The 57,671-nt window shown below is 72.4% G+C and carries 46 protein-coding genes (1 of these 46 cut by a window edge); 19 read left to right on the forward strand and 27 right to left on the reverse strand.

Annotation, left to right across the window (positions count from 1 at the left end):
- The 3 genes from galK to ACWAUO_RS02295 all read left to right on the forward strand — a co-directional run.
- Positions 1 to 1,021, forward strand: a 1,021-nt coding sequence (gene galK / locus ACWAUO_RS02285; protein ID WP_460772710.1) for a galactokinase, incomplete at its 5' end; no start/stop codon positions are given.
- Between the two features lie 129 nt (positions 1,022 to 1,150).
- A complete protein-coding gene (locus tag ACWAUO_RS02290; protein WP_460772712.1) occupies positions 1,151 to 1,987 on the forward strand; it encodes an alpha/beta fold hydrolase in 837 nt (278 codons plus the stop codon).
- 3 nt (positions 1,988 to 1,990) lie between these two features.
- Entirely contained in the window at positions 1,991 to 3,475 is a 1,485-nt protein-coding gene (locus ACWAUO_RS02295) for a carboxylesterase/lipase family protein (protein ID WP_460772713.1), read from the forward strand.
- Between the two features lie 94 nt (positions 3,476 to 3,569).
- Here the strand turns inward: ACWAUO_RS02295 and ACWAUO_RS02300 are convergent, their stop codons facing one another.
- From ACWAUO_RS02300 to ACWAUO_RS02320, 5 genes are all read right to left on the reverse strand, one after another.
- Positions 3,570 to 4,550 carry an LLM class F420-dependent oxidoreductase gene (locus ACWAUO_RS02300; RefSeq protein WP_460772715.1) on the reverse strand — a complete coding sequence of 327 codons (981 nt, stop codon included), beginning with the start codon at positions 4,548 to 4,550 and terminating at the stop codon, positions 3,570 to 3,572.
- Positions 4,551 to 4,559: 9 nt separating this feature from the next.
- A complete protein-coding gene (locus tag ACWAUO_RS02305; protein WP_460772716.1) occupies positions 4,560 to 5,510 on the reverse strand; it encodes a DNA-methyltransferase in 951 nt (316 codons plus the stop codon).
- Complete coding sequence (locus tag ACWAUO_RS02310) at positions 5,489 to 6,538, reverse strand: lipoate--protein ligase family protein (protein ID WP_460772718.1); 1,050 nt, start codon at positions 6,536 to 6,538, stop codon at positions 5,489 to 5,491. Before ACWAUO_RS02310 ends, ACWAUO_RS02305 begins: the two co-directional genes overlap by 22 nt.
- Positions 6,539 to 6,578: 40 nt before the next feature.
- Positions 6,579 to 7,427: an alpha/beta fold hydrolase gene (locus ACWAUO_RS02315; RefSeq protein ID WP_460772719.1), complete on the reverse strand. Its 849-nt coding sequence runs from the start codon at positions 7,425 to 7,427 to the stop codon at positions 6,579 to 6,581.
- Positions 7,428 to 7,657: 230 nt separating this feature from the next.
- Entirely contained in the window at positions 7,658 to 7,975 is a 318-nt protein-coding gene (locus tag ACWAUO_RS02320; RefSeq protein ID WP_460772720.1) for a DUF7882 family protein, read from the reverse strand.
- A gap of 67 nt (positions 7,976 to 8,042) precedes the next feature.
- Here ACWAUO_RS02320 and ACWAUO_RS02325 point away from each other — a divergent pair, with 67 nt between their 5' ends.
- The gene (locus ACWAUO_RS02325) at positions 8,043 to 8,366 is read left to right on the forward strand and encodes a DUF7882 family protein (protein ID WP_460772722.1); all 324 of its coding nucleotides are present in this window, start codon (positions 8,043 to 8,045) and stop codon (positions 8,364 to 8,366) included.
- A 53-nt stretch (positions 8,367 to 8,419) separates the two neighbouring features.
- On the opposite strand, the gene ACWAUO_RS02330 is transcribed toward ACWAUO_RS02325, so the two are convergent.
- From ACWAUO_RS02330 to xylA, 3 genes are all read right to left on the reverse strand, one after another.
- Entirely contained in the window at positions 8,420 to 9,085 is a 666-nt protein-coding gene (locus tag ACWAUO_RS02330) for a GTP pyrophosphokinase (protein ID WP_460772723.1), read from the reverse strand.
- Positions 9,086 to 9,254: 169 nt separating this feature from the next.
- The gene (gene xylB, locus ACWAUO_RS02335; protein ID WP_460772725.1) at positions 9,255 to 10,556 is read right to left on the reverse strand and encodes a xylulokinase; all 1,302 of its coding nucleotides are present in this window, start codon (positions 10,554 to 10,556) and stop codon (positions 9,255 to 9,257) included.
- 124 nt (positions 10,557 to 10,680) lie between these two features.
- Positions 10,681 to 11,868, reverse strand: a complete 1,188-nt coding sequence (gene xylA, locus ACWAUO_RS02340) for a xylose isomerase (RefSeq protein ID WP_460772726.1) — start codon at positions 11,866 to 11,868, stop codon at positions 10,681 to 10,683.
- A 65-nt stretch (positions 11,869 to 11,933) separates the two neighbouring features.
- Here xylA and ACWAUO_RS02345 point away from each other — a divergent pair, with 65 nt between their 5' ends.
- From ACWAUO_RS02345 to ACWAUO_RS02365, 5 genes are all read left to right on the forward strand, one after another.
- The gene (locus ACWAUO_RS02345; protein WP_460772728.1) at positions 11,934 to 13,103 is read left to right on the forward strand and encodes an ROK family transcriptional regulator; all 1,170 of its coding nucleotides are present in this window, start codon (positions 11,934 to 11,936) and stop codon (positions 13,101 to 13,103) included.
- A gap of 339 nt (positions 13,104 to 13,442) precedes the next feature.
- Positions 13,443 to 15,311 carry a histidine kinase gene (locus ACWAUO_RS02350; protein WP_460772729.1) on the forward strand — a complete coding sequence of 623 codons (1,869 nt, stop codon included), beginning with the start codon at positions 13,443 to 13,445 and terminating at the stop codon, positions 15,309 to 15,311.
- Positions 15,308 to 17,377 (forward strand): sensor histidine kinase, encoded by a 2,070-nt coding sequence (locus ACWAUO_RS02355; RefSeq protein ID WP_460772731.1) that lies wholly within the window; start codon positions 15,308 to 15,310, stop codon positions 17,375 to 17,377. The genes ACWAUO_RS02350 and ACWAUO_RS02355 overlap by 4 nt, the downstream gene beginning before the upstream one ends.
- Before the next feature lie 122 nt (positions 17,378 to 17,499).
- Positions 17,500 to 18,177, forward strand: a complete 678-nt coding sequence (locus tag ACWAUO_RS02360) for a response regulator (RefSeq protein WP_460772732.1) — start codon at positions 17,500 to 17,502, stop codon at positions 18,175 to 18,177.
- Positions 18,178 to 18,312: 135 nt separating this feature from the next.
- Positions 18,313 to 18,912, forward strand: a complete 600-nt coding sequence (locus tag ACWAUO_RS02365) for a hypothetical protein (RefSeq protein ID WP_460772734.1) — start codon at positions 18,313 to 18,315, stop codon at positions 18,910 to 18,912.
- Between the two features lie 412 nt (positions 18,913 to 19,324).
- Here the strand turns inward: ACWAUO_RS02365 and ACWAUO_RS02370 are convergent, their stop codons facing one another.
- From ACWAUO_RS02370 to ACWAUO_RS02380, 3 genes are all read right to left on the reverse strand, one after another.
- Complete coding sequence (locus ACWAUO_RS02370; protein ID WP_460772736.1) at positions 19,325 to 25,771, reverse strand: Calx-beta domain-containing protein; 6,447 nt, start codon at positions 25,769 to 25,771, stop codon at positions 19,325 to 19,327.
- A gap of 492 nt (positions 25,772 to 26,263) precedes the next feature.
- On the reverse strand, positions 26,264 to 27,793 hold the full coding sequence (locus ACWAUO_RS02375) for a glycoside hydrolase family 43 protein (protein WP_460772737.1): 1,530 nt from the start codon (positions 27,791 to 27,793) through the stop codon (positions 26,264 to 26,266).
- A 111-nt stretch (positions 27,794 to 27,904) separates the two neighbouring features.
- Entirely contained in the window at positions 27,905 to 28,924 is a 1,020-nt protein-coding gene (locus tag ACWAUO_RS02380) for a LacI family DNA-binding transcriptional regulator (RefSeq protein ID WP_460772739.1), read from the reverse strand.
- A 201-nt stretch (positions 28,925 to 29,125) separates the two neighbouring features.
- Here ACWAUO_RS02380 and ACWAUO_RS02385 point away from each other — a divergent pair, with 201 nt between their 5' ends.
- From ACWAUO_RS02385 to ACWAUO_RS02425, 9 genes are all read left to right on the forward strand, one after another.
- A complete protein-coding gene (locus ACWAUO_RS02385) occupies positions 29,126 to 30,406 on the forward strand; it encodes an extracellular solute-binding protein (RefSeq protein WP_460772740.1) in 1,281 nt (426 codons plus the stop codon).
- A gap of 13 nt (positions 30,407 to 30,419) precedes the next feature.
- Positions 30,420 to 31,439: a carbohydrate ABC transporter permease gene (locus ACWAUO_RS02390; protein WP_460772742.1), complete on the forward strand. Its 1,020-nt coding sequence runs from the start codon at positions 30,420 to 30,422 to the stop codon at positions 31,437 to 31,439.
- Positions 31,436 to 32,317, forward strand: a complete 882-nt coding sequence (locus ACWAUO_RS02395) for a carbohydrate ABC transporter permease (RefSeq protein ID WP_460772744.1) — start codon at positions 31,436 to 31,438, stop codon at positions 32,315 to 32,317. Before ACWAUO_RS02390 ends, ACWAUO_RS02395 begins: the two co-directional genes overlap by 4 nt.
- Positions 32,318 to 32,321: 4 nt before the next feature.
- The gene (locus ACWAUO_RS02400) at positions 32,322 to 34,631 is read left to right on the forward strand and encodes a beta-xylosidase/alpha-l-arabinosidase (RefSeq protein ID WP_460772745.1); all 2,310 of its coding nucleotides are present in this window, start codon (positions 32,322 to 32,324) and stop codon (positions 34,629 to 34,631) included.
- Between the two features lie 166 nt (positions 34,632 to 34,797).
- A complete protein-coding gene (locus ACWAUO_RS02405) occupies positions 34,798 to 36,186 on the forward strand; it encodes an aspartate aminotransferase family protein (RefSeq protein WP_460772747.1) in 1,389 nt (462 codons plus the stop codon).
- Between the two features lie 114 nt (positions 36,187 to 36,300).
- Positions 36,301 to 36,729 carry a MarR family winged helix-turn-helix transcriptional regulator gene (locus tag ACWAUO_RS02410; RefSeq protein WP_460772749.1) on the forward strand — a complete coding sequence of 143 codons (429 nt, stop codon included), beginning with the start codon at positions 36,301 to 36,303 and terminating at the stop codon, positions 36,727 to 36,729.
- 2 nt (positions 36,730 to 36,731) lie between these two features.
- Entirely contained in the window at positions 36,732 to 38,081 is a 1,350-nt protein-coding gene (locus ACWAUO_RS02415; RefSeq protein WP_460773278.1) for an MFS transporter, read from the forward strand.
- A gap of 259 nt (positions 38,082 to 38,340) precedes the next feature.
- On the forward strand, positions 38,341 to 38,580 hold the full coding sequence (locus tag ACWAUO_RS02420) for a hypothetical protein (RefSeq protein WP_460772751.1): 240 nt from the start codon (positions 38,341 to 38,343) through the stop codon (positions 38,578 to 38,580).
- A complete protein-coding gene (locus tag ACWAUO_RS02425) occupies positions 38,577 to 38,732 on the forward strand; it encodes a hypothetical protein (protein WP_460772753.1) in 156 nt (51 codons plus the stop codon). Before ACWAUO_RS02420 ends, ACWAUO_RS02425 begins: the two co-directional genes overlap by 4 nt.
- 212 nt (positions 38,733 to 38,944) lie before the next feature.
- Here ACWAUO_RS02425 and ACWAUO_RS02430 read toward each other — a convergent pair whose 3' ends face one another.
- From ACWAUO_RS02430 to ACWAUO_RS02450, 5 genes are read right to left on the reverse strand one after another with little or no spacing between them, the layout of a single operon-like run.
- The gene (locus tag ACWAUO_RS02430; RefSeq protein WP_460772755.1) at positions 38,945 to 39,790 is read right to left on the reverse strand and encodes a transglutaminase family protein; all 846 of its coding nucleotides are present in this window, start codon (positions 39,788 to 39,790) and stop codon (positions 38,945 to 38,947) included.
- A complete protein-coding gene (locus ACWAUO_RS02435) occupies positions 39,787 to 40,722 on the reverse strand; it encodes an alpha-E domain-containing protein (protein ID WP_460772757.1) in 936 nt (311 codons plus the stop codon). The genes ACWAUO_RS02430 and ACWAUO_RS02435 overlap by 4 nt, the downstream gene beginning before the upstream one ends.
- Positions 40,713 to 42,425: a circularly permuted type 2 ATP-grasp protein gene (locus ACWAUO_RS02440; protein ID WP_460772759.1), complete on the reverse strand. Its 1,713-nt coding sequence runs from the start codon at positions 42,423 to 42,425 to the stop codon at positions 40,713 to 40,715. Before ACWAUO_RS02440 ends, ACWAUO_RS02435 begins: the two co-directional genes overlap by 10 nt.
- A gap of 9 nt (positions 42,426 to 42,434) precedes the next feature.
- Positions 42,435 to 43,718: an MFS transporter gene (locus ACWAUO_RS02445; RefSeq protein WP_460772762.1), complete on the reverse strand. Its 1,284-nt coding sequence runs from the start codon at positions 43,716 to 43,718 to the stop codon at positions 42,435 to 42,437.
- Positions 43,719 to 43,721: 3 nt separating this feature from the next.
- Positions 43,722 to 44,015: a putative quinol monooxygenase gene (locus ACWAUO_RS02450; RefSeq protein ID WP_460772764.1), complete on the reverse strand. Its 294-nt coding sequence runs from the start codon at positions 44,013 to 44,015 to the stop codon at positions 43,722 to 43,724.
- A gap of 201 nt (positions 44,016 to 44,216) precedes the next feature.
- Here ACWAUO_RS02450 and ACWAUO_RS02455 point away from each other — a divergent pair, with 201 nt between their 5' ends.
- Positions 44,217 to 45,809: a molybdopterin-dependent oxidoreductase gene (locus tag ACWAUO_RS02455; protein WP_460772766.1), complete on the forward strand. Its 1,593-nt coding sequence runs from the start codon at positions 44,217 to 44,219 to the stop codon at positions 45,807 to 45,809.
- A gap of 158 nt (positions 45,810 to 45,967) precedes the next feature.
- On the opposite strand, the gene rocD is transcribed toward ACWAUO_RS02455, so the two are convergent.
- The 11 genes from rocD to ACWAUO_RS02510 form a co-directional block, all read right to left on the reverse strand.
- Positions 45,968 to 47,188 (reverse strand): ornithine--oxo-acid transaminase, encoded by a 1,221-nt coding sequence (gene rocD, locus ACWAUO_RS02460; protein ID WP_460772768.1) that lies wholly within the window; start codon positions 47,186 to 47,188, stop codon positions 45,968 to 45,970.
- An 11-nt stretch (positions 47,189 to 47,199) separates the two neighbouring features.
- Positions 47,200 to 48,000, reverse strand: a complete 801-nt coding sequence (gene ddaH, locus ACWAUO_RS02465) for a dimethylargininase (protein WP_460773279.1) — start codon at positions 47,998 to 48,000, stop codon at positions 47,200 to 47,202.
- 303 nt (positions 48,001 to 48,303) lie between these two features.
- A complete protein-coding gene (gene arfA, locus ACWAUO_RS02470; protein WP_460772770.1) occupies positions 48,304 to 49,815 on the reverse strand; it encodes an arabinosylfuranosidase ArfA in 1,512 nt (503 codons plus the stop codon).
- A 44-nt stretch (positions 49,816 to 49,859) separates the two neighbouring features.
- Positions 49,860 to 50,798 (reverse strand): carbohydrate ABC transporter permease, encoded by a 939-nt coding sequence (locus tag ACWAUO_RS02475; RefSeq protein ID WP_460772771.1) that lies wholly within the window; start codon positions 50,796 to 50,798, stop codon positions 49,860 to 49,862.
- Positions 50,799 to 50,806: 8 nt separating this feature from the next.
- Positions 50,807 to 51,745 (reverse strand): carbohydrate ABC transporter permease, encoded by a 939-nt coding sequence (locus tag ACWAUO_RS02480; RefSeq protein ID WP_460772773.1) that lies wholly within the window; start codon positions 51,743 to 51,745, stop codon positions 50,807 to 50,809.
- Between the two features lie 55 nt (positions 51,746 to 51,800).
- The gene (locus tag ACWAUO_RS02485; protein WP_460772775.1) at positions 51,801 to 53,132 is read right to left on the reverse strand and encodes an ABC transporter substrate-binding protein; all 1,332 of its coding nucleotides are present in this window, start codon (positions 53,130 to 53,132) and stop codon (positions 51,801 to 51,803) included.
- A gap of 216 nt (positions 53,133 to 53,348) precedes the next feature.
- On the reverse strand, positions 53,349 to 54,359 hold the full coding sequence (locus ACWAUO_RS02490) for a LacI family DNA-binding transcriptional regulator (protein ID WP_460772776.1): 1,011 nt from the start codon (positions 54,357 to 54,359) through the stop codon (positions 53,349 to 53,351).
- 199 nt (positions 54,360 to 54,558) lie between these two features.
- Positions 54,559 to 55,368, reverse strand: a complete 810-nt coding sequence (locus ACWAUO_RS02495; protein WP_016463902.1) for an AAA family ATPase — start codon at positions 55,366 to 55,368, stop codon at positions 54,559 to 54,561.
- Positions 55,368 to 56,750 carry a transposase gene (locus ACWAUO_RS02500; RefSeq protein WP_460772778.1) on the reverse strand — a complete coding sequence of 461 codons (1,383 nt, stop codon included), beginning with the start codon at positions 56,748 to 56,750 and terminating at the stop codon, positions 55,368 to 55,370. The genes ACWAUO_RS02495 and ACWAUO_RS02500 overlap by 1 nt, the downstream gene beginning before the upstream one ends.
- Before the next feature lie 6 nt (positions 56,751 to 56,756).
- Positions 56,757 to 57,353: a recombinase family protein gene (locus ACWAUO_RS02505; RefSeq protein ID WP_036282733.1), complete on the reverse strand. Its 597-nt coding sequence runs from the start codon at positions 57,351 to 57,353 to the stop codon at positions 56,757 to 56,759.
- Between the two features lie 198 nt (positions 57,354 to 57,551).
- Positions 57,552 to 57,671, reverse strand: the 3' portion of a protein-coding gene (locus ACWAUO_RS02510) for a rhodanese-like domain-containing protein (protein ID WP_016463905.1). The gene runs 252 nt beyond the window's last position; 120 of the gene's 372 nt are visible here — the last part of the coding sequence; its start codon lies off the right edge, out of view — the gene reads right to left on this strand; the stop codon is at positions 57,552 to 57,554.

Here is a 57,671-nt window from a genome sequence, read left to right on the forward strand (position 1 = left end):
CACCCCGCACCGCACGTTCGCCGCGGTCTCGCCGCGCGCCGACGGCGTCGTCCGGGTCGCGTCGACGTTCTCGCCGGAGCCGGTCGAGGCCCGCCTGGACGAGCTCGACGCGCTCTTCCCCGCCCGCCGCGACGAGATCGTCGAGTGGGCCCGCTACCCGCTCGGGGTGGTGTGGGCGCTGCAGGGGTACGCCGCATCCGACGCCACCGGGTTCGACATCGCGATCGCCTCCGACGTGCCGGTGGGTGCGGGGCTGTCGTCGTCCGCCGCCATCGAGTGCGCGGTCGCCGTCGCGGTCGACGAGCTGTGGCGCCTCGGCCTCGGCCGCAGCGCGCTGGCCCTCGCCGGCCGCACCGCCGAGAACGAGGCGGTCGGCGCCCCGACCGGCGTCATGGACCAGATGGCGTCGATGTGGGGCGAGCGGGATGCGGCGATCTTCCTCGACTGCCGGTCGCTCGAGGTGCGCCAGGTGCCGCTCGGGTTCGCCGAGGCCGGGCTCGAGGTGCTCGTGATGGACACGAAGGTGAGCCACGCGCACGCGACCGGCGGGTACCGCGAGCGGCGCGACTCGTGCGAGCTCGGCGCGCGCACCATGGGCGTCCCCGCCCTCCGCGACCTCTCCGTCGAGGATCTGCCCCGCGCCGAGGCGCTGCTCGACGACGTCACGTTCCGCCGCGTGCGGCACATCGTGACCGAGAACCAGCGGGTGCTCGACACCGTCCGCACCCTCGAGGAGCAGGGGCCGCTCGCGATCGGCAGGCTGCTCCTGGCCTCGCACGCGTCGATGCGCGACGACTTCGAGATCTCGGTGCCCGAGCTCGACACCGCGGTCGCCGCGGCCGTCGACGCGGGTGCGATCGGCGCGCGGATGACCGGCGGCGGCTTCGGCGGCGCGGCGATCGCGGTCGTCGAGCAGTCCCTCGTCGCACCCGTCACCGCCGCTGTGGAGCAGGCGTTCGCGGACGCCGGCTACGGCGCACCGCACATCTTCACGGTGAGCCCGGGCGCCGGCGCCGCCTGACCGCATCCCTCCTCGTATCGGTGCGGCGGGGCGCGCCCGACCGCGTCCACCCCTGGCCGTCCGGGTCGCCGAGGCCGTAACGTCGTGGCGATGGATCGTGCCGGGCGGCGCGACCGGAAGGGACACATCATGGCGTTCGTGACCGTGGCGACCGAGAACTCCGCCGACGTCGAGCTGTTCTACACCGACCAGGGCACCGGGCAGCCGGTCGTGCTCATCCACGGCTTCCCGCTGAACGGGGAGTCCTGGGGCAAGCAGCAGCGCGCGCTGCTGCAGGCCGGGTATCGCGTCATCGCGTACGACCGCCGCGGGTTCGGCGCGTCGACCAAGACCGCGGAGGGTCACGACTACGACACCTACGCGGCCGACCTGCACGCCCTCATCGACACCCTCGAGCTGACGGATGCGGTGCTGGTGGGCTTCTCGATGGGCACCGGCGAGATCGCCCGGTACCTGAGCCGCTACGGCAGCGCGAAGATCGCCAAGGTCGCGTTCCTCGGCTCGCTGGAGCCGTACCTGCTCATCACCGACGACAACCCGGACGGCGCGGGCGACCAGGCGTTCTTCGACGGCACCTCCGAGGCGGTCGCCGCCGACCGGTACGCGTTCCTCACCGGGTTCTTCCGCGACTTCTACAACCTCGACGAGTTCCTCGGCACCCGCATCTCGGAGGAGGCGCTGCAGGCGAGCGTGCAGGTCGCGAACCAGGCCGGCAATGCCGCGCTCGTCGCCGCGCCCCTCACCTGGCCGACCGACTTCCGCGCCGACCTCGACGCGATCGACGTGCCCGCGCTCATCCTGCACGGCACCGCCGACAACATCCTCCCCATCGACAAGACCGCCCGCCGGTTCACCGAACTCGTGCCCGAAGCGGAGTACGTGGAGATCGAGGGAGCCCCGCACGGGCTGCTCTGGACCCACGGCGACGAGGTCAACGAGGCGCTGCTGCGCTTCCTGCGCGGCTGACCCATGGCGAGCACCGACATCCCGATCGTCACGATCGACACGGGCGCCGTCCGCGGCCGCTGGCGCGCGGGATCGGCGGCGTTCCTCGGCATCCCGTTCGCGAAGGCGCCGGTCCGCGACCTGCGGTTCGCAGCTCCCGAGCCGCCCGAGCCGTGGGAGGGCGTCCGCGACGCCACCGCGTACGGCGCCACCGCGGTACGACACGACCCGGGGGACACGATCATCCCGGAACCGGCGATCCCGGGCGAGGCGACGCTGAACGTGAACGTCTTCGCGCCGTGGCCGACGCCCGCCGAGTCGACGCTGCCGGTGCTCGTCTACATCCACGGCGGCGGGTACACCGCCGGCTCCCCCGCGAGCCCCTGGTACGACGGCGACGCGTTCGTCCGCGACGGCGTCATCACCGTGACGATCTCGTACCGGCTCGGCTTCGACGGCTTCGGGCACATCGAGGGCGCGCCGTCGAACCGCGGCGTGCGCGACTGGCTCGCCGCGCTCGAGTGGGTGCAGCGGAACATCGCGGCGTTCGGCGGCGACCCGGCCCGCGTCACGATCGCCGGGCAGTCCGCCGGCGGCGGCGCCGTGCTGACGCTCCTGTCCATGCCCGCGGCGCAGCACCTCTTCCGCGGTGCGTGGGTGATGTCGGCCGCGCTCGGCGACGTCGACCCGGCGACCGCGCGCGAGCGCTCGGCGCGACTGGCGCAGCTCGCCGGTGTCGCCGCGGACCGCGAGGGGTTCGCATCCGTCCCCGAGGAGCGGCTGCTGGCGTTGCAGCAGGATGCGGCCCACGAACCCACGAAGGACAGGCTCGCACCGGTGCGGGCGATGCTCGACGACGGCCCATCCTGGGCGCCGGTCGTCGACGGCGACATCGTGCCGCTGCCGCCGGTCGAGGCGATCCGCCAGGGTGCGGGGGCGGACAAGGCGGTGGTGATCGGCGCGACCGACGACGAGTTCACGATGGTGCTCGACGGATTCCGTCGGCCGCTGGCGTTCGTCCCGCCCGGGCTCGCACTCGGCCGGCTCGGGGTCCCGGGCCCCGTGCGGGAGCTGTACCTGCGCGCGAACCGCGAACGGCGCCGCACCGGCACCGCCTCGCTCCTCGGGCGCTTCGTCACCGACCGGGTGTTCCGCTCGCTCGTGGCACGCACCGCCGCGGCACGGGCGCACGCCGACGGCGCCGCCGCCACCTGGGTGTACCGGTTCTCGTGGCCCTCACCCACCAAGCGGTGGGCCTGCCACTGCATCGACGTGCCGTTCTTCTTCGACAACCTCGGCGCCGAACGCGCCGCGGCGCTCATCGGGCCGCATCCGCCGCGCGCCCTCGCCGCCGCGGTGCACGGCGCGGCGGTCGCGTTCGCCCGCGACCAGGACCCGGGCTGGCGGCCCTGGACCGAGCCGGCGCGCACCACCCGCGTGTTCGGCGGCGCAGCATCCGCCCCCGAGGAGATCACCGACGGCTACGCGACGGTCGCCGCGCTCGTCTGACCCCGCCGCGAGCGCGCACCCGTTTCGCGAACGAGCACCCGATCGGATGCGCACTCGCGTAGCGGATGCGCACTCACGGGCGGGATGCGGGGGCTCAGGCGAGCGCGGGCATCACGGTGCGCTCGAACAGGTCGACACCGGTGCGGTCGTAGGCGTGCTCGGGGAAGTAGTGGATCGCGTATTGCAGGCCCTCGTCCGCGAGGGCGCGCAGCCGCTCGACGATCTGCTCCGGGGTGCCGACGAGCGCCTGGCCGCCGCGGTAGTCCGCCATGTACCGCTCGGTCGCGTCGCCCAGGTACGGGGCCAGGCGCGCCTCGATCGCGGCGAGCCGGTCGGCGACCTCCGCCTCGGTCTCGCCGATGACGGTGTTGAAGTTCGCACTGAGGGTGATCTCCGCCGGGTCGCGGCCGACGTCGGCGCAGTGCCCGCGCAGCACGTCGCGCTTGTGGGCGAACTCCGCCGCCGAGATGTTCGCGTAGTCGCCGTACTCGGCGACCAGCCGCAGCGTCTTCTTCTCGCCCCCGCCGGCGATCCACAGCGGGATGCCGCCGGCCTGCACCGGGAGCGGCCGCACCGTCGCGCCGTCCACCTGGAAGTACGTGCCGTCGAGGGTGGCGGAGCCGGTGGTCCAGGCCTGCCGCATGATCTCGACACCCTCGCGCAGCATCCCGATCCGCTCGCCGATCCGCGGGAAGCCGTAGCCGTACGCGCGCCACTCGTGCTCGTACCAGCCGGCGCCGATGCCCATCTCGAGCCGGCCGCCGGAGACGGCGTCGACGGTCGCGGCGACCTTCGCGAGGTACGCCGGGTTGCGGTACCCCATGCAGGTGCACATCTGCCCGAGGCGGATGCGGTCGGTGGAGGCCGCGAACGCCGCCATGAGCGTCCACGCCTCGTGCACCGCCTCGTCGCTCGGGACGGGCACGGTGTGGAAGTGGTCGTAGACCCACAGCGACTCCCAGGCGCCCTCGTCGGCGCGCTGGGCGAGGGTGCGCATGACGCGCCAGTGGTCGACCGGGTCGATGCCGACGAGGTCGTGGCGCCAGCCCTGCGGGATGAAGGTTCCGAAACGCATTCGCCCAGACTAGGGGCCCACGACCTCCGCGTGGGGGATGCGGGCGCGCATGATCTCGACGGCCTCGGGGTTGCGGTCCACGAGCACGGCGTTGCGGCCGAGCGCCGCTGCGACCGCGCCGGTGGTGCCGGACCCGGCGAACAGGTCGAGCACGGTGTCGCCGGGGCGGCTCGAGGCCTGCACGATGCGGCGCAGGATCCCCTCGGGCTTCTGCGTCGGGTATCCGGTCTTCTCGCGGCCGCTCGTGGGCACGATCGTGTGCCACCAGACGTCGGTGGGGAGCTTGCCGCGCGCCGCCTTCTCCGGGGTGACCAGCCCGGGCGCCATGTACGGTTCCCGGTCGACGGCCTCGGAGTCGAACCAGTACCCGGCGGGGTCCTTCACGTAGACGAGGATCGTGTCGTGCTTGGTGGGCCAGCGCCGCTTCGACTTCGCGCCGTAGTCGTACGCCCAGATGAGCTCGTTCAGGAACCGCTCGCGCCCGAACATGGCGTCCATGAGCACCTTCGCGTAGTGCGCCTCGCGGTAGTCGAGGTGGAGGTACAGCGTGCCGTCGTCGGCGAGGAGGCGCCAGGCCTCCGCCAGCCGGGGTTCGAGGTAGCCCCAGTAGTCGTCGAACCGGTCGTCATAGGTGCGCAGGTCGCCGCGGAGCCGCTCGTAGCTCGTGCCGCGGAACCCGCGCTTCACCTCGCCCGCCGGTGCAGAACTCAGGACATCCGCGACGGCACCCCCGGAAACACCGGGCTCCGCGGCATCCGTCGCCGATCCGTCCGGAGTTCTGCGCACGGACTCGACCGCACGACCCCGCCTGCGGCCGGTGTTGAACGGCGGGTCGAGGTAGACGAGGGTGAACGCCGCGTCGGGCAGCGTCGCCGCCACCGCGAGGTTCTCGCCGTGATGGATGCGGACGTGCCCGTGCGGCTGCGGGGCGGACGCGGTCACGGCACGCGGTGCAGCCACGCGTCGGTGGAGAACTTCGTGTCGACGAGGGCCTGCGCCTCGGCGTACTCCTCGTCGCTGATGGTGCCGGGCACCGCGCCGTAGAGGCTCGCGAAGGTCTCCTTGAAGCGTTCGATGATCGCCTCGCGCGGCAGGCCGGTCTGGCTGCGCAGCGGGTCGACCCGCTTCGCGGCGGATGCGGTGCCCTTGTCGCTGAGCTTCTCCCGGCCGATCCGCAGCACCTCGGTGAGCACCTGGCCGTCCATGTCGTAGCTGAGGGTCGCGTGGTGCAGCACCCCGCCGTTCGCGAGCCGCTTCTGCGCGGCGCCGCCGATCTTGCCGGCGGGGCCCGTGATGTCGTTCAGCGGCCGGTACTCGGCGTCGATCCCGAGGGAGCGCAGCGCCTGCAGCACCCAGTCGTCGAGGAACGCGTACGAGTCGGCGAAGGTCATGCCGGCGACGAGGGATGCGGGCACGTACAGCGAGTACGTGATGATCGCGTTCGCGCCCATGAGCATGGCGCCGCCGCCGGAGATGCGGCGCACCACGTCGTAGCCGTGCTTCGCGGCACCCTCGGGGTCGACCTCGTTGCGGTACGACTGGAACGACCCGATCACGACGGCGGACTCGTTCCACTCCCACAGCCGCAGCGTCGGGGTGCGGCGGCCGTCGCCGACCCGTGTGGTGAGCACCTCGTCGAGGGCGAGGTTCATGCGGGCGGAGACGGGCGGTTCGTGCACGATCTGCCAGTCGAACTCCTTCCACCCGGGCGCGGTGATGAGGGCTCGGCGCACGACCGTGCCGACGGACTCCGGGGTGAACCCGAGCAGCTGCGCGCCCTCGGGCAGGGCCCCGCGGACCGCCGCGGCGATGCCGGCCTGGTCGGTCTCGACCGGCAGCCCGTTCAGCGCCGCGTTGATGTCGAGGAGGGCGTCGTCGGGCTCGAGGAAGAAGTCGCCGGCGAGGTGGACGTCGGCGAGCCGCCCGTCCCGCACCTCGAGGTCGACCACGACCAGCTTGCCGCCGGGCACCTTGTATTCGCCGTGCATCCTCCCAGCCTAGGCGCGCGACGGCGGATGCGGCATGCGCTCAGTCGCGGGCGGGGAACCGCGCGTCGAGCCACGCGAGCAGGTCGGCACGCACCTCGGTCTGGCACGTCTCGTTGAAGATCTCGTGGCGCGCGCCGGGGTAGACCAGGGTCGTGACGTCGGTGAACCCGGACCGCTCCCGGTAGGCCTTCGCCAGCCGGTGGACGCTCCGCGGACCGCCGACGGTGTCCTCACGGCCGACCATGAGGAGCGTGGGCACGTCGACGCCCGGGTCGCGGCGGGGCCGGCCGAAGATGCGTGCCGCCTCCCGCATCCCGAACAGCTTCGCAAGCGGCGTCGTCGTGGTGAGCTCGTCGTCGAGGAACGCCCGCCCGACCGCGAGGTCGCTCGAGAGCCACTCGGTGCCGGTGGCGTCCGCGGCCTTCCACGGGGCGTTGAGGTCGCCCGCGTTGAGCGACCCGGGCATCCGGTACGCGGAACCGGAGAGCACGAGCCCGTCGTAGGCGTCGGGGTGCCGGTTCAGCAGGATCTGCGCGAGGAACGACCCCCACGAGTGCCCGAGGAGCACGAGCGGCAGGTCGGGGTGCTCGTCGCGGATGCGGGTGGTCAGGGTCCACAGTGCGTCCACGGCGGCGTCGTGGCCGCCCGGGCCGAGCCGGCCGAGCCGCGTCGCGTCCTGCCACTGGCCCATGCCGGTGCGCCCGTGCCCGCGGTGGTCGTCGGCGTAGACGACGCAGCCGGCCTCGGTGAGCGCGGTGATGAGGGCGCCGTAGCGGCCGGCGTGCTCGCCGACACCGTGGAGCAGCTGCACGACGGCGCGGGGCGTGGTCTTCGCGGGGTGGACGTCGTAGACGATCACGACGCCGTGTGCGTCGACGAACTCGGGCATGCCCGTAAGGCTAGGGCACGCTCAGCGTCGACGCGGCACGAGTTCTCCGTCGACGACGTCGATGCCGGGGACCTCCTCGAAGGTCACCTGCGGCTCGTCGCCGTCTGGACGTTCCGCGTCCGGGCTGGGTCGCACGGGCTACCACCTCCAGCTGGTATGCGCTTCCAGCATCCCCCCGCGTGGGTGGACGTCGCCCGGTCTTGACAGACGGCGGGGCGGGATCTACCCGCTCAGGCGGTGGGCGGGGGCAGTTCGTCCTCGGGCTCGGGGACGATCGTCAGCCCGCTCGGTCCGGATGCGGCGACCATGAGCTCCTCGACCCATGCCCGGTTGATGCGCGGCTGGCGGCTCCCGTAGAAGTGGAACTGCATCGGCACGGACGGGTGCACCCAGAAGCTGCGGCGCCCGCTGCCGTCGCCGATCTCGACGTCGAACATGAACGGCTCGCCGCGGCGGAGCTTGTTCATCACCACGATGCGCAGATGCGCGAGCGTGCGGTCCTCGATGTCGACGGCGTTCGCGTTGGTGTCGTAGATGAAGCGGCCCATGGCCTGAGCATAGGCCGTCATCCACAGGTATCTGTCGACCGCTACCCTGCGCGGCTATGGTGGCGACATGGGCACGATCTACTACGGCGGACACAACTCGCCGATCACCATCGAGGATCGCGCACTCGCACATCTGAAGGTGGTCATCGCGACCAAGCTGCGCCGGGGCGAGAGCTTCACGCTCTCCTGGCGGCATCCCGACGACGAACCGCGCGGTCGCAGCACCGTGTGGCTGCATCCCTCGATCCCGCTCCGCTTCGTCTTCGACGACCCCGAACCGGCGGTGCTCGACCGCGCCTGGATCGAGGAGCTCGCGAACTCGGCGAACAGCTCCGGCGGCATCATGCTCGTCACCGAGCATGTGAGCTCGGCCGACGCCGTCGAGTCCTGACGCCCGAGCCGGTCAGTCCGGCGCGCTGTTGTGCCGGGCGTCCGGCGTGCCGGTCAGCCCGTGGGCGTGCCGTGGAGCTCGCCGTGGAGCCGCTCCATCCGGTCGTCCAGCGCGGCGGCCGTCGCGGCGGCCTCGGTGAGGTCAGCGACGAGTCCGGGCGGCACCGCGCCCGCGTACTTGTAGTGGATCTTGTGCTCGAGGCTTGCCCAGAAGTCCATCGCGATCGTGCGGAACTGCACCTCGACCGGCACCGACACCGTCCCCGTCGACAGGAACACCGGCACCTCGACGATCGCGTGCAGGCTCTTGTAGCCGTTGGGCTTGGGGGCGGCGATGTAGTCCTTGACGCGACGGACGGTGATGTCGTCCTGCTGCGTCAGCAGGTCGAACAGGCGGTACGCGTCGGCGGAGAAGCTGCACGTCACGCGGACCCCGGCGATGTCGGTGATGTGTTCGCGGATCGACTCGAAGCCGGGATCGATGCCCTTGCGCACCACCTTGTCGACGAGGCTGTCCGGCGACTTCAGCCGGCTCGTCACATGCTCGATCGGGTTGTAGTCGTGCATACTGCGGAACTCCTCCCGCAGGATGGCGATCTTCGTCTCGATCTCCTGCATCCCGAACCGGTACTGCAGCAGGAACCGCTGGATGCCGTCGCGGGCGGTGCGCATCTCGGCGACGGACATCGTGATCGGGAGCTCGTCGAGGGGGTTCGACATACCGCCACGGTACGGCGGCCGGATACGCGGATGCTGTGAGCACCCCTCCCCGTCGATGCGCCGTGCCGACGCGCCGGGCGCCGAGTGCGCACCTGTTTCGCGAGTGCGCACCCGATCGGATGCTCGGTCGCGGAACGGATGCGCACTCGCGCGCGGGCGCGGGCGCGCCTCAGGCGACGACGGCCGCCGCCTGACGGGCGGCGCCGAGCGCGACGTACTCGCCGGGGGCGGGCACCTCGACCGGCAGCCCCAGCACCTGCGGCGCGATGCGCTGCACGGCCTCGGACTGCGCGCCGCCACCGATGAGCAGCGCACGGTGGAGCGGCACGTGCAGTGCCCGGAGGGCGTCCAGGCCTGCGCCGAGGCCCGACAGCATCCCCTCGACGGCCGCGCGTGCGAGGTTCTCACGCGTGGTCGAGGCGAGCGTCATGCCGCTGAGGGTCGCGGTCGCGTCGGGGAGGTTCGGGGTGCGCTCGCCCTCGAAGTACGGCACGAGCGTGAGCCCGCCCGCGCCGGGCTCCGCGGCGAGCGCGAGTCGGCTGAGTTCGGCGTGGTCGACCCCGAGCAGCCGCGCGATGACGTCGAGCACCCGGGCCGCGTTCAGGGTGGCGACGAGCGGCAGGAAGTGCCCGTCCGCATCCGCGAACCCGGCGGCCGTGCCCGTCGCGTCGACCGTGCGGTGCTCGCTGACCGCGAAGACCGTGCCGCTCGTGCCGATCGAGACCACGACGTCACCGGGGCCCGCCCCGACCCCGAGGGCCGCCGCGGCGTTGTCGCCGGCACCGGGGGCGACCGCGCGGCCGTCCGCATCCGTCACCGACTCGCGCGGGGCGAGCACGCGCGGGAGCACCGCGTCATGGCCGAGCGCCGCGGCGAGCAGATCGCGGTCGTAGCCGTCCGTCGCCGGGTTCCAGTAGCCGGTGCCCGACGCGTCCGAACGGTCGGTGACGAGCTCGTCGAGCACCGGGCCGCGGGGCGACTCGCCCGCGGGACCGAAGCCGCGCAGCCGCCACGTGAGCCAGTCGTGCGGCAGCGCGACGGCCGCGACTCGGGCCGCGTGCGCCGGTTCGGCGTCGCGCAGCCACCGGAGCTTCGTGATGGTGAACGACGCCACCGGCACGAGCCCGGTGCGCTGTGCGAGCGTCTCGGCGCCGTACTCGGCGATGAGGTCGCGGGCGGCGCCGGCCGAGCGCGTGTCGTTCCACAGCAGCGCCGGCCGGATGACGCGACCCTCGGCGTCGAGCACGACCATGCCGTGCTGCTGCCCGCCGACCGACCAGGCCGCGACGTCCGCGAGGCCGCCGGCCTCGGCGATCGCCGTCTGCAGGGCGTCCCACCAGGCGGCCGGGTCCACCTCGGTGCCGTCCGGATGCGGGGCGCGCCCCTGCCGGACGACCTCGCCGGTGGCGGTGTCGACGATCACGACCTTGCACGACTGCGTCGAGGAGTCGACGCCCATCACGAGTGCCATGTGGTTCCTTTCACGGGTGCGCCCCGCATCCTGCGACGCGCCCCCATCGGTCGACGTGCCCCAGATGTACACCGGCGACGGCGTGTCGAGGACATCTGAGGCACGTCGATCGAGCGGGATGCGGTCAGCGGGCGCCGAGCAGGTGCTCGGTGGCGAGCTGCTGCAGCTTCACGAAGCCGAAGCCGTGGCCGCCGAGGTACGACGCGGCGTCGAAGTCCTCGAACGCCGAGCGGTCGGCGAGCAGGTCGTCGTACGACTCGCCCTCGCCGAGCGTGGGCTGCGCCAGCTCGGTGACCTTCGACGCCTCGAGCGCGGCCTGCACCTCGGGGTCGGCGCGGAACGCGGCCGCGCGCTCCTTCAGCAGCAGGTAGGTGCGCATGTTGGCCGCGGCCGACTCCCAGACGCCGTCCTCGTCCTCGGTGCGCGAGGGCTTGTAGTCGAAGTGACGCGGGCCGTCGTAGGCGGGGCCGCCGTTCGGGCCGCCGTTCTCGAGCAGGTCGACGAGCGCGAACGCGTTGTGCAGGTCGCCGTGGCCGAACACGAGGTCCTGGTCGTACTTGATGCCGCGCTGGCCGTTCAGGTCGATGTGGAAGAGCTTGCCGTGGTACAGCGCCTGGGCGATGCCGGCGGCGAAGTTCAGGCCCGCCATCTGCTCGTGGCCGACCTCGGGGTTCAGGCCCACCAGCTCGGGGCGCTCGAGCGAGTCGATGAACGCGAGGGCGTGGCCGACCGTCGGCAGCAGGATGTCGCCGCGGGGCTCGTTCGGCTTCGGCTCGATCGCGAAGCGGATGTCGTAGCCCTTGTCGGTGACGTAGTCGCCGAGGAGGTTCACGGCCTCGCGGTAGCGCTCGAGGGCGGAGCGGATGTCCTTCGCGGCGTCGTACTCGGCGCCCTCGCGGCCACCCCACATGACGAATGTCTTCGCGCCGAGCTCGGCGGCGAGGTCGATGTTGCGCAGCACCTTGCGGAGGGCGAACCGGCGGACGTTGCGGTCGTTCGAGGTGAAGCCGCCGTCCTTGAAGACGGGGGCGGAGAAGAGGTTGGTGGTGACCATCGGCACGGCGAGGCCGGTGTCGGCGAGCGCACCCTTCAGGCGGTCGATCTGCGTCTGCCGCTCGGCGTCGGTGGAACCGAAGGCGAACAGGTCGTCGTCGTGGAAGGTGAGGCCGTAGGCGCCGAGCTCGGCGAGCTTCTCGACCACGTGCACGACGTCGAGCGCCGGGCGGGTGGGCCCGCCGAACGGGTCGGTGCCGTTGTAGCCGACGGTCCAGAGACCGAACGTGAACTTGTCGGCGGGGGTGGGGGTGGGCATGAGGGGTGGCTCCTTCGCGCGGGTCGCACAATTTGTTGTGGCGCCCAACATACTACGATGAGGGCATGAGCGCGAGAACCGCCGACGAGCGGGGCGGGGTCCGGCGGCAGAACCTGTCCCGCATCCTGGGGCTGGTCCACCGGGAGGGCCCCCTTCCGCGTGCGGCGCTGACCGAGCGCACCGGGTTGAACCGCTCGACGGTCGCCGATCTGGTGGCGGAGCTCGAGCGACTCGGGCTCGCGGTGCAGTCCGAACCCGACCCGGTCGGCCGGGTCGGGCGCCCCTCCCCCACGGTCTGCGCGTCGCCGCAGGTGGTGGCGATCGCCGCGAACCCCGAGGTCGACGCCCTCACCGTGGCCGCCGTCGCGCTCGACCGCACGGTGCGGGTGCGCGCCCGCATCCCGTTCGACGCGCCGCCCTCGCCGGCGGATGCGGTCGCCGCCCTCGCGTCACAGATCGCGCTGTGGCGCCAGGGTCCCCTCGCCGGGCACCGACTCGTCGCGTCCGGCCTCGCGGTCCCGGGCCTCGTGCGTGCGGGCGACGGCCTCGTGCGCGACGCCCCGCACCTGCGGTGGCACGACATCCCGCTCGCCGACCTCGTCACCGAGGCGACCGGGCTCCCCGCCGCCGTCGGCAACGACGCGAGCCTCGGCGCCCGCGCTGAGCACCTGTTCGGCGCGGCCCGCGGCACCGACGACGTCGTCTACCTCAACGGCGGCGCGAGCGGTATCGGCGGCGGGCTCATCGTGGGCGGCATGCCGGTGGGCGGCGCGGGCGGGTACGCCGGCGAGTTCGGACAGAACCGGCCGGGCATCGAGGCGGGCGCCGACCGGCTCGCCCCCGGCGGTGTGCTCGAGGACGAGGTGAACCGCACCCGGCTCCTGCGCGCGCTGGGACTCACCGCAGCGGACGACGACGGGCTCGCGGCCGCGCTGTCGGCGGCGACGGATGCGGCGGTGCACGCCGAGGTCGGCCGGCAGCGCCGCATCCTCGCCACCGCCCTCGCCAACGCGGTGAACGTGCTGAACCCGTCCGTGGTGGTGCTCGGCGGCTTCCTCGCGACGCTGGCCGAGCAGGACGTGCCGGGCCTGCTGGCGCAGGTGCGGGCGCAGGCGATGACGGCGTGCGCCGAGGACCTGGAGATCCGTCCCGCATCCCTCGCCGCCGACCGGCTGCTCGTCGGCGCCGCCGAGCTCGCGTTCGAACCGCTCCTCGCCGACCCCGCCGGCGTCTGACGCGGGCGGTCCGCGCGCGGTGTTCGCGGGGTGTTCGCGGCGTTTCGGCGTGCACAACTGCGGAGTCCGCACCCGACACGCCGCGCTCCCGGGCCGGCGCACCGGCGTGTCGGCCGTCATCTCCGCAGTTGTGCCCGCGGGTGCCGGCGCGGACCGAGGCGCGGTGCACGCGGATGCGGGCGCGAACCCAGGCGAGCGGCACGCGGATGCGGGCGCGAACCGGGCGGCCGGCACGCGGATGCGGGCGCGAACGGGGACACACGCCTCTGGCGACCGGGCACCCGCGGCCGGGAGCATCGCGGTATGCGCACACGGCCGGGCACCGGGATACTGATGCCGATGAACGCCACCCGAGGGCGACGCAGCCCGGTGTCCGGACCGCGCACGACGGCGCCCATGCCGCCGGCCGGCATGGCCGTGATGCTCGCGTCGGCGTTGCTCGCGGGAGTCGGGCTGCTCGCAGCGGCGTTCACCACGGAGATGACGCCGCCGGTGATCCGCGCGGCGCTGACCGCGGCGATCTACGCCCCGGTGTCGGTGTTCGCCCTCACCCGGCGGCGCCTGGTGATGGCCGGCATCCTGGCGGCGCTCGCCATCGTGAACGGTGCCCTCACGATCGCCGTGACCGTGTGGACGGAGTCCGAGGACAACGCCCTCCGGCTCACGGCGCTCATCGTCATCCACCTCTCCCGGCTTCCCGAGCTCGCCGCCCTCAGCATCGTCACCTGGCTCATCGGTCCGCCCGGCCGCGGCCGTTCCGTCGGCATCGGGTTCGGGTGGTGCGCGGTCGTCCTCTCGGCGGTCCTCAGCGCGGCACGGATCGCGGGGCCCGTCCCGCTCCTGCTCGACGTGCTCCCCCTGGTGCTGGCGCTGTGCAGCTTCATCGCCGCCGCGGTGTGGCTCCGCATCCGTTGGGCCGACGGCGTCGCCCGCGAACGCGTCGCGTGGCGCGCGATCGCCACCGGACTGTTCTGCATGGTGGTCGCCTACGGCCTGCTCGAGGCGCCGTCGCCGTTCCTCGCCGACGTCGTCGGCGTGGCCCTGTTCGTGCTCGCACAGACACTGCTGCCGGTCGGCATCCTGCTCGCGCTCGGCCATCCGACACCCGGACGCCGGGTCCTGCGCCTCGTCTCCGCCGGGCAGACTCTGGCCGTCGCCGTCATCGGCTATGTCCTCGTGCGCGGCATCGGCGACACGGCCGGGCTCGCCCCGGAATGGGCGGGCGCGATGGGCGCGGGCGTGTTCGCCCTGCTGCTCGGCACCGCGTGGCGACCGCTGCACCTGCGCACCGTGGGCCTCCTCGCGGGCCCCCAGCCCGACCCCCGGAGCGTCCTCGCCGCCCTCGGGGAGCGGGCGGCGCGCGACGACGCCGGCGTCGACGACATCGCGGCCGCCCTCCGAGACGGTCTTCGCGTCGCCGCCGTCGAGCTGCGCCTCGCCGGCACCGGCGCCGGTGCGCGCGTCGGTCGCGCGGCGCCGTATACCGCCGACATCCCGTTCGACGGCGACCCGGGCGGCACCATCACCGTCGCGGTGGACGATCCCGAGGAGTGGCACGAGCTGCGACCGGTGCTCGAACGCACCCGCGGCCTCATCGCGACGGCGGTGCAGCTGGCGGCCGTGAACGACGAGGTCCGGGCCGTCAGGGCACGCACCGTCGAGGTGCGGCAGGAAGAACGCCGGATGCTGCACGCCGAGCTGCACGATTCGCTCGCACCCTCGCTCGCCGGCATCGGGTTCGGGCTCTCCGCCGCCGACACCCTCATCGCCGACGGGGGCGACTGGCGCGAGTCGGTCCGTTCCCTGCGCGAGGGGACGGCGACCTGCACGGCCGACGTCCGACGTCTCGCCCGGGCGCTCCTGCCGACGGCCCTCGATCAGGGCGACCTCGAGGCGGCGCTGACGGAGCTCACCGAGCCGGCCGCGGTGCGCGGCCGCGTCGCCGTCTCCGCGCGCGGGACGGACGGGCTCGACGCCGACCTGCAGGTGCGCGTGTACCTCCTCGTCGCCGCCGCCGTCCAGGAGTTCCGCGCGGGGGCGGAGCCGATCCGAGTGACGGTGACCGCCGGGCCCGACGCCGCCGCGGTCCGCATCGAGACGGACGCAGAGCTCACGGCGTTCGAGCGACTGGGCCGACGGGCCGACGAGCTCGGCGCGACCCCGTCGGCGCCCGGCGACTCCCCGTGGGTGGCGAGGTTCCCGCGATGAGCACGGTCGGCACCCACGGCACCGGTCGCCCGGTCGCCGCCGCCGTCGTCTGGGTCGCATCCTGGGCGCTCGCGATCGTCGCGATCGTCCTCGGAGCGGTGTTCGGGCTCCCGGCCGATCCGCTGCCGGGGCTGTTCCTCAGCGAGGCCCCGGTCGAGGTCCGCACGCTCGCGATCGACATCGACCTCACCGTCGCCCTCGTCTACGGCCCGGTCGCCGCGCTCCTGCTGGCCCGGCGCCCGAGCCCCGTCGCCGCCATCTGCGCGCTGTACGCGGTCGGATCGGCGCTCGCGGCGTTCGGCATCCAGTACGGGCTACTCGCCGCGCAGGTCGGCGGGCTCCCGTTCCACGCGATGCTCGCATACACCGGCGGCTGGGCGTTCGTCCCGGGCACGTTCCTCGTCGCACTCGTCCCGCTGATGATCAGCGTCCGCCGCCCGCCACGATGGCAGCGCGTCGTGGTCGGCGTCACGGTGGTCGTCGCCGCCGCCGCGACGGTCATCAACGTGACCCAGAGCCGCATCCCGGGACTTCCCAACCCGCTCGGGATCCCCTCGCCCGGGTACCAGGCGGTGCTGCCGCCGACCTACACGGCGCTCTCGATGTTCACCATCTCGGTGTCCCTGCTGTCGTGTGTGGTCGTCGCGGTGCGGTGGCGCCGCTCCCGGGGCGGCGTGCGGTCGGGCCTGGGCTGGCTCGCCGCGGGGCAGTTGTTCGTCACGCTCTCCTATTTCGCGCAGGCGCTCCCCGCCTCGCTCGGCCTCCCCCGCGCGGTGCTCGACTTCGCCTTGCTGACGCCCGTCGTCGGGCAGCTGGTCTACCCCGCGGCGATCCTCGTGGTGGTGCTCCGGCACCGGCTGTGGGGCGTGGAGCTCGTCGTCAGCCGGGTGCTCATGTGGGCGCTCCTCACCGCATCGGGCGCGATCCTTTACCTGCTGGTGGTCACGATCGTGCCGGTGACCTTGAGCCCCGGCGGCGGATGGACCTTCGTCGCGCCGCTCGTGGTCGCCCTCACCGTGCTGCCGCTGCGTGGGTGGCTGCAGCGCCGCATCGACCGGCTCGTCTACGGCGAGGGCGCCGACGCCGCGTCGCTGCTCACCCGGCTGAGCGAGCGGATCGGTGAGCTGCCGCCGGGTCCGGACGGGCTCGCGTCCCTCGCCGACACCCTGCGCCGCGTCCTCCGGCTGGGCCACGTGCGGATCACCGCCGGCGACCTCGACGCCGCCTCGGGGCGACGTCGCCGCGCCGACGTCGTGCGGGTGCCGCTGTCGCCGCGCGACCCGGGGCTCGGCGCGCTCGAGGCGCAGCCCCGTCCCGGACAGCGCCTCGACCGCCGCACCCGGACGGTCCTCGAGGACGTCGCCGGCCTGGTCGCCACGGTCGTCCGGCTCGCGCGCTCCTTCGTGCGGCTCGAGCGCGCCCGCGCAGACCTCGCCGGCCTCCGCGCACGTGAGCGGCGCAGCATCCGACGGGAACTCCACGACGGACTCGGTCCCGCGCTCGCAGGCATCGGCTTCGGTCTCGCGGCGGTGGAGAACCTCGCCGCCGAACCCGATCGGGCCCGCGCCCTCCTCGCCGAGCTGGCCGAGGACGTCCGCGCCCGGGCGCGGGAGGTGCGGGAACTCGCCGACACGGTCGCGGTGTCGCGGCTCGGGGGCGACGATCTCGCACCGGAACTGGAGCGGCTCGCCCGCAGGTTCCACGGCCCACGGCTGCGCGTGCGCGTCGAGACGGAGGACGCGCTCGGGCTCCTCCCCGGGCAGGCGGAGGCGCTCGCGCTCATCGCCGCGGAAGCGGTCACGAACGCGGCGCGGCACGCGGAGGCGACCAGGGTCCGGATCCGTCTCCATCGCGACACGGACGGCGCGACGGTGCTCCGGGTCTCGGACGACGGTCGCGGCATCGGCCCGGACGCGGTCGCGGGCGTCGGCATGTCGTCGATGCGTGAACGCGCGGCCGGTGCGGGCGGGGCCCTGCGGATCGAGTCGGATCGCACGGGCACCAGCGTCGTCGCCCGCATCCCGGCGGTGACCGGGCCCGCCCGGATCGAGGACCCGGCGCCCTGACCCCCGGGACGCCGGGCCGCGCAGCATGGGCGGACGCGGACCGTGACGCAGCCGCCTCCGCGACGGCACAATGGGACGCGATCGCGCGGCGTCGGCGCGATCGCGGGGGAAGGGAGACGCGCATGCCACGCGAGGACTCGATCACGGTGGGGGTCGTCGACGACCACCCGCTGTTCCGTCGGGGCATCATGTCGCTCCTCGACACGCTGGCGGGCGTCCGCGTCGTCGGCGACGCCGCCACGATCGACGAGGCGCTGACGCTCGTGGCGGAACAGCGCCCGGACGTCGTGCTCATGGACCTCGACCTCGGCGACGAGTCCGGCATCGACGCGACGCGGATCATCGCGCAGCGCCATCCGGAGGTCGCCGTGCTCGTCCTCACGATGCTCGGCGACGACCGATCGCTGCTCGCGGCGATGCGCGCCGGCGCCCGCGGGTACCTGCTGAAGGTGTCGTCGCCGCAGGAGGTCGAGCGCGCCGTCCACGCGGTCGCCGACGGCCAGGCACTGTTCGGGGCCGACGTGGCCGCACGTGCCGTCGCATTCCTCGGCGGCGCCGGCGAGGACGGACGGACACGGCGGTTCCCGGAGCTGACCGAGCGCGAGGCCGAGGTGCTCGAACTCGTCGCCCGCGGACTCGACAACGGTTCCATCGCGCGCTCGCTCGTCCTCACGAGCAAGACCGTGCGCAACTACGTGTACAGCATCATCACGAAGCTCGGCGCCCCCGACCGCAGCGCCCTCATCGTGATGGCGCGCGAGGCCGGATTCGGCGCACGCGTGGGCGGCGTCGACGCCTGAGTCCCGGGGGCGTGTCCCGGGCGATCGAGGACGCGTGCACCTGCCGGCCGGGCCGCCGGGCGCACGATCGTCGAGGAGGGTCGCGATCGCGACCGCGCGGGCAGCTCCCGCGCCCCCGAACACGAGAGTCCCGTCATGTCCACCGTCTCGAACATCCGATCCTCCTCTCCAGCCCCGGAACGACGCCGCGTGCGGTTCGTCCGCCCCGTGATCGCGATCGCACGCGCTGCCCACCGTCGCCCGCGCGTGGCAGCGTGGGCCGTCGGCACCGGGCTGGCCGTCGCCGCGCTGACCGGCTGCACCGCCGCCGCGGAGCCGACCGGGGCGCCCTCGGACGCGCCCGTCGAGGCCATCGAACCCGCGGCGGGCGAGGACATCCTCGACGGCGTGCCCGAGGCGTGCCGCGACGCGTTCCCGCTCGCCATGCCCGGCGTCGACGCCGCCGACCTGGAGCTCATGCCCGCCGATTGGCCGGCGCCCCCGTCCGGCGCCGTGCTGTGCACCACGATGGACAGCGTCGGCGGCGGCAGCGAATCGGCGGGGTACGCGATCGATCTGCCGGTCGAGGACGTGTTCGCGCACTACGAGGCGTCCCTCTCGGGCTACGAGCTGTTCCGCAGCGACGGTGCGGAGAACGGGACCGGGTACGCGACCCTGGACGGCGTGGGGGCAGACGTCGGCTTCCAGGTGCGCGAGACGGACGGCGGCTTCACGCTGGTGTTCGTCACGGGGTGACCCGCCCCCGGGCGAGGGGCCCGTCACCTCCCCTCACCGGATGCCGTCCCGTCGGCGTCCGACGGCGCCGATCCGCCTCCCCGGTGGATCGGCGCCGTTCTTCTGCCCTCGGCCGGGCGCCCCCTCTCCACGTCCCCAGCCCCGCCGCATCCCCTCGGATCGTGCCCAGGTCCCCGACCCACCGCATCCCACCCGCCGCGCGTGCAACCCGCCGCATCCCACCCGCCCACGTGTGCCGCGCGCGTGCGTGCACAACTGCGGAGATCGCACACGACACGCCGCGCACACGGACTCCGGATGCGGCGTGTCGCCCGCCCACTCCGCAGTTGTGCCCGCGTCAGAACCGCCCGGTGCCCACGAGGACCGGCCGCCGCCCCGAGAGGGGACGACGGCCGGTGGGCGGGTCGGGCGGTCAGGTCCGGCGGCGCGAGAGCAGCAGCCCGGTGCCGAGGATCACGGCGAACACCGCGACCCAGGGCGCCCACGGATCCAGCGCCGCACCGGTGGCCGCCACATCCCCGGTCTGCGACCCACCGGCGGTGACCGGCGCGGGCGAGGGGCCGGGTCCGGGCCACGGCGCGGGCCCGGGGTCCGATCCCGGCTGCGGGTCGGGCCCTGGCCCGGGGTCTGGCCCGGGTCCCGGCCCGGGGTCGGGCCCGGCGGCGACGAAGGTGAAGGCGTCGGCGGCGACCGCACGCCGTCCGTCGACCGTCTCCACCGTGACCTCGACCGTGCCCGCCGGGTGCGGCGGCGTCGTGACCGTGCACCGGTCGGTGCCGTCGGCCGCGGTGACGCAGGACACGTCGGTGCCCGCCGCATCCCCGAACCGGATGACGGGGTCCCCCGGCGCATCGCCGAGCACGTCACCGATGCGGAGGTACGTGCCCGTGACCGTGACGGTCGTGCCGCCCGCGACCGGGCCGGTGCCCGGTTCGACGCCGGTGATGTCGGGTTCCGGGGTCTGGACGATGACACTGAACCGTGCGGAGCCGCATCCGCCCCCGTCGTCGCAGACCGTCACCGTCACCGGATGCACGCCCGGCGCCCGGTACGTCTGCTCGAGGGTGAACGCGTGCCCGTCGAGCGCCAGCGCCCGCGTGCCGGCAGCGTCCTCCACGTGCGCCTCCCAGGTGTTCGCACCGGGGTCGGTGAACGAGCCGGTGACGCGCAGGGTGCCTCCGACCTCGAGGGTCACGTCGTCGATCGGTGCGACGGTCGGTGCGACGTTCACCACCGTGACGGCGACGGATGCGGTGGCCTCGAGGCCCCGGGCGTCGGTCACCCGCACCGCGAGACGCCGTTCCCCGAACGCGGCGAACGGGACGTCCACCTCGGCACCGGTGCCGTCGTCGTACTCGCCGTCGCCGTCGAGGTCCCACGCGAACGCGAGTTCACCGGACCCACCGGAACCCGATGCCCGGTAGGTCGCCGTGGTCCCCTCGCTCAGCTCGGTGGGCCCGGTGAGGTCGACGGCGGGCTCGGGCTCCGGCGACGGCAGCACCGTCCCCATGCCGCGTCCGGTGAGGACCGCCCGCCCGGAGGGGGCCGTCGCCCCCGCGACGTCGATGAAGAAGTGCTGCGGCCCCTCGCGCTCGGCGGGTTCGACGAGCACCTCGACGACCACGGCCGGCTCTGCGGCGGAGAGTTCCACGGTCCCGGCGCCGACGACGTGCGAGGGGGTCGGGTCGCCCTCCTGCCAGGGCGCGGTCACGACCCACGGCACGGTGACGGTCTCGCCGGGCAGCAGCTGCGGGGTGGCGATCGTGATCGGCATCACCAGCGGGTCGTCCACCGGGGCGGCCACGGTCCGGTCACCGGCCTCGACGAGGATCGGCTCGTCGTCGACGATCGCGACCTGGGCCGCGGTGTCCGCGCCGAGCTGTGCGCCGTGTGCCTCGACGAGCTCGACCGAGAAGGTCTCCTCCGGCTCGAGCACCGTGTCGCCGTTCACCCCGACCGGGATCGTGACCGACGTCTGCCCGGGCGGCAGGGTCACGGTGCCGTCCCCGGCGATGTAGTCGCCGTTCGCATGCGCGGTGCCGTCGACCGTGCGCCAGCCGAGCTCGACGGCATCCGTGCTCGGCCGGTCGAGCGAGACGGTCAGCACGACGTCGCGGCTCCCACCGTCCCCCTCGGTCGCGCTCCCGCCGCCGATCGATGCGACGGGTTCCGGATCGTCGTCGGTGACGGACACGCTCCCCGCGGCGCGGCCGATCGCCGCCCACCCCGGCACCTCGGTGAGCTGCACCTGGAAGGACCGCTCAAGCCGGGGCTGGTGCACGTCGTCGTCCGTCGTGGGCACCTCGATCGTCGCGGTGGTCGATCCCGCGGGGATGACGACCTGCCCCTGGACGGGCTCGTAGTCGCGTCCGCCGACCGCGCTGCCGTCGACGCTCGAGAATCCGACGACGAGGTCGATGCGGGCGGGATGGTTCAGCGTCACGGCCACCTGGGCGGTGCCGCCCTCGGCCACCACGGCGTCGGCGACGGACGCCTCGATCCCGACGCCGCGTTCCTCCGCGAGCCGCTGCAGCGGATCACCCACGAGCGCCAGCACGAGGCTCTTGGCCAGGTCCGAGCTGATGGCGGAGGTGATCGCGCTCACCGGCCGGTCGTCGGGCATGGGGATGACGGTGGGCTCGGCGATCGTGTCCGGGCCGTCGGGGAGCCCGACCTGCCCGTTCAGGTTGCGTCCCCAGCCGAGGACGCTGCCGTCCTCGCGGATCGCGAAGCTCAGCGGCGTCGTGTGCACGACCGAGACGACGCGCGGCCCCTCGGGCAGGTGGATCTGCTGCGGCAGGCGCCGCTGCGTGCCCGACGCGGACTGCCCCTCGGTGCAGCCGAGCGAGCACATGTCGTCCTGTCCCCACCCCCAGACGGTGCCGTCGGTCTTGAGCACGAGCACGCCCTGCGCCCCGGCCGACACCTGCGCGACCTCGCCCGGCCCCATCCCCTCGACCTGCCCGATCGTGGTGCCGGTGGTGCCTGGCGGCGGGATGCGGCCGATCGTCGCGGAGACGCCGCACGAGCGCAGTTCGCCGTCGCGGGTGAGGAACAGCGACGTCCCGGAGTGGCCCACGACCGCGATCTGTCGGATGTCGTCGCCGGCCGCGGTGACCTCGCGTGTGGTCAGCGAGCGGTTCGCGGTCCCCGCGGGCCGGCACGGGTCCGGGGAACCGCCGCTGAACCCGAAGACCCGGCCATCCTCGAGCAGCACGAGGTTGCCGTTGACACCGAGCGCGACCTGGGCGGCGCCGGTGAGCGGCGCCGTGCCCTCGGGGTTCAGCACGAGCGTGGGATGCGGCCGGGAACCGTTCGGGTTCCCGTCACCCGCGGCGCCGCCGGGTGCACCCCAGACGGCGACCTGCCCGCCGTCGAGGACGGCGGCACCCTTCGTGCTGTCGCCGGTGGCGACCGCGAGCGCCCGGGCGCGCAGCTGCGAGCCCTCGGCGCCGCCGACCCCGAGCACCGGACCCGGGACGGCACGCGGCGTGCCGCCCGGGCCGGTGTGACCGGCACCGAGGTACGCGGCCGCGCCCCACGACCAGACGCTCCCGTCGGCGGCGAGCCCGTAGCTCGCGCCACCGACGGTGCGCACGTCGCGGAACGGCGGCAGGGCGGTCAGGGTGGGCGGGATCTCGGAGACGAGGCCGGGGCCCGCCGCGGTGCTCACCGCGGTCCCCCAGGCGATGGTCGGGTGGATGCGGCTCATCACCGCGTACGTGACGACACCGGTCTCGCCGAGGGCCACGTCGACGACGGCGCCGGGCGCGGCGGTCGGGGTCGGTACGTCCACCCCCGCGCCCCAGGTGAGCAGCGTCCCGTCCGCGCGGGTCACCGCCGCCCGATCGTTCGCCGCGTCCACCCCGGTCACGGCGGCGCCGTCGGGGAGCGCGACCCGCACCGGGCCCGGCGCGCCGGCGGTGTCGCCGTCGCCGAGGCGTCCCGCGTCGTCGGATCCCCACGCCCAGAGCGCGCCGGCCGCATCCAGCAGCAGCGAGAACCCGTCTCCGGCGGCGAGCCGGGCCGGGCCGGCCGCGTCCTCGGGGAGGTCGATCCGCACCGGGTCGTCGATGCGGGCGGCCCCGGGGGCGACCTGCCCGTCCGTGTTCGCACCGCAGCCGTAGACGCGACCGTCGTCGAGCGCGATGAGGAGGTGTCCGGCGCCGGCGGCGATCGAGACCGCCGTTCCGGGCAGCGCCACCGGCTGGGCCACCGTCCCGGGGTCGGTGCCGCACGCGCCGGCCGTGACGTGGACGACACCGTCGCGCACGACGGCGGCGAACGTCCCGGCGGACGCGACCGCGGTCGCCCCCTGGAGCGCACCGTCCGGACCGCGGACGAGGGCCGGCACCGGTTCGGAGCCCCGCGTGCTGCCGGTGCCGAGCGCGCCGTCCCGGTTGGGCCCCCACGCGGCGGCGGTCCCGTCGGCGAGGAGCGCGATGCCGATCCCGTCGGTGTCCGCGTCGAGGACGGCGGGACCGTCGACACCGAGCTGGCCGTCCCCCGAGAGCCCGACCACCGGGCGGGGTGTGGCCGCGTTCGCAGTGGTCCCCGTGCCGAGCTGCCCCGCAGCGCCGTGCCCCCAGGCCCACAGCGCGCCGGTGTCGGAGAGCGCGAGTCCCATGCGCGCACCGGCCCGCACCATCCGGATGTCCGTGAGGCCGGTGACGTCGGACGGCGTCCGGGCGAGTTCCTCGTTGCCGGCGCGACGCCCCAGGGTGGCCGCGTCGGCCGCCGGCGGTTCGCCCCAGGACGCGACCGCCCCGGTCATGCCGTCGAACGGACGGTCCGAGGTCGCGTCGCTGCAGTCGTCGTCGATCCCGTTGCCGGGCATCTCGGTGCGGCCGGGGTGGACGAGCGGGTCGGTGTCGTCGCAGTCGGTGGCCCGCGACCACCGGTCGCCGTCCGCATCCGCCTCGACGACGGTCAGCGTCCAGTTCTCGACCGCGCGGGCACCGTTCGGCGCCGTGACGACGAGGTCGAGAAGCAGCACCCCGTGCTGCTCGGCGGTCGGGGTGAACGAGAACACGTCGTCCGTGCCCGCCGGCTCGCCGTCGAGGAGCCACTGCGGGCTGCCGCCGCTGAACGGCACGGTCAGACTGAAGGGGACGCCCACCTGCGCCTCGTGGAACGTCGAGATGTGGCGGTCGATGACGGGGCGGTCGCCGCGGTCGACCGTGATCGGCGCGTAGGCGACGGCCGTCCGACCGCCCTCGTCCGTCACCCGCACACCCACGACGCCCGGGGCGTCGACCGCCGGCATGTAGGTCGGGTTCGCACCGGTGAGGTCGCCGAACACGCCGTCGCCGTCGACGTCCCAGTCGTACACGGTGATGTCGCCGCCCGCGCCGGGGCGCGACCCGCCGGCATCGAGGGAGACCGGCTCGCCGGCGACACCCGTGTAGGGACCGCCCGCCACGGCCTCCGGCGCGATCCTGGGGATCGCCTGCGCCTCGAGGCGAGCGACGACGTCGGCCATCCGCTCCGCGTAGGCGCGCATCTCGTCGATCGTGGCGGTCTGCGCCGCGATGAGCGCATCCGTGGTCTCCTGCAGGTCGTCGACCGTGCGCGCGAGACCCGTGCCGATGACACTGGTGTCGGACATGACCCTCTGGAGTTCGACCATCTGCTCGGTGGTGAGGCCGAGTTCCAGGAGCGTGCGCCGCTGCTCGGGGGTCCACGACTCGGTGCGCAGGCGTCCCGCCTCCACGACCATCGCCTGCAGCGTCCGGTCGTAGCCGGTGAGGTCGCCGAAGCCGTCGCGCATCGCCTCGGCCGCGGCGCGCGACTGCTCCCCCGCACCGGCGAGGGCGGTCGCCAGCTGCTGCAGCTCACGCGCGTGGATGAGGGCCCACTCGGCGTCGGCGGCGTAGGTCGCGCCCTGGTACCGCTCGAGCGCATGCAGGAACGCCTCGGCGAGCGAGGCCTCGGTCGCCGCCGGTGCGACGAGCTGCTGCGCGGCGATGCGCATCGGGTCGGATGCGGTCACCGGTTCGGTCGTGATCGGGGGCAGCACGGTCGGCTGGGCGTAGTCGTGGTCCGGCGGGTCCTCCGCGATGGCGAGGTAGTTCGCCATCTGCGACGCGGCGAGGTTGACGGCGCTCTGCAGCGGGTCGGAGACGCCGCCGGACGGGAACCGGAGCCGCTTCGTCTCGGCCTTGTAGTCGTTGAGCAGGTCGAGGATCCACCCGGGCGACTGGATGACGGCCTCCGCGAGGGTCTTCGGATCCTTGACGTTGCTCACGGCCTGGATCACCCGCAGCAGTGCGTTCGTCATGAGCCAGGTCTTCGCCGACTCGGACGCGGCGCGCTTGATGTTGCCGATGTCGTCCCGGTACGGCGGCAGCACCGCCGGGAACCGGACCGTGACCGCCTCGGAGAAGACCGGGTCGACGGAGTGGAGTTCACCGTCCTGGCAGTGGTCGATCACGACGTCGTAGACGCCCTCGCCGAGCTTGCCCTGCGGGCCGGTCACCGCCAGCGGCTCCTCCAGGAACATCCCCGACGAGCCGAAGCCGATGACCGTGGCGGGTTTCGTGCCGTCGGCCTGCGCCAGTCTGGCGCCGGGAGTGGCGGACCCGGTCTCGACGAGGTAGATGTCGGCGACGGGGTGCATGAAGTCGTTCGTGCCGCCGAACCCGCACATCGAGATCGACTGGATCCATCCGTTCGCGCGGATGATGCCGTTCGGGCCGGCGACCGTCCGCGGATCGCCCTCGCCGAAGTACACGTTGTCGTACGTGCCGGCGGCGTGGGCGGGGGCGGGCATCGCGACCAGCGCGAGGGTCGCGGCCATGACGGCGGCCGTCAGCATCCCGAGGACGCGGACGAGGGGTCGGGTGAGGTGGGAGGTCATCGGCAGGATTCCGTGTCGGCACGGCAACGCCGTGCGGGCGCCCGGTGCACCCGCATCCACTGTTCGCGGCCCGCGTCCCACCCGGCCAGGGGCGGTCGTCCCCGATCCCCCGGGACGCCCCCGCGCGGCACGCGGCGCGCGGCGTGCGGCGTTTCGGCGTGCACCGTGCGGCGTGCCGCGTTTCGGCGTGCACAACTGCGGAGTTCGCACCCGACACGCCGCGCCGCCGGGCCGGAGCACCGGCGTGTCGGCCGTCATCTCCGCAGTTGTGCACGCGGACGCGCGAGCGCGCGAGCGCACCGCCGCCGGCCGGACGCGGCGACCACCGGTCCCGAACTCCTCAGTTCCAGCCCGCACCGTGCCCGCAGGCCCCCGCACACCCCAAATCTGAGGAGTTCGGGCAGCACGCACGTTCACAACTCAGGCAGAACGAGCCCCGGAACCGGTCCCACTCGCGCCGGAGGCCGGTTCTGCCTGAGTTGTGCGCAGGCGTCAGCGGGTGACGAGCTCGACGTGCTCGACGTCGACGGCGCCGTCGCCCACGGCGAACGGACCCACCCACGCGCCGACGAACCCGCGCGGGGGCAGCGGCGCGAGCCCGCCGACATCGGCCGTCGCGACCTCGACCCCGTCCACGAGCGCACGCACCGTGAGGTCGTGCACCTCGAGCCGCAGCTCATGCGGGCCCGGCCCGACCTGCACCTCGCCGAGCCGCTCGCTGCGCCCACCGGCCGTGCGGACGGCCGCGGCGGTGTTGGCGGCGTCGACCGCGAGCTCGAACTGCTGCGTCTCCGACACGCGCAGGAGCAGCCCGGCACGGTCGGGCGCCGCATCCGCCACCGGCTCGACGACGGCCGTGACCTCGGTGCGTTCCGACGGCAGCCGCCGCCCGAGGAAGCCCGGCGCGCCACCCACGAGAGTCGGCTCGTCGCCGCCGCGCACCCGCACGTGCCCGGGCCGCGCGGCCGGGTCGGCGACCGCCTGCGGCAGCCGCCCGACCGCGTTCCAGTCCGGCGCGAGACCGGGGGCGTCGAAGTCGTCGCGGATGCGGTCCGGCCAGGGCCGCTGATCGGGCACGCCGTCCACCTCGACCTCCGCCAGGATGCGGCCGGTCCCAGGCGCGAACAGGGGTCGTCCGTCCTCCCACGCCACCGGAGCGAGCCAGGTGCGCCGACCCAGGAGGCCGCGCCTGCCGTCGACCGGGAGCAGGGCGAGCCCCACCGCCCAGGTGCGCCCGTCGGGCGCGTCGACGAGGTCGGCGTGCCCGACCGCGGTGATCGGGACGCGGGCACCGAGGTCGCGGTGGGTGAGCCGCGGGTTGCCGCCGTCACCGACGTACGGACCGGTGATCTCGTCGGCGTACGCCACGCACACCGCGTGGTCGACGTCGGTGCCGCCCTCGGCGGCCAGCAGCATCCAGCCCCCGCCCGGTGCCGGCAGCACGTGCGGACCCTCGGCCCAGACCGCCCGGGTGCTGGAGCCCGTCCAGATCGGCGCCGGTTCGCCGAGCAGGGCCCCGGTGTCGAGGTCGAGCTCGGCGAGCCACACCTCGGTCTGCCCGCGCCAGGCGGACGGCTCGGTCTCGCGGGTGCCGCAGAGCCAGACCCGCTCGCCGTCGACCGTGATCGAGGGGTCGAAGCCGCCGACGCCGTCGATCCACACCGGGTCGGACCACGGGCCTGCCGGATCGGATGCCGTGACCACGAAGTGCCCGGTACGCCCGGTCCACGACCCGTCCTCGGGCCCGACGACCGTGCACACGACGACGAGCCGGTCGCCGGCGACACGGATCGTCGGGGCGTACAGGCCGCTGGAGGAGTCGAGGCCGGCGAGGTCGAGCTGCCCCTCGCGGTGGATCGCGTGTCCGACGGGTTCCCAGTCGACGAGGTTCGTCGAGGCGTGGATCGGCAGGCCCGGCAGGTACTCGAAGGTCGAGGTGACCAGCAGGTACCGGTGGCCGAACCGGCAGATGCTCGGGTCGGGGTGGCAGCCGGGCAGGACGGGATTGCGGTAACGGCCCATGACGCTCCTTCGGGTCGGCTCGGGCGGGTGGTGGGTGGCGGGAGTCGGGCCCGGGCCCCCGCCGGAGGAGGCGGCGGTCGTCGGCCGGCGGCCGTCCGGACGCCCCGCGGCTCAGCGCGTCCGGCGCGTGAGCGGATGCGGCGGGGGCGCCGTGGTGGCGCGCGGGACGAGTCGGGTAGGCAGCCGGATGTGCGTGGCCTCGGGCACCTCACCGCGCATGAGCCGCATGATGAGCGTCGCGGCGGCCGCCCCGAGCCGTTGCATGGGCTGCGCGACCGTGCTCAGCGCGGGGTCGGCGCGGGATGCGTCGGGCACGTCGTCGAACCCGACCACGGACAGGTCGGCGGGCACCTCGAGCCCGAGGTCGTGCGCGACCCCGACGATCGAGAGGGCCGAGAGGTCGTTCGCCGCGAAGATGGCGGTCGGCCGGTCGGGCAGGGTCAGCATCCGCCTCGCGGCTTCTCGGGCGACGTCCTCCTCGTACCGGCCGACACCGACGAGCGCGGGATCGAACGGGATGCCGGCGTCGGCGAGCGCGGCCCGGTACCCCGCGTCGCGGGCGGCGGCCGAGCGCAGGTCTGGGCGACCGGCGATGAAGCCGATCCGGCGGTGGCCGAGCTCGATGAGGTACCGCACCGCCTGTTGCGCGCCGCCGTAACTGTCGGATTCGACCGTGGGGAGCCCCCCGCCGCCGGTGTGCGGGTCGACCGCGACGAGCGGCACCTCGGCGCTGACGTTCACCACGGTGGGGGTCACCATGATGGCGCCGTCGATGAGGGTGCCCGAGAGCCGGCTCAGCGACCGCCGCTCCCACCCGGTGCCGTGCTGGTGCGCGCCGCTGTACGCCATGAGGTCGTAGCCGGTGTCGGCGAGGCCGCGCGCGACGCCCTTCAGCACCTCGGCGCTGAACGGCTCGAAGTCGGCCACCAGCACGCCGATCACGCCGGTGGTGCGGGACCGCATGCTGCTGGCCACGAGGCTCGATTCGTATCCCAGTTCCTCCACCGCCGCCATCACCCGGGCGCTGGTCTCGGACGAGACGCCGTAGCGGCCGTTGACCGCCTTGGAGACGGTCGCGACCGAGACGCCGGCTGCGGCGGCGACGTCGTGGATGGTGGGGCGGCGGGTCATGAGGCCAGAGCATAGCCCCATGGAAAATGATTTCGAAAACGTTTGACACACTTCCGGGGCGTTGCGACACTGACTGGCACCCGGACTCGCACCGGAGCAGCGCACGACACCGCGTCGTCGAGGCAGAGACGCCCGACCGTCGTGCTCCACCGCAGCATCCCGAGTGGATGCCCTCGATGAAGAGAACAGGTTGGACATCACATGAACAGCAGGACGATCCTGGCCGGCGCCGCCGTCCTCGCCGTCGGAGCCCTCGCGCTCAGCGGCTGTAGCGGCGGTTCGGGCGACAGCGGCGGCGACGGCAGCACGCTCACCTTCTGGCACAACTCCACGACCGGCGACGGCAAGGCCTACTGGGAGGAGACCGCGGCCGCCTTCGAGGAGGAGACCGGCATCAAGGTCGAGATCCAGGCCGTGCAGAACGAGGAGATGGACGGCAAGCTGCAGACCGCCCTCAACGCCGGCGACGCCCCCGACGTCTTCATGGCGCGCGGCGGCGGCAAGCTCGCCGACATCGTGAAGGCCGGACAGGTCATGGACCTCACCGACGGCATCACCTCCGCGTCGAAGGATGCGGTCGGGGCGGCGCTGTCGGCGTTCGAGGTCGAGGGCAAGAACTACGGCATGCCCGTGGCGATCCTCCCCTCCGGCATCTACTACTCCGAGGACCAGTTCACCCAGGCCGGTGTCACGGCCACCCCGACCACGATCGACGAGCTCGTCTCGGTCGACACCCAGCTCGCCGGCGCCGGGCTCACGCCGTTCGCCGTCGGTGCGAAGGACGCCTGGCCGGCCGCGCACTGGTACTACAACTTCGCGCTCCGCGCCTGCTCGCAGGACGTGCTGAACGAGGCCGCGGAGAGCCGGAGCTTCGACGACGAGTGCTGGCTCACCGCGGGCGAGAACCTGCAGGCGTTCCTCGAGACCGAGCCGTTCAACGACGGCTTCCTGACGACGCCCGCGCAGGGCAGCGCCGGTTCGTCGGCGGGCCTGCTCGCCAACCACCAGGTCGCGATGGAGCTCATGGGCGCGTGGAACCCCGGCGTGATCGCCGACCTCACGCCCGACAAGAAGCCGCTGCCCGACCTGAAGTGGTTCCCGTTCCCGGAGGTCCCGGGCGGCCAGGGCGAGCCCGGCGCCATGATGGGCGGCGTCGACGGCTACTCCTGCTGGGTGAACGCACCCAAGGAGTGCGTCGACTTCTTGAACTTCATCGTCGAGAAGCAGAACCAGGAGGCCTACGCCGAGGCGTTCAAGACCCTCCCGGCCTCCACCGAGGCGCAGTCGGTCGTCACCGACCCGGCGCTGCAGGACATCCTCGCCGCCTACAACGACGCCCCGTACGTGTCGGTGTGGCTGGACACCCTCTACGGCCAGAACATCGGCAACGCGCTGAACGTCGCGGTCGTGGACATGTTCGCCGGCAAGGGCACCCCGCAGGACATCGTCGACGCCGTGAACGCGGCCGCCGCGAAGTCCTGAGCGGAGGACGTCGATGGCTTCCGTACGCGAATTCACCGAGCCTGGCGTGGACGTGACCGGGAGCCCGGCCCCGGCCGGAGGCGGCACCACACCGCCCCCGGCCGGGCGCCCCGTCCAGAGCCGGCGCCGCCGGAACTGGGCCGCCAGGGCCGAGCTGCTCATCCTCCTCGGCCCCGCCCTGATCGTGTTCGTCGGGTTCGTGATCTTCCCGGTGATCATGGCCGCGTTCTACGGGTTCTTCAGCTGGTCCGGCTACGGCACGCCGACCGACTTCGTGGGACTGCGCAACTACATCACGATCCTCACCGACCCCGACTTCCACGAGGCGCTGGGCCACAACGCCTTCATCCTCGTGTTCTCCCTCGTGCTGCAGGGACCGCTCGCCCTCGGCCTGGCCCTCCTGCTGAACCGCAAGCTCCGGTTCCAATCCGTCATCCGGGTGCTCATCTTCGTGCCGTACGTCATCTCCGAGGTCGTCGTCGGCCTCGGATGGAGCCTCATGCTCCAGTCGAACGGCGCGCTGAACGGGATGCTGGAGAAACTCGGGCTCGGCATGTTCCGCGCCGACTGGCTGTCCGACCCGTCGGTGGCCATCTGGACCCTCATGGTGATCATCACCTGGAAGTACGTCGGCTTCGCCGTCATCCTCTTCCTCGCAGGTCTCCAGGGCATCCCGGAGGAGCTGTCGGAGGCGGCCGCGATCGACGGCGCGTCCTACTGGCAGATCCAGCGGCACATCGTGCTGCCGCTCATGGGACCGACCATCCGCATCTGGGCGTTCCTGTCGATCATCGGCTCGCTGCAGCTGTTCGACCTGGTGTGGATCATCTGGGGCCAGTACGTGGCCTCCACCGCCGGCACCTCGACCATGGCCACCTACATGGTCGCCAACGGCCGCAACGCCGGCAGCTTCGGCTACGGCAGCGCCGTCGCCGTCGTGATGTTCCTCATCTCCCTCATCATCGCGCTGCTCTATCAGCGCTACGTCCTGCGCCGCGACACCGCCGGCGCCGTCACCGGAGGTGTCAAGTGAGCGCGACCATGACGCTCGTCGCACCGGGCACCCGCACGCCGAAGCGCGCCGCGGCCGGCCGTCGCCGGGGCCCCGACCTCGCGGTCTACGCGGTCGCCGTCCTGCTGATCATCGCGATGCTCGCGCCGGTGGTCTACATCATCCTCGGCGGGTTCCGCACGAATTCGGAGATCACGGTCGACCCGTCGGGCTTCCCGGTCGCGTGGCAGTGGAGCAACTACGTCGACGTGCTGGTGAACCCCGCGTTCTGGCGGATGGCGGGCAACTCCGCCGTCGCGGGCCTGGCCACCACCGCGTTCGTCGTGGCCCTCGGCCTCATGGCGGCGTTCGCCCTCTCGCGCTACCACTTCCGCGGTCGCGGCGCCGTCTACGCCCTGTTCACCGCGGGACTGATGTTCCCGATGACCGTCGCGATCACGCCGCTGTACATCCTGGTGCGCGACCTCGGCCTCATGAACTCGCTCGCGGGCGTCATCGTGCCGCAGATCGCGTTCGCGCTCCCGATGACGATCATCATCCTGGTGCCGTTCCTCGGCGCCATCCCGAACGAGCTGCAGGAGGCCGCATCCATCGACGGATGCAGCCGGCTCGGCTTCTTCTGGCGCATGGTGCTCCCGCTGTCGCTGCCCGCCGTCATCACCGTCGGCATCCTGGCGTTCGTCAACAGCTGGAACTCCTACATGCTCCCCCTGTTCATCCTCAACAACGAGGCGTCGTTCACGCTGCCGCTCGGCACGCAGGCGTTCGCCTCCCAGTACTCCGTCGACACCGCCAAGGTGCTCGCGTTCACCTCGCTGTCCATGATCCCCGCGCTCGTGTTCTTCAGCCTGTTCGAACGACGCATCGTGGGCGGTCTGACCGGCGCCGTGAAGGGCTGACCCCGTGACCATCGACCACCGCGCACCGCAGCAGGCGGTGCCCGTCTCCTCCCCCCGGGTCGCAGACCTGCTCGGCCGCATGACCCTCGAGGAGAAGCTCGCGCAGCTCGTCGGCTTCTGGGTCGACCAGGGCGGCGAGGTCGTCGCGCCCATGGCGGGCGAGATGGCGACCTCCGACCGGTACGAGGATGCGACCGCCCACGGCATCGGACACCTCACCCGGGTCTACGGCACCCGCCCGGTCGACCCGGCCGAGCGCGCCGAGTGGCTGTGGGCGCAGCAGCGCCGCCTCCGCGACCAGACCCGGCTCGGCATCCCCGCGCTCGTGCACGAGGAGTGCCTGACCGGCCTCGCCGCCTGGCAGGCCGCGACGTTCCCGACCCCGCTCGCGTGGGGCGCCTCGTTCGACCCGGCGCTCGTCGAGGAGGTCGGCCGTGCGATCGGCGGGTCCATGCGCGACCTCGGCGTGCACCAGGGCCTGGCCCCGGTGCTCGACGTCATCCGCGACCCGCGCTGGGGCCGGGTCGACGAGTGCATCGCGGAGGACCCGTACGTCGTGGGCACGGTCGGCACCGCGTACGTCCGCGGCCTGCAGGACGCCGGCGTGCACGCGACGCTGAAGCACTTCGTCGGCTACTCCGCGTCGCAGGCGGGCCGCAACCACGCCCCCGCGCACGTGGGACGCCGGGAGCTGCAGGACGTCTTCCTGCCGCCGTTCGAGATGGCCGTCCGCGACGGCGGCGCCCGCTCGGTGATGAACTCGTACGCCGAGATCGACGGCGTGCCGGTGGCGGCCGCATCCGAGCTGCTCACCGAGCTGCTGCGCGACACCTGGGGCTTCGACGGCGTCGTCGTCTCGGACTACTTCTCGGTCGCGTTCCTCGAGACCATGCACCGGATCGCCGCCGACCGCGGCGACGCGGCCGCGCTGGCGCTCACCGCCGGCATCGACGTGGAGCTGCCCGGCGCCGACGCGTACCCGGCGCTCGCCGAGCTCGTCCGTGACGGCCGGGTGCCGGAGCAGCTCGTCGACCGCGCGGTCGCGCGCGTGCTCGCGCAGAAGGAGGAGCTCGGCCTCTTCGACGCCGACTTCGACACCGCCCCGCCCGCCGTCGACCTCGACTCCCCCGCGCACCGCGCGCTCGCCCGGCGCCTCGCCGAGGAGTCGGTCGTGCTCGTGCGCAACGACGGGGTGCTCCCGCTCGCCGCGCCCGCCCGCCTGGCCCTCATCGGCCCGAACGCCGACAGCGCCGAGGCGCTCATGGGCTGCTATTCGTTCGCGAACCACGTGCTCGCGCACCACCCGGGCACACCGTTCGGGTTCGAGATCCCCACCCTGCGCGAGGCGCTCACGGCACGGTTCCCGGATGCGGCGATCACCCATGCCGTCGGCTGCGAGGCCGAGGGCGACGACCGATCCGGGTTCGACGCGGCGGTCGCCGCGGCCCGGGAGGCCGACGTCGCGATCGTCGCCGTCGGCGACCGTGCGGGCCTGTTCGGCCGCGGCACCGTGGGCGAGGGCAACGACGTGGAGTCGCTGGAGCTGCCCGGCGTGCAGCGCGAGCTCGTCGAGGCGGTCGTCGCGACCGGCACCCCGGTGGTGCTGGTCCTGCTCACCGGCCGCCCCTACGCGATCGGCTGGGCGCTCGACGGTGCGGCGCCGGTCTCGGCGGCGCTGCAGTCCTTCTTCCCCGGCGAGGAGGGCGCCACTGCCTTGGCGGCCCTCCTCGCCGGGGACGCCACCCCCTCGGGGCGGCTCCCGGTCTCGCTCCCCCGCTCGGCCGGGGCGCAGCCGTTCTCCTACCTGCATCCGGTGCTCGGCGGCGCGCACGAGATCACGAGCGCCGACAGCACCCCGGTGCGCCCGTTCGGGTTCGGGCTGTCGTACACGTCGTTCGTCCGCAGCGACCTGGACGTCCCGGCCGAGGTGCCTGCCGGCGAGCCGCTCACCGCGCGGGTGCGGGTGCGGAACACCGGCGAGCGCGCCGGCGCCGACGTCGTGCAGCTGTACGCACACGACACCGTGGCCTCGGTCACCAGGCCGGTCGCGCAGCTCATCGGCTACGCACGCGTGGAGCTCGCCCCCGGCGAGGAGCGCGAGGTCGTGTTCGAGGTGCCCGCGTCCCGGTTCGCGTTCACCGGCCGCGACCTCCGCCGCATCGTCGAGCCGGGCGCCGTGGAGCTGTGGGTCGGCCCCTCGTGCGACGTGCGCGAGACCGAGGCCGTGGTGACCTTCACCGGCGCCGTGCACGAGGTCACCGGTGACGAACCGCGGACGGTCGCCGTCTCGATCGACGCCCCCGCCGCATCCTGACCCCCCTCCCCTGTCCCTCGCCGAGACCACGCCTTCCGCGCGAGACCACATCCAGTTGCATGTGGTCTCGCGGGATGGGTGTGGTCTCGGCGCACCCGGGGTACCGTCCGGATGGTGCAGAAACTCCATCCGGTGCAGTAGTCTCGGGCGCGAAGGGGTGATACCGATGTCCACCGACCCGACCTACGACCACCAAGCCCTCCAGACCAAGGCGCGCGAGCACCTTTGGATGCACTTCTCCCGCCAGTCGACGCTGGAACGCGACGGCGTGCCGGTCATCGTCCGCGGCGAGGGACACCGCATCTGGGACGACCGCGGCCGCGAGTACTTCGACGGCCTCGCCGGCCTGTTCGTCGTCAACGCCGGTCACGGCCGCAAGCGCCTCGCCGAGGTCGCCGCGAAGCAGGCCGAGCAGCTCGCGTTCTTCCCGCTGTGGTCCTACGCCCACCCGGCCGCGATCGAACTCGCCGACCGGCTCGCCGACTACGCACCGGGCGACCTGAACAAGGTGTTCTTCTCCACCGGCGGCGGCGAGGCGGTCGAGACCGCCTTCAAGCTCGCGAAGTACTACTGGAAGCTGCAGGGCAAGCCCGGCAAGCACAAGGTGATCTCGCGCTCGGTGGCCTACCACGGCACCCCGCAGGGCGCCCTGGCGATCACCGGCATCCCGGCCATCAAGGAGATGTTCGAGCCGGTCACCCCGGGCGGCTTCCGCGTGCCGAACACGAACATCTACCGCGCCGAGGAGATGGGCGCCCCCACCGACCCCGAGCAGTTCGGCGTCTGGGCGGCCGACCGCATCGAGCAGATGATCCAGTTCGAGGGCCCCGACACGGTCGCCGCGGTCTTCCTCGAGCCGGTGCAGAACTCGGGCGGATGCTTCCCGCCCCCGCCCGGCTACTTCCAGCGCGTCCGCGAGATCTGCGACAAGTACGACGTGCTGCTCGTCTCGGACGAGGTCATCTGCGCCTTCGGCCGCATCGGCCACATGTTCGCGTGCGACGCCTACGGCTACGTGCCCGACATGATCACGTGCGCGAAGGGCATGACCAGCGGGTACTCGCCGATCGGCGCGACCATCATCAGCGACCGCCTGTACGAGCCGTTCCGCACCGGTGAGACGACGTTCTACCACGGCTACACGTTCGGCGGGCACCCGGTCTCGGCCGCCGTCGCGCTCGCGAACCTCGACATCTTCGAGGAGGAGGGGCTCAACGAGCACGTCCGCGAGAACTCGCCGCTGTTCCGCGCGGAGCTGGAGAAGCTGAAGGACCTCCCGATCGTCGGCGACGTGCGCGGCGACGGCTACTTCTTCGGCATCGAGATGGTGAAGGACAAGGCCACGAAGGAGACCTTCGACGACGACGAGGCCGAGCGGCTGCTGCGCGGCTTCCTGTCGAAGGCGCTGTTCGACGCCGGCCTGTACTGCCGCGCCGACGACCGCGGCGACCCGGTGATCCAGCTGGCGCCGCCGCTCACGATCGGCCCGAAGGAGTTCACCGAGATCGAGCAGATCCTCCGCGGCGTCCTGACGGAGGCCTGGTCGCGCCTGTAAGCGACCTCGCACGAGTGGGCACTCGTGGCGGGTTCCGGCACCGGAACACCCGCCGCGACTGCCCACTCGCGGTTCCGGCGGCGTTCAGGTTCGTTTGTTAGGCTAACGAAACATATGGATGCAGCCGACTCACCGACCCTCGCCGCCGACCTCCGCCTCGCGACCTTCCGCCTCGGCCGCCGACTCCGTGCCCAGCGCGTCGTCGACACCGTCACCGACAGCCAGCTCGCCGTGCTCGCGGCCCTCCTCTGGGGCGGCCTGCGCACCCTCGGCGAGCTCGCCGACGGCGAGCGCGTGACCCCGCCCTCGATGAACCGCACCGTGAACTGCCTCGAGGAGGCCGGGTACATCACCCGCACCCCGGATGCGGAGGACCGCCGCCGTGTGCTCATCGAGGTGACCGACGCCGGCCGCCGACTCATGGAGGAGACCCAGCGCCGGCGCGACGCCTGGCTGGAGGACGCCCTCGCCGAGCTCACGCCTGCGCAGCGCAGCGCGCTCGTCGCCGCCGTGCCCGTCATGCGACAGGTGGCCGAGCGATGAGCATGTTCCGTTCCCTGCGCCTGTTCAACTTCCGCATCTGGTTCGTCGGTGCGCTCGTCTCCAACATCGGCGGGTGGATGCAGGCGACAGCCCAGGACTGGGTGGTCCTCACCGAACTCACCGACAACGACGCCACCGCGATGGGCGTCACGATGGCGCTGCAGTTCGGTCCCCCGCTCGTGCTGGTGAGCGTGACCGGCTGGGTCGCCGACCGGTTCGACCGCCGGAAGCTCCTCATGGCGACGCAGTCCGCGCTCATGCTGCTGGCGGTGGCCGCCGGCATCCTGCTGCTGACCGGCGTCATGACGCTGCCGCTCATGTTCGCGTTCGCCGCCGCGTTCGGCGTCGCGAACGCCTTCGACGCCCCGGCACGCCAGGCGTTCGTCACCGACGTGGTGAGTCAGCAGGACGCCTCGAACGCCGTCGCGCTGAACGCCGCGTCGTTCAACACGGCCCGGCTGCTGGGCCCCGCCATCGGCGGTGTGCTCATCGTGCTCGTCGGCACCGGCTGGGTGTTCCTCATCAACGCGGTGACGTTCCTCGCGCTCCTCGTGGCGCTGAACGTCATGCGGCGGGACGAGCTCGTCCCGCGGGTGCGGCGCACCGGGGCGGCACGCCTCGCGGACGGCTTCCGGTACGTGGCGAAACGGCCCGACCTCATGGTCACGTTCGTGATGGTGTTCCTCGTCGGCGCGTTCGGCATGAACTTCCCCATCTTCGCCTCGACGATGGCGCTCGAGTTCGGCCAGCAGGCCGACGGGTACGGACTGCTGAGCTCGACGCTGGCGGTGGGTTCGCTCGCCGGCGCGCTCATGGCGGCGCGGCGCGACCGGGCGAAGATCCGGGTCGTGATCCTCGCGGTCGGCGGTTTCGGCGTGGCCTCCCTCGTCTCGGCCGCGATGCCCACCTACGCGCTGTACGCGGCGCTGCTCGTCTTCGTCGGCTACGCCACCACGACGATGCTCACGACCGCGAACGGCTACGTGCAGACCACGACCGACCCCGCCGTCCGCGGCCGGGTGCTGGCGCTGTACATGGCCGTCATCATGGGGTCGACCCCGATCGGTGCCCCGATCGCCGGCTGGGTCGTGGACGCCTTCGGCCCCCGCGCGGCGATCGTGCTGGGCGCGGTCGCGGGCCTGCTCGCCTGCGCGATCGGGCTCACCTGGATGCTGGCGAGCGGCCGCGTGCGCCGGCATCCGACGAGCAGGTTCCGGCTGGCGGTCGACGAGACCGTCCCGGTGCGCGTCGTCCGCCCCGCGCCGGAGGAGTTCAGCGACGAGATCGCCGCCGCGACGAGCCCCGTCCCCACCGTGGACGAGGACGCGGACGCCCGCGCCCGCGCCCGCTGACCCCCTTCCCCATCGCCGACCCACCCCTCTTCCTGCGACCCACCCCTCTTTCTCCTGCAGGAAGAGGGGTGGGTCGCAGATTGCGGGGTGGCTCGGCGGAGGATGCGGGCGGACGGGCGGGCGGCCCGGATGCGGCAGCGCGCGGCGACAGTGGGTCGCCGGTGGCTTCGGTGGGGGCTATCCGCTCGGGCGACGCGTGTCCAGCCTCTCGTGCCGGCGCCCGCCGCGACCGAGGATGGCGGGGACGAAAGGATCCCCCATGAGCGACGCAGCGCAGTCCCGCCACGACGACGACGCCCGCCCCGACGACGCCCCGCCCACCGACGCGGTGACCGACGAGGTGCGCGAGGCCGCCGCATCCGCGGAACAGCACGCCGACACCGGCAGCAACGGCGAGGCGACGCTCGCCGACGCCGAGACCACGGCCGGCCCCAACGCCGACGCGGACGAGATCGCCTCCTCGCAGGCCCAGGGCGCGGAGGAACAGGGCGACGCATGAGCGGGCACGAGCATCACCGGCTGGATGCGGAGGACCTCACCCGCATCGCGGCCGGCGAGGGCGAGCACCTGCCGCCGGCCCCGAAGGGCGTCCCGTCCCCCGACGCCCCACCGCTGCCGGAGCCCCCGCCCGACGCCCCGCGCGCCGACTGACCCGCTCGCCCGCGCACGCGCGCACGCGCGTCCGCGCAGCACGCGCGGCATCCCGCCGAGCCACCCCTCTTCCTGCGAGCCACCCCTCTTTCTGCTGCAGGAAGAGGGGTGGCTCGCAGAAAAGGGGGTGGGTCGCGCAACCGGGCAGCGCAACCGCGTCGCGCAACCGCGCAGCGCAACCGCGTCGCGCACCGCGGGGCGCCCGGCGCGGGTCAGGCCTCGCGGGTGATGGTGACCTTCACCTGCAGCGCGGCTTTGGCGCCGCCGCTGTAGACCCCGCGCAGCGGCGGCACGTCGGTGTAGTCGCGGCCGCGGCCGACGAGCACGTGGCGGTCGCCGATCTCGGTGTTGTTCGTGGGGTCGAACCCGGTCCACTCGCCCGCGAACCACTCGACCCAGGCGTGCGACTCACCCTCCACCGGCACCCCGATCTCGGGGTTCGGACTGGGGTGCAGGTAGCCGGACACGTACCGCGCCGGGATCCCGATCGCACGGAGCGCCCCGATCGCGATGTGCGCCATGTCCTGGCACACGCCCTTGCGGGCTTCCCACGCGTCGGCCGCCGTCGAGTGCACGCCGGTGACACCGGTCACGTACTCGACCGCCTGCCCGATCGCGAGGCACACGTCGTGCGCGGCGGGCCCCGGGTCGTCGTGCCGTTCGGCGATCGCGCGGGCGATCTCGACGACCTCCGGATGCGGCAGGGTCCGCGCGGTCTGCGACAGGTGCTCCACGGTCGACACCGACCGGGCCGCCTCGGCGGCGAGCCGGTCCCAGGTGATGCCGGAGTGCACGATCGGCCGCGGGCGCACCTCGACGAGCGAGCGCGCCGTGATCCGCAGCTCCCGATGGGGCGAGAGCACGTCGAACGAGCTCACCCGGGTGCCGAAGGAGTCGACGTAGCTGTTCACCGACGTCGACGGCTCGATGTCCAGCGACGAGCTCAGCACGAACTGGCTGTCGGTGGTGCCCGGCAGCATCCGGGCCTCGTTGTACGACGCCGCGACGTCGTGCTCGTAGACGAACCCGGTCTCGTGCTCGATGCGGAGGCGCTTCATGAGATCTCCCCGATCCAGGTGGGTTCGGCCTGCGTCGGGAAGAACCGCTGCCGGATCGCGTCCGACGCCTCCCGCGTCACCTTCTGCACCCGCAGCATGTGGGTGGGCAGCTCCTCGAGGATCTCGCTGATCGGCAGGTACTCCAGGTCGTTCCGGATGCGGCCGAGCGCCCGCCGCACCTGGTTCGAGTGCCCGACCCGGTCGACCGTCGGGTCGATCGCGCCGATGCAGTCCTCCGCGACCGAGATGGAGTGGATGATCGAGCGGGGGAAGAGCCGGTCGAGCAGCAGGAACTCCGCGGCGTTGCGCGCGCTCGGCATGCCGCGGTAGGTGCGGACGTACGCCTCGTACGCGCCGCAGGAGCGCAGGATCGTGGTCCAGCTCGGGCCGGAGGCCTCGGTGAGCGACCGGGTGGCGAGCAGGCGCGCGGTCATGTCGGCGCGTTCGATCGACCGGCCGAGGGTGAAGAACTGCCAGGCCTCGTCGCGGCTGGTGGAGCTGTCGACGACGCCGACGGCGAGCGCGGCGCGTTCGCGCACCCACTGGAAGAAGTCGTGCACCTTCTCGAGTTGCAGTCGGCGCGGCATGCGGGTGCTGGTCGTGTTGAGGCACTCCCACAGCTCGGTGGACACGATCTCGCGGGCCCGGCGCGCGTTCTCGCGGGCCGCCGTGAGCGAGTAGACGATGCTCGACGGGTTCGTGCGGTCGACCGCGAGGCGGGAGAGCACGTCCTGCCGTGAGACCTGACGGTCGTCCTCGATCGGCGCGGACCCCATGACGGCCAGGAGCGACCGGCAGGCGGTGTCCTCGTCGATCCACGGGTCTTCGAGGAGGAGCTGCAGGTGCACGTCGAGGATGCGGGCGGTGCCGTCGCTGCGCTCGATGTACCGGCCGATCCAGAAGAGCGATTCGGCGATGCGACTCAGGAGCATGCCGCACCTCCCTCCGGCCGCGTGCGCTGCTGCTGTTGCTGCTCCTGCTGCTCGGAGCGGCTGCGGGGCCGCTCCTGCGGCGCGTGCGAGACCTCCTCGGGCTCGGGCTCGGGCTCGGATGCGGCGTCGGTGATGATCGGGATCGCCTGCGTGATGGTCGACGCCTGGTCGGCGACGAGGCCGGCGAGCCCGTGCCCCTGGCCGTACTCGACGTGGCCGGGTGCGGCGCCGCCGACGACCCAGGTGTCCTTCGAGCCGCCGCCCTGGCTGGAGTTCACGACGAGCTGCCCCTCGGGGAGGGCGACGCGGGTGAGGCCGCCGGGGAGCACCCAGATGTCGTCGCCGTCGTTGACCGCGAAGGGCCGGAGGTCGGCGTGGCGCGGCCGCATCCCGTCCTCCACGAGCGTGGGGATCGTGGAGAGCATGACGACCGGCTGCGCGATCCAGCCGCGCGGGTCGGCGCGGAGCTTGGTGCGCAGCTCGTCGAGTTCGGCCCGCGACGCGTCGGGTCCGACGACCAGGCCCTTGCCGCCCGAGCCGTCGACGGGCTTCACCACGAGTTCGTCGAGCCGGTCGAGCACCTCCTCGAGCGCGTCCGGCTCCTCCAGGCGCCAGGTGTCGACGATGGGCAGGATCGGCTCCTCCGACAGGTAGTAGCGGATGAGGTCGGGCGTGTAGGTGTAGAGCAGCTTGTCGTCGGCGACGCCGTTGCCGACCGCGTTCGCGATCGTGACGTTGCCCATGCGCGCCGCGAGCATGAGTCCGGGGGAACCGAGCATCGAGTCGGCGCGGAACTGCAGCGGGTCGAGGAAGTCGTCGTCCACGCGGCGGTAGATGACGTCGACGCGCTTCGGGCCGCGGGTGGTGCGCATGAACACCCGCCCGCCCGAGCACAGCAGGTCGCGCCCTTCGACGAGTTCGACGCCCATGAGGCGGGCGAGGAGCGTGTGCTCGAAGTACGCGGAGTTGTAGACGCCCGGCGTGAGCACGACGACGTTGGGGTCGTCGACGCCGGGCGGGGCGGACGCCCGGAGGGCGGCGAGCAGCTTGTTCGGGTAGTCGCCGACCGGCCGCACCCGCATGGAGACGAAGAGCTCCGGCAGCGTCTGCGCCATGACGCGGCGGTTCGAGATGACGTAGCTGACACCCGAGGGCACCCGCACGTTGTCCTCGAGCACGCGCATCTTCCCGTGCTCGTCGCGGATGAGGTCGATGCCCGACACCTGGATGCGGACCCCGTTGGCCGAGTGGATGCCGACCGCCTGCCGGTAGTAGTACTGGCTCGAGGCGATGAGCCGGGCAGGCACGACCCCGTCGCGCACGCAGTTCTGGCGCCCGTACGCGTCGTCGAGGAACGCCTCCAGCGCGCGGACGCGCTGCTTCACACCGGCTTCGATCTCGCTCCACTCGGCGTAGTCGATGACGCGCGGCACGGCGTCGAGCGGGAACGGCCGCTCCTCGCCGGCGAAGTCGAAGGTGACGCCCTGGGCGAGGTAGGAGCTGGCGAGCGACTCGGTGCGTCCGCGCAGCTCCTCCTGGGTCATCTTCGCGAGCGCCTGGTACAGCTCGCGGTACGCGTCGCGGGAGGCCACCGAGTCGCCGGACCCGATCTCCGCGCCGAACATCTCGTCGAACGGCGGCAGCCCCTGCGGGGTCTTGCGTTTCCCGAGCGCGGAGCCGTAGCCCTCGAAGAGGTCACCCATGCCACAACCCTACGCACGGGGTGTTGCACCGGTGTTTCGCTTGTGTCCCGCGCGGGTCCGCGATATCCGGGGGTGGTCTCCCCTCGTGCGTGCGGCGTGGTGGGCGTACGCGGCGCAGAGCACCGCGATGACGAGGCATGCCAGCATCCCGGCCGCGGCGGGGACCGCGGTGCCGGGGCCGAACATCCCGCCGAGCGGGGCGAGACCCGCGGCCAGGCCGTACTGCAGCGCCCCCATGAGCGCGGCCCCGGATGCGGCGGCGAACCCCGCCCGCGCCATGGTGAGCGAGCTGAAGTTCGACAGCATCGCGGACGCGGCCGCAGCGCCGACGATGATCGTCGGCACGTAGGTCGCGAGCGTGAACGGCCCGAACCAGGCGAACCACACCAGCACCACGCCCGCGGCGATCGCGACCGTCTGCGCACCGGCGCCGGCGAGGACGGGCCCGACCCGGCCCGCGATGAACGCGTTCACGAAACCGCCGATGAGGATCGCGCCGGCGTACGCCGCGTACAGCACCGCGAAGCCCCACGGCCCGGTGCCGAGGATGTCCTGCGCGATGAACGACGAGGCCGCCGAGTGCACCGACATCCCCGCGAACGCGAACCCCATCGCGAGCGCACTGCCCATGAAGGCGCGGTCCCGGAGGAACCGGAGGGAGTTGCCCGCGACGGTCGTGAACCGCAGCGCCGATCGGCGTTCGCGGGTGAGAGTCTCCGGCACGGCCAGCCAGGCCACCACGAAGGCGACGACCGACAGCACGGTGAGGAGGACGAACACCGCGCGCCAGCCGCCGAGGTCGAGTGCCAGGGTGCCGAGCAGCGGCGCGGCGAAGGGTCCGGCCGCGACGATGCCCATGAGGATGCTGTACGCGCGCGCCGCGGCCTTGCCCTGGGCGGTGTCGGCCACCACCGCGCGGGACACCACGACGACCCCGGCCGTGCCGAGGCCCTGCGCGACCCTGGCCGACACGAGCAGCTCGATGCTCGGCGCGAGGGTGGCGGCGACGCCCGTCACCGCCAGGATGCCCAGTCCGCCGAGCAGGACGACGCGGCGCCCGTACGCATCCGAGATCGGCCCGACCAGGAGTTGCCCGCCCGCGACGCCGATGAGGAACCCGGCGTAGACCAGCTGTCCGCCGGCGAGGGTCGCGCCGAGGTCCGCGACGAGGTTCCCGAGCGCGGGCAGGTACGTGCTCGCGGTGAGGGGGTTCACCGTCATGAACGCCCCGAGGAGCACCAGCAGGCCCGGTGTCAGTCTCCTCGTCGCCGCCGTCCGCGCAGTGACCGCCACGGATCAGCGCTCGATCGGCTCCAGCCGCACCAGTCGCGGGGGCCCGGCGAGCAGTCCGCCCAGTTCGGGCACGGCACCCGTCGTGGCGCGGAAGTCGCGGTAGGCCTGCTCCGCCTCCCACGACGACCAGTGCTCGTACAGCGTCCACGAGGTCGGGTCGTCGCGGTCGACCAGCCAGTCGAGTCGCTCGCAGCCGTCGAACGCGCCGGAGGTCTCCAGCATCCGGGTGAAGAGCTCCTTGGCCTCCCCGAGCTTCTCGGGACGGATGCGGAACTCCACGATCGCCACCTTGGTCACGGTGACCCTCCCTCGCTGCTCGACCGTGCGGGCGCCGACTGCGCGAGCCGCCCGCTTCGAGTCTGGAAGGCGCGGGGCGTGCGGGCCACCGGTGTTCCGCGTCCCGGGAGGACGCCCGCGTGATCCGCCTCGGAGGGCGGGCCGCGACAGTGGTCCCGGCAAGCCGGCCTCGAGGTCGATTCCGGCGCGTACGATCACCGCATGCCACCTGCAGCCCGTCCACGGGCGGTCGCCGCCGCCGTCGCGGGTGTCGCCGCCGTCGTCTTCGGCGGCGGGCTCGGCGAGCTCGTCGGGGTCGTGACGGGCACGAGCCCGGTCTCCGCCGTGGGCGCGGCCGGGATCGACGCGGCCCCGGCCTGGGCGAAGGACGCCGCGATCGCCCTCTTCGGCACCGCCGACAAGGTGGCGCTCATCGTGGGCGTCGCGCTCGTGCTGCTGCTGGTGGGCGCCGGTGCCGGACTGGTCGAACGCCTGCGCCCGCCGTGGGGGCGCAGCATCCTGGCACTCGTGGGCATCGTGGGGGTCGCAGCGGCCGTGACGCGCGCGGATGCGGGATTCCTGTCGTGGCTCTCGCCGGTCGTCGCCGCGGCGGGCGCGATGTTCGCGCTCGGGTGGCTCCTGCGGCGCGCACCCCTGCAGGTCGCACCCGAGGAAGACGGTGCCGGCGGCGAGCCGGACGCGGACGATCGGACCGGGGACGATCGCGCCACGGATCCGCGGACGCACGATCCCGACCGGCGACGTTTCCTGGTGTGGACGGTCGCCGCCGCAGGCATCGGCGTGCTCGCCGCGGTCGGCGGCACGGCGCTGCGGGCGGGGAGCCGCGCCGTCGCCGCCGTGCGCGACGCCCTCCGGCTCCCGGGCGCGGGAAACACCGTGACGATCCCCGCCGGTGCCGAACTCGACGTGCCGGGCATCACCCCGCTCCTCACGCCGAACGCGGACTTCTACCGCATCGACACCGCGCTGAACGTGCCGCAGATCGATCCCGCGCAGTGGCGGCTCCGCATCCACGGGCTCGTCGCCCGCGAGGTCACGCTCACCTGGGACGAGCTGCTGGCGCTGCCCCTCGAGGAGAGCATCACGACGCTCGCGTGCGTGTCGAACACCGTCGGCGGCGACCTCATCGGCACGGCCCGCTGGCTCGGGTACCCGATCCGCGAGCTCCTCGCCCGCGCCGAACCCGACCCGGGCGCCGACATGGTGCTCTCCACCTCGCAGGACGGCTTCACCGCCGGCACGCCGCTCGAAGCGCTCACCGACGGGCGTGAGGCGATCCTGGCGGTCGGCATGAACGGCGAGCCGCTGCCGTTCGCGCACGGGTTCCCGGTGCGCATGGTCGTGCCGGGGCTGTACGGCTACGTGTCCGCGACGAAGTGGGTCGTCGACCTGGAGGTCACGCGCTTCGCAGACGCGACGGCCTACTGGACGACGCGCGGCTGGTCCGAGCGCGGGCCGATCAAACTCCAGTCCCGCATCGACGTGCCGCGCTCCGGGGTGACGATCGACCCCGGGGACACCGTGCTCGCGGGGGTCGCCTGGCAGCAGCGGGTCGGTGTCGCCGCGGTCGAGGTGCAGGTCGACGACGGCCCGTGGCAGCAGGCGACGCTGGCACCCGCGATCTCGGACGACACCTGGGTGCAGTGGATGCTGCCGTGGCGGGCGTCGTCGGGAAGCCACACGATCCGCTGCCGGGCGACGAACGCCGACGGCGAGACGCAGACGCAGGCGACGGCGCCGCCCGCCCCGGACGGCGCGACCGGCTGGCACACCGTCATCGTGACGGTCCGCTGACCGCGGCCCGCCGCATCCGTCCGCCGCCGGGGCCGCCGCCCCGGCCCGCCGGCATGTCCCGGTTTCTGCAGAACGTGTCCCAGTTTCTGCCGGTTTGCGCACGCCATACCGGCAGAAACTGGGACATGCGCGGTCGGGCGGATGCGTCGGCCGCCGGGTCAGCCCTGGAGGACGAGACGGAGCTGCTCGATGGCCCAGTCGAGTTCGGTCGCGCGGATGACGAGCGGCGGGGCGATGCGGATCGTCTGGCCGTGCGTGTCCTTGACGAGCACGCCGCGACGGAGCAGCCGCTCGGCGACCTCGCGGCCGGTGCCGACGGCGGGGTCGATGTCGACGCCCGCCCAGAGCCCGGCGGTGCGGACGGCGGTGACGCCCTCCCCCACGAGCGCCTGCAGCTTCGCCTCGAGGTGCTCGCCGAGTGCCCTGGCGCGCTCCTGGAACTCGCCCGTCGCGAGCATCTCGACCACGCGGAGCCCGACGGCGGCGGCCAGCGGGTTGCCGCCGAAGGTCGAACCGTGCTCGCCGGGACGGATGACCCCGAGCACCTCGCGGTCGGCGGCGATCGCGGACACCGGCAGGATGCCGCCGCCCAGGGCCTTGCCGAGCACGTACACGTCGGGGACGACACCCTCGCGCTCGCACGCGAAGGTGTACCCGGTGCGGCCGAGACCGGACTGCACCTCGTCGGCGATGAAGAGCACGTTCCGCGCCGCGGTCACCTCGCGCACCCGGCGGAGGTAGCCCTCGGGCGGCACGACGACGCCGGCCTCGCCCTGGACCGGTTCGATGAGCACGGCGGCGGTGTGCTCGTCGATCGCGGCCTCGAGGGCGTCCGCGTCGCCGAACGGCACGAGCGTGAACCCGGGACCGTACGGACCGAAGTCGTCGTGCGCGGTCGGGTCGTCGCTGAAGCCGACGATCGTGGTGGTGCGGCCGTGGAAGTTGTCCGCGGCGACGATGATCTTCGCCGCATCCGCCGGCACGCCCTTCACGCGGTACGCCCACGCGCGCGCGGTCTTGATCGCGGTCTCGACGGCCTCGGCGCCGGTGTTCATGGGCAGCACGAGGTCCTTGCCGCAGAGCTCCGCGAGGGCGTCGGCGAACAGCCCCAGCTTGTCGTTGTGGTACGCACGGCTGGTGAGCGTGAGGCGGCCGAGCTGCTCCTGCGCGACCGACACGATCGCCGGATGCAGGTGGCCGAAGTTCAGCGCGGAGTACGCCGAGAGCAGGTCGAGGTAGCGCTTGCCCTCGACGTCGGTGACCCAGGAGCCCTCACCGCGCGCGATGACCACCGGCAGCGGGTGGTAGTTGTGCGCGAGGTGACGCTCCTCGGCCGAGATGATGCCGATGGTGGCGGTGTCCAGGGACGGGGTGGTCATGATGGGCCCTTTCAGCGACGCAGCTCGAGCGTGCAGCACTTGATCCCGCCGCCACCGAGCAGCAGCTCGGACAGGTCGACGAGCACCGGGTTGTAGCCCCGCTCGCGCAGCTGCGCGGCGAAACCGGTCGCCCGGGGGGAGATGAGAACGTTGCGGCCGTCGCTCGCGGAGTTCAGGCCGAACACCGCGCCGTCGGCGTCGGAGACGCGGATGGCGTCGGGGAACCGCTCGGCGAGGATCCGCTGCCCGGCCTCGTCGAACGCGCCCGGCAGGTAGGCGATGTTCGCGTGCTCCACGCCGCCGTCGCCCTCGACCGGGTCGAGCACGGAGATGGCGGTGTCGAGGTGGTAGAAGCGCGGGTCGACGAGCTTCAGCGAGACGACGTCCTTGCCGAACACGTCGCCGACCTCGCGGTGGCTGTGGTCGGTGGAGCGGAAGCCGGTGCCGGCGAGGATCGTGTCGCCGACGAGCAGGAAGTCGCCCTCCCCCTCGTTCACCTCGACCGGCTCGACGACCTCGAAGCCGTTGTCCGCGAACCAGCGCATGAAGGCCGGCCCCTCGGGCGCGCGCTCGTCGAAACGGAACTTCGCACCGTACGCGACGCCGTCGATCACGAAGCCGCCGTTGGCGGTGTAGACCATGTCGGGCAGACCCTCGATCGGGTCGATGAGCTCGACCTCATGGCCGAGCTCCAGGTACGTGTCGTACAGCGTCTGCCACTGGGCGACGGCGCGGGCGGTGTCGGTCGGGTTCGCCGGCTCCATCCACGGGTTGATCGTGTAGCTGACCGTGAAGTGCTCCGGCCGGCACATCAGGTAACGACGGTGCTGCTGGACGCGGGTGGGGGCTGTCGAGTCGGACAAGTCGGCTCCTTCGGGACGCGGCGGACGCTGTCCTTTGGCCCGGCGGAGCTTCGGGAAGCCGGCGGCCCGGGCACGCCGCATCCATTGTGTCACGCACCGTCCGGAACCGTCCGAGCAGCGGCGCCGCCGCATCCGTCGCGCCCGCGGGGCACCCGCCCGCGCGTGCACAACTGCGGAGATCGTCCCCGACACGCCGTCGGCGGCCCGGACGGGCCCGGCGTGTCGGGTGGGATCTCCGCAGTTGTGTCCGGGTCAGCCGAGCGAGAGCGCGGTCCAGGAGACCGGCGGGAGCGTCACGGTGAGCACGCCGTCGGCGACATTCGCGGAGTCGTTCGGATGCGGGGCGACCCGCTCGCGGTCCTCCAGCGTGTTCTTCGCATACACGTCGTCGTCGCTGAGGGTGTGCGACTCCAGCACCCCGACCGCGCCGAGGGCCGCGACGTCGACCGTGACCGTCAGCGGCTCGGTGCGGCTGCGGTTCACCAGGAACACCGCGCTGCGGCCGGCCTCGGCGTCGTGGGTCGCGACCGCGTCGACGAGCGGCACCTCGCCGTACGCCTCGGTCGTGTAGGTGGGCGACTCCAGCGGCAGCCGCAGCGCCTCGCCGCGGGCGAGCCGGGAGGTGATCGAGAACGGGAAGAACGTCGTCTGCCGCCATGCCGGGCCGCCCGGCTCGGTCATGATCGGGGCGATCACGTTCACGAGCTGCGCGAGGGAGGCGCTGGCCACGCGGTCAGCGTGCTTGAGCAGCGAGATCATCAGCCCGCCGAAGACCACCGCGTCGGCGACGGAGTAGACGTCCTCGAGCAGCCGCGGTGCGACCGGCCAGTTGTCGATGCCCTCGATCTTGTCGACGCCGTGGAACCGCTCGATGTACCAGACGTTCCACTCGTCGAACGAGATGTCGATGCGCTTGTTGCTGCTCTTCACCGCACCCACGTGGTCGGCGGTGGCGACCACGGTCTCGATGAACCGGTCCATGTCCACCGGCGAGGCGAGGAAGCTGTCGAGGTCGCCGCCGCGCTCCTCGTAGTACGCGTGGCAGGAGATGAGGTCGACGTCGTCGTACGTGTGCGAGAGGACGACCCGCTCCCACTCGCCGAAGGTCGGCATGTGGGCGCTGGAGGAACCGCAGACCACGAGCTGGATGTCGGGGTCGAGCTGCCGCATCCCCTTCGCCGTCTGCGAGGCGATCTTGCCGTAGTCGTCGGCCGAGCGGTGGCCGAGTTGCCAGGGGCCGTCCATCTCGTTGCCGAGGCACCACATGCGCACGTCGAACGGCTCGGTGCGGCCGTTGCGGATGCGCTGCTCGCTGAGCGCCGTGCCGCCGCGGATGTTCGAGTACTCCAGCAGATCGATCGCCTCGAGCGTGCCGCGGGTGCCGAGGTTCACGGCGAGCATGAGGTCGCTGCCGACCTTCTCGAGCCACGAGGAGAACTCGTGGAGACCGACCTCGTTCGTCTCGGTCGAGTGCCAGGCGAGGTCGAGCCGGCGCGGACGCTGCTCCTTCGGGCCGACCGAGTCCTCCCACCGGAAGCCGGAGACGAAGTTGCCCCCGGGGTAGCGGATCGTGTCGACGCCGAGCTCGCGCACGAGGTCGATGACGTCGGTGCGGAAGCCCTCGGCGTCCGCGCTGGGGTGCCCGGGTTCGTAGATGCCGTCGTACACGTGCCGGCCCAGATGCTCGACGAACCCGCCGAACAGCTTGCGACGGACGGGCCCGATCGAGAACCGGGGGTCGACGGTGAGGTGGGCGTTGGGCATCTGACTGCTTTCTGTGGTGGGGATCGGGGAGGCGGCGGATGCGGTCACTTGACGCTGCCGAGGGTGAGTCCGCCCTGCCAGTAGCGCTGCAGGAGCAGGAACGACAGGAGGAGCGGCACGACGGAGATGAACGCGCCGGAGGTGATGAGGTTCCACACCTGCTCGCCGCCGGCCCCCGCGTTGGAGAGCGCGAGCCAGCGGTTGAGGCCGACCGTGACCGGCAGGGTCTCGGGGCTCGTGAGCATGGCGAGGGGGAGGAAGAAGTTGTTCCAGGTGCCGACGATCGACAGCAGCAGCACGGTCACGATCGCGGGACGCAGCAGCGGCACGACGATCGTGGTGAAGGTGCGCCACTCCCCCGCGCCGTCGATGCGGGCGGCGTCGAGGAGTTCGTCCGGCACCGCGTCCTGCGTGTAGACCCGCATGAGGTACACGCCGAACGGGTTCAGGAGGGAGGGCAGGATGACCGCCCACCCGGTGTTGATGAGCCCGTACTGGCTGAGCAGCATGAACTGCGGGATGACGAGGGCGGTCAGCGGCACCATGACCGAGCCGAGGATCATCCCGAACACGACCCCGCGGCCCCGGAACCGGTAGATCGCGAAGCCGTAGCCGGCGAGCACCGCGACGATCGTGGCGCCGATGCCGGAGACGAACGCGTACAGGAAGGAGTTCCCGAGCCAGCGCCAGTAGATGCCGCCCTGATGCTGAAAGAGCCCGGCGACGTTCGTGAAGAACTGTGCGGGGTCGTCGAACCAGAACGCGGGGCTGGAGAAGAGGCCGCCGGTGCTCTTGGTCGCGGCGACGAAGAGCCACCAGATCGGGATGACGAAGTACAGAGCGAGCACGACCAGCAGCACGTGCGAGCCGATGCGGCGGCCGCCCTGGGTGGCAAGGCGCTGCCGGCTGCGCTCGCGCCGGTCGGGGCGTGCGCCTGCGGTGACGACGGCCCGCGTGTGGTCCGCGGTGGCGGCGGTGGGCATGGCGGCCATCACTTCAGTCCGTTCTGCTTGCGGGTGAGGAAGAGGAAGAGGAACGAGCCGACGAACACCACGGCGGCGAGCGAGAACGCGATCGTCGAGGCGTAGTTGAACTGGCTGTAGCTGAACGCGAGCGCGAACGCGTACATGTTCGGCGTGTAGTCGGCGGGCAGGGCGCCCGACGCGATCGAGCGCAGCACCGTGGGTTCGGTGAAGAACTGCAGCGTCCCGATGAGCGCGAAGGTGATGACCATGATCATCGAGGACGCGATCATCGGCACCTTGATGCGTGTGGCGATCTGCCAGCCGTTCGCGCCGTCGATCCGCGCGGCCTCGTAGATCGCCGGGTCGATCGAGCGCAGCGCGGCGTAGATGACGATCATGTAGTACCCGGCCCACTGCCAGGTGACGACGTTCACCAGGCTGCCGAAGATGGTGCCGCTGGCGAGGAAGTTCGGCGCGTCGAGGCCGAACAGGCCGAAGATCGTGCCGGCCGGGCCGAACCGCGGGCTGTAGAGGAAGCTCCACATGAGTGCGCCGATGACGACCGGGATCGCGTACGGCGCGAAGATCAGCAGCCGCGACAGCTTCGCCAGGCGGCTCGCGAGACTGTCCAGGAGCAGCGCTGCGACGAGCGCGACGAGCAGCTGCGCCGGGATCATCACGAGCGCGTACAGGGCGACGCGGCCGAGACCGCCGAGGAACAGCGGGTCGGTGAACGCCTTGAGGTAGTTCGCCGCGCCGACGAACTTCGTCCCGGTCGCGAGGGTCGAGCTGAACATGCTCATCCCGAACGCGTAGATGAGCGGGAACACCAGGAACGCGGCGAACACCACGAGGAACGGGGTGATGAACAGCCAGCCGACGCGCTGTCGACGCCGGATGCCGCTGGCTCGCCTGCGGGCGGGCGGCGCCGCCGCGGGGGCGGCCGTCGCTGCGGGAGCGGTCATGGGGATGCCTTCCGTCGGGCGGGACGGGCCGGTGGGACCGGCCCGTCCCGGCGGGTCACTGCAGCTCGAAGCCCTGCTCGGTGGCGTAGGTCTCGAGCGTCGCCTGCAGGTCGTCGAGGGCGGTGGCCGCATCCTTCTCGCCGTCGACGACGACCGCGGTCACCTCCTCCTGGAGCTGGTCGTAGGCGTAGTTCTGGAAGGGGCTGAACGTGAAGCCGGTGTAGCCGGCGGCGGCGTCGAGGAACACGTCCTTGTTGATCTGCTGCCCGCCGAAGAACGGGTACTCGAGGTCGCGGAAGTAGTCCGACTCGAGGACGGGCCGCCACAGCGGGAACAGCGCGGCCTGCTCGATGCCGATCTTCCACGCCTCCTCGGTGCCGAAGATCTCCTTCGCGACGACCGCGGCCGCCTCCTTGTCCTTCGCCTGCGAGGTGACGGCGAAGGTGGAGCCGCCCCAGTTCACCTGGACCGGGTTCGCGGTGTCCCACTGCGGGATCGGCGCGGCGCGCCAGACGGCCGCGTCGTCGGTGCCCTCGAGCCCCTGCAGGTAGCCGGGGCCCCAGGCGGCGGCGACGTAGATGGCGTAGCTGCCGTCGACGAGCTTGGTGTTGTAGTCGGCGGTGAACGCCTCGTCGACCGCGACGAGCCCGCGCGCGGCGAGGTCCTCCCAGTAGGCGAGCACGTCCTTCGAGCCCTGGTCGTTCACGTCGATGCCGATCTCCAGCGGCTCGGCGCTGTCGTACGCGAACGGCACGGAACCCGCCTGCGCGAACAGCGCCTGCGTGAAGGCGCGGCCGTTCGGCGGGAAGTTCGCGAGGACGCCGGGGGCGCCCGCATCCTTCAGCTGCTGCGCGGCCGTCGCGAACTCGTCCCACGTGGTGGGGGCGGCGATGCCGTACTGGTCGAGGATGTCCTGGCGGTAGAGCATGCCCATGGGGCCGCCGTCGACCGGGATGGCGTAGACCGCGTCGCCGCTGGAGACGTCCTTCCACGCACCCTCGGTGTAGTCGTCCTTCACGTCGCCGGCGCCGTACTCGGACAGGTCGACGAGCGCGTCGCGGATGGAGAAGCTCGAGAGCACCTCGGCCTCGAGCATGATGACGTCGGGTGCGCCGCTGCCGGACTCGATCGCGGTGGAGAACTTCGTGTACTCGTCGTTGCCCTGGCCGGCGTTCGTCCAGCAGATCTGCACGTCGTCGTGGGATTCGTTGAACAGGTCGACGACCTGCTCGAAGGCGGGGTACCAGGCCCAGACGCTCACCTGGGTGGCGTCGGGCTGCAGGATCTCGTTCGTGCAGGACGCCTCGGCGGCGCCGCCGCTGCATCCGGTGAGGGCGGCTGCGGTGACGGCGACGGCGCCGACCCCGGACAGGACCTTGGTCTTCATCGGCTGTGTTCCTCTCGTGCTGCGGACGGCGTTGTCTCGAGCGACCGACATCGACGCGGTCCGCTCCACATCGAGATCAGTCTTTACAACGTTGGAAAGTAAACGTTGTAAATGACATGATGCGGATGCGACGGGGCGCTGTCAAGAGGTGTGACGGACGCCCGCACGGGACGCCCGCACCGGTGCCGGGGTCAGGCGCCGGTGGACGCGCAACGTTCAGGCGCCGGTGGACTCGCGGTGCTCGATGCGGAAGTCGGCGAGGTGCAGGCGGGGGGTGCGCCCGGACGCCGGGTCGGCGATGCGCTCCTGCAGGATGCGGACGGATTCCCGCGCGATCCAGGGCCGGCCGGGGTCGACCGTGGTCAGCGACGGGATGGAGTACGCCGCCTCGTCGAGGCCGTCCCATCCGACGACCGCGACGTCCTCGGGGACACGTCGGCCCGCTTCCTGGAGCACCCGCATCGCACCGAGGGCGAGCGTGTCGTTCAGGCCGAACACGGCGTCGAAGTCGACGCCCCGCTCGAGGAGCTCCCGCATCGACCGGGCGCCGTTCGAGCGGTGCCAGAGGGTGGTGTAGCCGACGAGTTCGTCGTCGTACGGGATGCCGGCCGCATCCAGGGCTTCCCGGTAGCCGCGCAGGCGGAGCCCGGCGGAGCCGATGACCTCGCCGTCGTGCGCGCCGACGACGGCGATCCGGCGACGGCCGGCGTCCAGCAGGAACTCGGTCGCGGCGCGCGCGCCCTCGACGTTGCGCATCGTCACGTGGTCGACGGGGGCGTCGAAGATCCGCTCGCCGAGGAGCACGAGCGGGTACGGCACGGCGAGACGCTCCGCATCCTCCTGCCCCATCCCGAGGGGGCTGAAGATGAGCCCGTCGGTGAGCTTGAGGCGGGGGCTGCGGAGGAGTTCCAGCTCGCGATGGCGGTCGCCGCCGGTCTGTTCGACGAGCACCACCATGCCGGCGCGCTCCGCGGCCTCGATGATGTCGGCGGCGAGTTCGGCGAAGTAGCTGAGGCCCAGGTCGGGCACCGCCAGCGCGATCGCGCCGGTGCGCCCGGAGCGCAGGTTCCGCGCCGTGAGGTTCGGCGTGTAGCCGAGCTCGGCGATCGCCTGCTCGACCTTCTCCCGGGTCGCCGCGCGCACGTGCGGGTAGTCGTTGATGACGTTCGAGACGGTCTTGATGGACACGCCGGCGAGCCGCGCCACGTCATGCAGCGTCGCCGCCATCGCCCCACCTCCAGTGCCGCCACCCTACAACGTTGTACCCCCGCATCCGCTCCGCCCCCGCCCCGCGCGGGGCCGCGACGCGGCGTGCACAACTGCGGAGATCGTGCGCGACACGCCGGGGAACCGTCGGCCGGGCGCGGCGTGTCGTGTGGAGTTGCTCGCTTGATGGCGGTGTTCTGTGATCGTTCGGTGGCGCCGGTCAGCTCCCGATGACGAGTACGCTGGCGGCGGCTTCGACGACGTCGTCGGTGATTGTCTCGAGTTCGTTGATCTTGAGGATGCGGTTGATCTGGGGGAACAAGCGCTCGAGGAGGCGGAAGTTTCCGCGGGTGATGCGTTCGATGGCGGCGACGGCTTGGGCGTCGGTGAAGTCGTCTGGGTTGAGGGTGCGTCCGAGGCGTGTCCAGTGTCGGTCGAGGACGAAGAGGAGTTCGTCTCGGCCAAGGGCGCGGTAGCGGTGGGAGAACCCGAGGCGGCTGTAGAGCTGGGGGTAGTGGCGGAAGCGTTGGTCGATGCCGGGCATGCCGATCAAGATGATCGCGAGATGGGTACGGTCGTGTTCGTCGCGAAGCAGCTCGAGCGCGGTGGGCGTGAGGCGCTCGGCTTCGTCGACGATGAGCAGTTCGACCCACCGTGTGGTGTCGGCGGTGTTCACTCCGGTGACTTTCCCGATGGTGCGGAGGTGCTCGTCGATACAGATGCCGACTTTGACACGCCATCTGCTGATGTCTCCCATGAGGTCTCTGGGTCGCGGGAGGACCTCGGGTGTGTAGAACACGGTGCGGGAGCGATGCGCGAGCGCGTAGTGTTTCGCGTCGTCCTCGCTCCTCGGGCCCCACGCGGTGATGAAAGGCTGGAGGGTGTCCCAGTTGGCGTAGCGGCGGGCGGAGTTGGTCTTTCCGACTCCAGCGTCACCGTGGCAGATGCCGATGGTGCGTTCCTTCTTCACCGCGTTCGCGAACTCGGTGAAGCGGCGGTGTTCCTTCGTGACGATGAAGCTCTGGGTCATCACTCCTCCTCGTAGGTGCGGAGTCGTTTCTTGGGCGGGGTCGAGTCCGCGAGGTGGGGTTCTTCGCGGTGGGCGATGGTGGGGATGCGGTCGTTGATGGTGCGGCGGAGTTCGTGGCGGCGGGCGCGGCGGGCGGCTTCGATGTCTCGGAGGCTGAGGCGGGTGTTGGGGTGGGCTTCGTCGACGGCGACGCAGATGAAGGTGCCGTGGTCGTAGACGCGGATCTCGGAGAGGTCGCGGGGGTCGTAGCGGATGGTGACTGCGTGTCCGACGAACGGTGCGAGGGTGGTCGCGAGATAGCGCTGGCCTTGGAAGTGGATGCCGTCTCGTTGCACGGTCCGATGCGTGGGCACGGTGAGCAGCAGGCCGTCGAGCTCGTTGAGGGTGTCGGGCATGCGGGGTATCCAGCCGTCCGCGACCCATGCGTCGCGTGGGGAGATGCCGAGCGCCTGATGGGTGCGCTGGTTGTAGGTCGCGATGAAGGCGCCGATCGCTCGGTCCAGGCCCGGGAGGTCGAGCACGGGCTGCGGGTTGCGGTTCCCGGGGCCGAGGTGGCCGGGGAGGGTTGGGAGGACTTCGGTGTTGATGGTGCCGAAGAATCGCTCGATTTTGCCGCGCCCCTGGGGCCTGTCGACGGTCGAGAAGATGAGCCGTAGGTGCAGCTCGATGGCGGTGCGTTCGAGGTGGTGGCTGGTGAAGTCGGAGCCGTGGTCGACGTGCAGCACATCGGGGATTCCGCACATCGCCCACGCGGGGTCGGTCTTTCGCCAGATCGCCTGCCGCAACGCGAGCGCGGTGTTCAGTGACGAGGGCGCTCCGGTGAAGACCATGTATCCGCAGATCGCGCGGGAGTGATCATCCATGACGGTTGTCAGCCAGGGCCGGTCGGGCTTCCCGTTCGCGCCGATGATGAGGATGTCGAGTTCGGTATGGTCGGCCTGCCAGATCTGGTTCGGCCGTTGTGCGCGACGGCGGAACACCAGCTCGTGACGATCGCGGTAGGACGCGGGACCCTCCAACGCGAGGGTGACGAGTGCGGGGTCGAGGGCCTGCACGATTTCTCGGACGGTCGCGTAGCTCGGCGCCGGCCTACTCTCGCGTAGGCACTCTTCGACGATGAGTCGATGCAGCGTCGCGATTGACGGACGAGGCCGGGTCAGGGCGAGCCGCTCGATGGCGGCGACGGTTGCGGGGTCAGTGCGTCGGCTGCCCTTGTCTCTTCGTGCGGTGTCGTCGAGTCCTGCGAGCCCGTGTTTCTCGTAGAGCTGATGCCAGCGTTGGAGCGTCCGCGTGCCGATGCCGCTCTCGCGGGCGAGGGCCGCGAGGGGGATCTGATCTTCGACGTGAAGTCGGAGGATCCGCCACCGCTCGAGGCCGTCCATGAGCCGCTACATCGCTGCGCTCTCGCGGGCCGCATGGACCTGCTGATGGCGGTAGAGCGTCGCGCGACTCCACCCGACGAGACGAGCGGCGTCCTCGGCGGTGCGGCCGCGCGCTCGCGCATCCGCGGCAATCGCGAGCTTGTCCGCGATCACGACCGGGTCCGACAGAGGCCGGCCAAACCGGGTCCCGTTCGCTCGGGCGGCTGCGATGCCGGCGTTGACCCGTTCGACGATGAGCTCCCGCTCGTACTCCGCGAGCGTGGCCAACATGTTCAACATCAGCCGGCCCGTCGACGTCGACGGATCGATGCCATCCGAGATCGACCGCACCTGCACGCCGCGCTCGCGCAGCAGATTCACGGTGTTCAGCACGTCGATCAGGGAGCGGCCGAGGCGGTCGACTCGCCAGACGACGACGGTGTCGCCGTCTTCGGCGTACTCGAGGAGCTTCTTCATCCCGGTCCGCTCGATCGCGGTCTTGCTCCCCGAGGTGACATCCGCGAAGACGTCGCGCTTTTGCACCCCGGCAGCAACGAGCGCGTCGAGCTGCAGCTGCGCGTCCTGACTCGACGTACTCACGCGCGTGTATCCGAGAAGCCTCACGAGCCCATTCTGACTCGGAAACACCCTTTATGACCCCTGCTGAGACGAATTATGGCGAGACGCCTTTCTGAGACGACGCGCATCCCGAGATTTCGGGCAAAGGGGCGCTGTCGAGGGCCACTTGGTCCGGCGTCTCAGAAAGCTACTGGTTTTTGAGGCGCGCGCCGATCCTCCGCTGTTGGAGCGTGGGTGAAGGGTTCAATCGGTCTGAACGACCGGTAGCCCCGTCGCGGCTGCGGCGTCTGCGAGCGAGCCGAGGTTGCGTACTTGGGTGAAGCCTGCGTCCTCCATGAGGTCGACGGCGGCTGCGGCGCGTTG

It is taken from the genome of Microbacterium sp. GXF7504, from assembly GCF_054798235.1.

Coding starts and splice junctions, on each gene's coding strand:
- ACWAUO_RS02425 (WP_460772753.1), top strand. CDS start 38,577: ATGAGCGGGCACGAGCATCACCGGCTGGATGCGGAGGACCTCACCCGC.
- ACWAUO_RS02325 (WP_460772722.1), top strand. CDS start 8,043: ATGGGCACGATCTACTACGGCGGACACAACTCGCCGATCACCATCGAG.
- ACWAUO_RS02365 (WP_460772734.1), top strand. CDS start 18,313: ATGTCCACCGTCTCGAACATCCGATCCTCCTCTCCAGCCCCGGAACGA.
- ACWAUO_RS02420 (WP_460772751.1), top strand. CDS start 38,341: ATGAGCGACGCAGCGCAGTCCCGCCACGACGACGACGCCCGCCCCGAC.
- ACWAUO_RS02440 (WP_460772759.1), bottom strand. CDS start 42,425: ATGGGTGACCTCTTCGAGGGCTACGGCTCCGCGCTCGGGAAACGCAAG.
- ACWAUO_RS02495 (WP_016463902.1), bottom strand. CDS start 55,368: ATGACCCAGAGCTTCATCGTCACGAAGGAACACCGCCGCTTCACCGAG.
- ACWAUO_RS02430 (WP_460772755.1), bottom strand. CDS start 39,790: ATGAAGCGCCTCCGCATCGAGCACGAGACCGGGTTCGTCTACGAGCAC.
- rocD (WP_460772768.1), bottom strand. CDS start 47,188: ATGACCACCCCGTCCCTGGACACCGCCACCATCGGCATCATCTCGGCC.
- ACWAUO_RS02405 (WP_460772747.1), top strand. CDS start 34,798: ATGTCCACCGACCCGACCTACGACCACCAAGCCCTCCAGACCAAGGCG.
- ACWAUO_RS02295 (WP_460772713.1), top strand. CDS start 1,991: ATGGCGAGCACCGACATCCCGATCGTCACGATCGACACGGGCGCCGTC.
- arfA (WP_460772770.1), bottom strand. CDS start 49,815: ATGCCCAACGCCCACCTCACCGTCGACCCCCGGTTCTCGATCGGGCCC.
- ACWAUO_RS02315 (WP_460772719.1), bottom strand. CDS start 7,427: ATGCCCGAGTTCGTCGACGCACACGGCGTCGTGATCGTCTACGACGTC.
- xylB (WP_460772725.1), bottom strand. CDS start 10,556: ATGGCACTCGTGATGGGCGTCGACTCCTCGACGCAGTCGTGCAAGGTC.
- ACWAUO_RS02410 (WP_460772749.1), top strand. CDS start 36,301: ATGGATGCAGCCGACTCACCGACCCTCGCCGCCGACCTCCGCCTCGCG.
- ACWAUO_RS02480 (WP_460772773.1), bottom strand. CDS start 51,745: ATGACCGCTCCCGCAGCGACGGCCGCCCCCGCGGCGGCGCCGCCCGCC.
- ACWAUO_RS02490 (WP_460772776.1), bottom strand. CDS start 54,359: ATGGCGGCGACGCTGCATGACGTGGCGCGGCTCGCCGGCGTGTCCATC.
- ACWAUO_RS02300 (WP_460772715.1), bottom strand. CDS start 4,550: ATGCGTTTCGGAACCTTCATCCCGCAGGGCTGGCGCCACGACCTCGTC.
- ACWAUO_RS02390 (WP_460772742.1), top strand. CDS start 30,420: ATGGCTTCCGTACGCGAATTCACCGAGCCTGGCGTGGACGTGACCGGG.
- ACWAUO_RS02485 (WP_460772775.1), bottom strand. CDS start 53,132: ATGAAGACCAAGGTCCTGTCCGGGGTCGGCGCCGTCGCCGTCACCGCA.
- ACWAUO_RS02360 (WP_460772732.1), top strand. CDS start 17,500: ATGCCACGCGAGGACTCGATCACGGTGGGGGTCGTCGACGACCACCCG.
- ACWAUO_RS02435 (WP_460772757.1), bottom strand. CDS start 40,722: ATGCTCCTGAGTCGCATCGCCGAATCGCTCTTCTGGATCGGCCGGTAC.
- ACWAUO_RS02500 (WP_460772778.1), bottom strand. CDS start 56,750: ATGGACGGCCTCGAGCGGTGGCGGATCCTCCGACTTCACGTCGAAGAT.
- xylA (WP_460772726.1), bottom strand. CDS start 11,868: ATGCCCACCCCCACCCCCGCCGACAAGTTCACGTTCGGTCTCTGGACC.
- ACWAUO_RS02455 (WP_460772766.1), top strand. CDS start 44,217: ATGCCACCTGCAGCCCGTCCACGGGCGGTCGCCGCCGCCGTCGCGGGT.
- ACWAUO_RS02475 (WP_460772771.1), bottom strand. CDS start 50,798: ATGCCCACCGCCGCCACCGCGGACCACACGCGGGCCGTCGTCACCGCA.
- ACWAUO_RS02375 (WP_460772737.1), bottom strand. CDS start 27,793: ATGGGCCGTTACCGCAATCCCGTCCTGCCCGGCTGCCACCCCGACCCG.
- ACWAUO_RS02345 (WP_460772728.1), top strand. CDS start 11,934: ATGAGCGCGAGAACCGCCGACGAGCGGGGCGGGGTCCGGCGGCAGAAC.
- ACWAUO_RS02350 (WP_460772729.1), top strand. CDS start 13,443: ATGAACGCCACCCGAGGGCGACGCAGCCCGGTGTCCGGACCGCGCACG.
- ACWAUO_RS02330 (WP_460772723.1), bottom strand. CDS start 9,085: ATGTCGAACCCCCTCGACGAGCTCCCGATCACGATGTCCGTCGCCGAG.
- ACWAUO_RS02385 (WP_460772740.1), top strand. CDS start 29,126: ATGAACAGCAGGACGATCCTGGCCGGCGCCGCCGTCCTCGCCGTCGGA.
- ACWAUO_RS02310 (WP_460772718.1), bottom strand. CDS start 6,538: ATGCACGGCGAATACAAGGTGCCCGGCGGCAAGCTGGTCGTGGTCGAC.
- ACWAUO_RS02320 (WP_460772720.1), bottom strand. CDS start 7,975: ATGGGCCGCTTCATCTACGACACCAACGCGAACGCCGTCGACATCGAG.
- ACWAUO_RS02370 (WP_460772736.1), bottom strand. CDS start 25,771: ATGACCTCCCACCTCACCCGACCCCTCGTCCGCGTCCTCGGGATGCTG.
- ddaH (WP_460773279.1), bottom strand. CDS start 48,000: ATGTGCCGGCCGGAGCACTTCACGGTCAGCTACACGATCAACCCGTGG.
- ACWAUO_RS02415 (WP_460773278.1), top strand. CDS start 36,732: ATGTTCCGTTCCCTGCGCCTGTTCAACTTCCGCATCTGGTTCGTCGGT.
- ACWAUO_RS02290 (WP_460772712.1), top strand. CDS start 1,151: ATGGCGTTCGTGACCGTGGCGACCGAGAACTCCGCCGACGTCGAGCTG.
- ACWAUO_RS02355 (WP_460772731.1), top strand. CDS start 15,308: ATGAGCACGGTCGGCACCCACGGCACCGGTCGCCCGGTCGCCGCCGCC.
- ACWAUO_RS02380 (WP_460772739.1), bottom strand. CDS start 28,924: ATGACCCGCCGCCCCACCATCCACGACGTCGCCGCCGCAGCCGGCGTC.